Source organism: Sphingobacterium daejeonense (assembly GCF_901472535.1).
Classification (GTDB): Bacteria; Bacteroidota; Bacteroidia; order Sphingobacteriales; family Sphingobacteriaceae; genus Sphingobacterium; species Sphingobacterium daejeonense.
On sequence record NZ_LR590470.1, the window covers coordinates 1,726,321 to 1,783,991 of the forward strand.

General features: G+C 37.3%; 54 protein-coding genes, 2 tRNA genes, 1 other RNA gene, 5 pseudogenes and 1 riboswitch (2 of these 63 only partly in view). Of the genes and pseudogenes, 29 read left to right on the plus strand and 33 right to left on the minus strand.

Annotated features, from left to right (window positions below):
• The 4 genes and pseudogenes from argS to FGL31_RS08285 form a co-directional block, all read left to right on the plus strand.
• Window positions 1-717: pseudogene (gene argS, locus FGL31_RS08275) on the plus strand (arginine--tRNA ligase) (it extends 1,067 nt beyond the left edge of the window).
• Window positions 718-719: 2 nt separating this feature from the next.
• The gene (locus tag FGL31_RS08280; protein ID WP_232046421.1) at window positions 720-1,655 is read left to right on the plus strand and encodes a Gfo/Idh/MocA family oxidoreductase; all 936 of its coding nucleotides are present in this window, start codon (window positions 720-722) and stop codon (window positions 1,653-1,655) included.
• The gene (locus FGL31_RS25045) at window positions 1,622-1,792 is read left to right on the plus strand and encodes a hypothetical protein (RefSeq protein WP_232046422.1); all 171 of its coding nucleotides are present in this window, start codon (window positions 1,622-1,624) and stop codon (window positions 1,790-1,792) included. The genes FGL31_RS08280 and FGL31_RS25045 overlap by 34 nt, the downstream gene beginning before the upstream one ends.
• Window positions 1,792-2,989, plus strand: a pseudogene (locus tag FGL31_RS08285) (BaiN/RdsA family NAD(P)/FAD-dependent oxidoreductase). Before FGL31_RS25045 ends, FGL31_RS08285 begins: the two are co-directional and overlap by 1 nt.
• Window positions 2,990-3,079: 90 nt before the next feature.
• Here the strand turns inward: FGL31_RS08285 and FGL31_RS08290 are convergent.
• Window positions 3,080-3,484, minus strand: coding sequence for a hypothetical protein (locus FGL31_RS08290; protein ID WP_138090490.1), 405 nt, complete (start codon window positions 3,482-3,484; stop codon window positions 3,080-3,082).
• Window positions 3,485-3,681: 197 nt separating this feature from the next.
• Between FGL31_RS08290 and rnpB the strand changes: the two genes are divergently transcribed.
• Window positions 3,682-4,052, plus strand: an RNA gene (gene rnpB, locus FGL31_RS08295) — RNase P RNA component class A.
• A 44-nt stretch (window positions 4,053-4,096) separates the two neighbouring features.
• Window positions 4,097-5,477 (plus strand): annotated as a pseudogene (locus tag FGL31_RS08300) (sigma-54-dependent transcriptional regulator).
• A 55-nt stretch (window positions 5,478-5,532) separates the two neighbouring features.
• Here the strand turns inward: FGL31_RS08300 and FGL31_RS29780 are convergent.
• From FGL31_RS29780 to FGL31_RS08345, 10 genes and pseudogenes are all read right to left on the minus strand, one after another.
• The gene (locus tag FGL31_RS29780) at window positions 5,533-5,685 is read right to left on the minus strand and encodes an LPXTG cell wall anchor domain-containing protein (protein ID WP_138090492.1); all 153 of its coding nucleotides are present in this window, start codon (window positions 5,683-5,685) and stop codon (window positions 5,533-5,535) included.
• 263 nt (window positions 5,686-5,948) lie between these two features.
• Window positions 5,949-7,131 (minus strand): annotated as a pseudogene (locus FGL31_RS08310) (homoserine dehydrogenase).
• Between the two features lie 5 nt (window positions 7,132-7,136).
• Complete coding sequence (locus FGL31_RS08315; protein ID WP_138090494.1) at window positions 7,137-8,192, minus strand: homoserine O-acetyltransferase family protein; 1,056 nt, start codon at window positions 8,190-8,192, stop codon at window positions 7,137-7,139.
• A gap of 46 nt (window positions 8,193-8,238) precedes the next feature.
• Window positions 8,239-9,546 (minus strand): O-acetylhomoserine aminocarboxypropyltransferase/cysteine synthase family protein, encoded by a 1,308-nt coding sequence (locus FGL31_RS08320; protein WP_138090496.1) that lies wholly within the window; start codon window positions 9,544-9,546, stop codon window positions 8,239-8,241.
• A 245-nt stretch (window positions 9,547-9,791) separates the two neighbouring features.
• A riboswitch (SAM riboswitch) is annotated at window positions 9,792-9,905 on the minus strand.
• Window positions 9,906-10,085: 180 nt separating this feature from the next.
• Window positions 10,086-10,517 carry a hypothetical protein gene (locus FGL31_RS08325; protein WP_171017584.1) on the minus strand — a complete coding sequence of 144 codons (432 nt, stop codon included), beginning with the start codon at window positions 10,515-10,517 and terminating at the stop codon, window positions 10,086-10,088.
• A gap of 93 nt (window positions 10,518-10,610) precedes the next feature.
• Window positions 10,611-11,489 (minus strand): 4-hydroxy-tetrahydrodipicolinate synthase, encoded by an 879-nt coding sequence (dapA, locus tag FGL31_RS08330; protein WP_138090498.1) that lies wholly within the window; start codon window positions 11,487-11,489, stop codon window positions 10,611-10,613.
• A 25-nt stretch (window positions 11,490-11,514) separates the two neighbouring features.
• Window positions 11,515-13,533 carry an NAD-dependent DNA ligase LigA gene (gene ligA / locus FGL31_RS08335; RefSeq protein ID WP_138090500.1) on the minus strand — a complete coding sequence of 673 codons (2,019 nt, stop codon included), beginning with the start codon at window positions 13,531-13,533 and terminating at the stop codon, window positions 11,515-11,517.
• Between the two features lie 123 nt (window positions 13,534-13,656).
• Entirely contained in the window at window positions 13,657-13,875 is a 219-nt protein-coding gene (locus FGL31_RS28855) for a hypothetical protein (protein ID WP_317130975.1), read from the minus strand.
• Window positions 13,856-14,689 (minus strand): glycosyltransferase family 2 protein, encoded by an 834-nt coding sequence (locus FGL31_RS08340; RefSeq protein WP_317130976.1) that lies wholly within the window; start codon window positions 14,687-14,689, stop codon window positions 13,856-13,858. The genes FGL31_RS28855 and FGL31_RS08340 overlap by 20 nt, the downstream gene beginning before the upstream one ends.
• Entirely contained in the window at window positions 14,690-15,556 is an 867-nt protein-coding gene (locus FGL31_RS08345) for a lysophospholipid acyltransferase family protein (protein ID WP_099372626.1), read from the minus strand.
• 75 nt (window positions 15,557-15,631) lie between these two features.
• On the opposite strand from FGL31_RS08345, the gene FGL31_RS08350 reads away from it, so the two are divergent.
• Together FGL31_RS08350 and FGL31_RS08355 are read left to right on the plus strand one after the other, a co-directional pair.
• Window positions 15,632-16,243 carry a WbqC family protein gene (locus tag FGL31_RS08350; protein WP_138090502.1) on the plus strand — a complete coding sequence of 204 codons (612 nt, stop codon included), beginning with the start codon at window positions 15,632-15,634 and terminating at the stop codon, window positions 16,241-16,243.
• A 69-nt stretch (window positions 16,244-16,312) separates the two neighbouring features.
• On the plus strand, window positions 16,313-16,966 hold the full coding sequence (locus FGL31_RS08355) for a hypothetical protein (RefSeq protein ID WP_138090504.1): 654 nt from the start codon (window positions 16,313-16,315) through the stop codon (window positions 16,964-16,966).
• Between the two features lie 189 nt (window positions 16,967-17,155).
• Here FGL31_RS08355 and FGL31_RS08360 read toward each other — a convergent pair whose 3' ends face one another.
• Window positions 17,156-17,770: a helix-turn-helix transcriptional regulator gene (locus FGL31_RS08360; RefSeq protein ID WP_138094712.1), complete on the minus strand. Its 615-nt coding sequence runs from the start codon at window positions 17,768-17,770 to the stop codon at window positions 17,156-17,158.
• Between the two features lie 380 nt (window positions 17,771-18,150).
• Here FGL31_RS08360 and FGL31_RS08365 point away from each other — a divergent pair, with 380 nt between their 5' ends.
• The 3 genes from FGL31_RS08365 (at window position 18,151) to FGL31_RS08375 (ending at window position 23,946) form a co-directional block, all read left to right on the plus strand.
• Window positions 18,151-19,308 (plus strand): efflux RND transporter periplasmic adaptor subunit, encoded by a 1,158-nt coding sequence (locus FGL31_RS08365; RefSeq protein WP_138090506.1) that lies wholly within the window; start codon window positions 18,151-18,153, stop codon window positions 19,306-19,308.
• A gap of 83 nt (window positions 19,309-19,391) precedes the next feature.
• Complete coding sequence (locus FGL31_RS08370) at window positions 19,392-22,550, plus strand: efflux RND transporter permease subunit (RefSeq protein ID WP_138090508.1); 3,159 nt, start codon at window positions 19,392-19,394, stop codon at window positions 22,548-22,550.
• A 10-nt stretch (window positions 22,551-22,560) separates the two neighbouring features.
• Complete coding sequence (locus FGL31_RS08375) at window positions 22,561-23,946, plus strand: efflux transporter outer membrane subunit (protein WP_138090510.1); 1,386 nt, start codon at window positions 22,561-22,563, stop codon at window positions 23,944-23,946.
• A gap of 44 nt (window positions 23,947-23,990) precedes the next feature.
• Here FGL31_RS08375 and FGL31_RS08380 read toward each other — a convergent pair whose 3' ends face one another.
• The 13 genes from FGL31_RS08380 to FGL31_RS08430 all read right to left on the minus strand — a co-directional run bounded on the left by FGL31_RS08380 (window position 23,991) and on the right by FGL31_RS08430 (window position 32,464).
• Window positions 23,991-24,653 (minus strand): endonuclease/exonuclease/phosphatase family protein, encoded by a 663-nt coding sequence (locus FGL31_RS08380; RefSeq protein ID WP_138090512.1) that lies wholly within the window; start codon window positions 24,651-24,653, stop codon window positions 23,991-23,993.
• A 164-nt stretch (window positions 24,654-24,817) separates the two neighbouring features.
• A complete protein-coding gene (locus tag FGL31_RS22595; RefSeq protein ID WP_171017585.1) occupies window positions 24,818-24,979 on the minus strand; it encodes a hypothetical protein in 162 nt (53 codons plus the stop codon).
• 97 nt (window positions 24,980-25,076) lie between these two features.
• Window positions 25,077-25,619, minus strand: coding sequence for a TonB-dependent receptor domain-containing protein (locus FGL31_RS08385; protein WP_138090514.1), 543 nt, complete (start codon window positions 25,617-25,619; stop codon window positions 25,077-25,079).
• 140 nt (window positions 25,620-25,759) lie between these two features.
• Window positions 25,760-26,140, minus strand: coding sequence for a hypothetical protein (locus FGL31_RS08390; protein ID WP_138090516.1), 381 nt, complete (start codon window positions 26,138-26,140; stop codon window positions 25,760-25,762).
• Between the two features lie 10 nt (window positions 26,141-26,150).
• The gene (locus FGL31_RS08395; protein ID WP_138090518.1) at window positions 26,151-26,612 is read right to left on the minus strand and encodes a hypothetical protein; all 462 of its coding nucleotides are present in this window, start codon (window positions 26,610-26,612) and stop codon (window positions 26,151-26,153) included.
• 8 nt (window positions 26,613-26,620) lie between these two features.
• Window positions 26,621-27,691, minus strand: coding sequence for a TonB-dependent receptor plug domain-containing protein (locus tag FGL31_RS08400; protein ID WP_317131133.1), 1,071 nt, complete (start codon window positions 27,689-27,691; stop codon window positions 26,621-26,623).
• An 82-nt stretch (window positions 27,692-27,773) separates the two neighbouring features.
• A complete protein-coding gene (locus FGL31_RS08405) occupies window positions 27,774-28,295 on the minus strand; it encodes an alpha/beta hydrolase family protein (protein WP_138090522.1) in 522 nt (173 codons plus the stop codon).
• Window positions 28,228-28,587: an alpha/beta hydrolase gene (locus FGL31_RS08410; protein ID WP_171017586.1), complete on the minus strand. Its 360-nt coding sequence runs from the start codon at window positions 28,585-28,587 to the stop codon at window positions 28,228-28,230. The genes FGL31_RS08405 and FGL31_RS08410 overlap by 68 nt, the downstream gene beginning before the upstream one ends.
• Window positions 28,588-28,687: 100 nt before the next feature.
• A complete protein-coding gene (locus FGL31_RS08415) occupies window positions 28,688-29,797 on the minus strand; it encodes a fasciclin domain-containing protein (RefSeq protein ID WP_138090526.1) in 1,110 nt (369 codons plus the stop codon).
• A 325-nt stretch (window positions 29,798-30,122) separates the two neighbouring features.
• Entirely contained in the window at window positions 30,123-30,737 is a 615-nt protein-coding gene (locus FGL31_RS08420; protein ID WP_138090528.1) for a sugar O-acetyltransferase, read from the minus strand.
• A gap of 472 nt (window positions 30,738-31,209) precedes the next feature.
• Entirely contained in the window at window positions 31,210-31,842 is a 633-nt protein-coding gene (locus FGL31_RS08425) for a nitroreductase family protein (protein ID WP_138090530.1), read from the minus strand.
• Between the two features lie 18 nt (window positions 31,843-31,860).
• Window positions 31,861-32,061 carry a hypothetical protein gene (locus FGL31_RS25050; RefSeq protein WP_232046423.1) on the minus strand — a complete coding sequence of 67 codons (201 nt, stop codon included), beginning with the start codon at window positions 32,059-32,061 and terminating at the stop codon, window positions 31,861-31,863.
• Between the two features lies 1 nt (window position 32,062).
• Window positions 32,063-32,464 (minus strand): TetR/AcrR family transcriptional regulator, encoded by a 402-nt coding sequence (locus tag FGL31_RS08430; protein WP_232046424.1) that lies wholly within the window; start codon window positions 32,462-32,464, stop codon window positions 32,063-32,065.
• 141 nt (window positions 32,465-32,605) lie between these two features.
• Between FGL31_RS08430 and FGL31_RS08435 the strand changes: the two genes are divergently transcribed.
• Window positions 32,606-32,992: a patatin-like phospholipase family protein gene (locus FGL31_RS08435; protein ID WP_171017587.1), complete on the plus strand. Its 387-nt coding sequence runs from the start codon at window positions 32,606-32,608 to the stop codon at window positions 32,990-32,992.
• Window positions 32,970-33,476: a patatin-like phospholipase family protein gene (locus FGL31_RS08440; protein ID WP_138090534.1), complete on the plus strand. Its 507-nt coding sequence runs from the start codon at window positions 32,970-32,972 to the stop codon at window positions 33,474-33,476. Before FGL31_RS08435 ends, FGL31_RS08440 begins: the two co-directional genes overlap by 23 nt.
• Here FGL31_RS08440 and FGL31_RS08445 read toward each other — a convergent pair.
• Window positions 33,473-34,168 carry an alpha/beta fold hydrolase gene (locus FGL31_RS08445; protein ID WP_232046425.1) on the minus strand — a complete coding sequence of 232 codons (696 nt, stop codon included), beginning with the start codon at window positions 34,166-34,168 and terminating at the stop codon, window positions 33,473-33,475. The two genes, FGL31_RS08440 and FGL31_RS08445, sit on opposite strands and share 4 nt — an antisense overlap.
• A 268-nt stretch (window positions 34,169-34,436) precedes the next feature.
• On the opposite strand from FGL31_RS08445, the gene FGL31_RS08450 reads away from it, so the two are divergent.
• From FGL31_RS08450 to FGL31_RS08470, 5 genes and pseudogenes are all read left to right on the plus strand, one after another.
• Window positions 34,437-34,510 (plus strand) — tRNA-Arg (locus FGL31_RS08450).
• A 418-nt stretch (window positions 34,511-34,928) separates the two neighbouring features.
• A tRNA-Arg gene (locus FGL31_RS08455) sits at window positions 34,929-35,002 on the plus strand.
• Window positions 35,003-35,073: 71 nt separating this feature from the next.
• A pseudogene (locus FGL31_RS08460) lies at window positions 35,074-35,644 on the plus strand (adenylate kinase).
• Window positions 35,645-35,668: 24 nt separating this feature from the next.
• Window positions 35,669-36,667 carry a GTPase ObgE gene (obgE, locus tag FGL31_RS08465; protein WP_138090536.1) on the plus strand — a complete coding sequence of 333 codons (999 nt, stop codon included), beginning with the start codon at window positions 35,669-35,671 and terminating at the stop codon, window positions 36,665-36,667.
• A gap of 849 nt (window positions 36,668-37,516) precedes the next feature.
• Window positions 37,517-38,287, plus strand: a complete 771-nt coding sequence (locus tag FGL31_RS08470; RefSeq protein ID WP_138090538.1) for a TIGR02757 family protein — start codon at window positions 37,517-37,519, stop codon at window positions 38,285-38,287.
• Window positions 38,288-38,295: 8 nt separating this feature from the next.
• On the opposite strand, the gene FGL31_RS08475 is transcribed toward FGL31_RS08470, so the two are convergent.
• From FGL31_RS08475 to FGL31_RS08495, 5 genes are all read right to left on the minus strand, one after another.
• Complete coding sequence (locus FGL31_RS08475; RefSeq protein WP_138090540.1) at window positions 38,296-38,733, minus strand: GNAT family N-acetyltransferase; 438 nt, start codon at window positions 38,731-38,733, stop codon at window positions 38,296-38,298.
• Complete coding sequence (gene gap, locus FGL31_RS08480) at window positions 38,730-39,728, minus strand: type I glyceraldehyde-3-phosphate dehydrogenase (RefSeq protein ID WP_171017589.1); 999 nt, start codon at window positions 39,726-39,728, stop codon at window positions 38,730-38,732. The genes FGL31_RS08475 and gap overlap by 4 nt, the downstream gene beginning before the upstream one ends.
• Window positions 39,728-40,369, minus strand: a complete 642-nt coding sequence (locus tag FGL31_RS08485) for a peroxiredoxin family protein (RefSeq protein ID WP_138090544.1) — start codon at window positions 40,367-40,369, stop codon at window positions 39,728-39,730. The genes gap and FGL31_RS08485 overlap by 1 nt, the downstream gene beginning before the upstream one ends.
• A gap of 130 nt (window positions 40,370-40,499) precedes the next feature.
• Entirely contained in the window at window positions 40,500-43,520 is a 3,021-nt protein-coding gene (gene secDF, locus FGL31_RS08490; RefSeq protein WP_138090546.1) for a protein translocase subunit SecDF, read from the minus strand.
• Between the two features lie 248 nt (window positions 43,521-43,768).
• The gene (locus tag FGL31_RS08495; protein WP_138090548.1) at window positions 43,769-44,236 is read right to left on the minus strand and encodes a hypothetical protein; all 468 of its coding nucleotides are present in this window, start codon (window positions 44,234-44,236) and stop codon (window positions 43,769-43,771) included.
• A gap of 211 nt (window positions 44,237-44,447) precedes the next feature.
• Here FGL31_RS08495 and guaB point away from each other — a divergent pair, with 211 nt between their 5' ends.
• The 4 genes from guaB (at window position 44,448) to nhaA (ending at window position 49,011) form a co-directional block, all read left to right on the plus strand.
• Entirely contained in the window at window positions 44,448-45,923 is a 1,476-nt protein-coding gene (guaB, locus tag FGL31_RS08500; RefSeq protein ID WP_138090550.1) for an IMP dehydrogenase, read from the plus strand.
• Window positions 45,924-46,074: 151 nt separating this feature from the next.
• Complete coding sequence (locus FGL31_RS08505; protein WP_138090552.1) at window positions 46,075-46,200, plus strand: 30S ribosomal protein THX; 126 nt, start codon at window positions 46,075-46,077, stop codon at window positions 46,198-46,200.
• Between the two features lie 194 nt (window positions 46,201-46,394).
• A complete protein-coding gene (locus tag FGL31_RS08510) occupies window positions 46,395-47,828 on the plus strand; it encodes an alanine/glycine:cation symporter family protein (protein WP_138090554.1) in 1,434 nt (477 codons plus the stop codon).
• Between the two features lie 13 nt (window positions 47,829-47,841).
• Window positions 47,842-49,011, plus strand: coding sequence for a Na+/H+ antiporter NhaA (gene nhaA, locus FGL31_RS08515; RefSeq protein WP_138090557.1), 1,170 nt, complete (start codon window positions 47,842-47,844; stop codon window positions 49,009-49,011).
• A gap of 553 nt (window positions 49,012-49,564) precedes the next feature.
• Here nhaA and FGL31_RS08520 read toward each other — a convergent pair.
• Both FGL31_RS08520 and FGL31_RS08525 read right to left on the minus strand, forming a co-directional pair.
• A complete protein-coding gene (locus tag FGL31_RS08520) occupies window positions 49,565-50,860 on the minus strand; it encodes a DUF389 domain-containing protein (RefSeq protein ID WP_138090559.1) in 1,296 nt (431 codons plus the stop codon).
• A gap of 90 nt (window positions 50,861-50,950) precedes the next feature.
• Window positions 50,951-51,802: an AraC family transcriptional regulator gene (locus tag FGL31_RS08525; RefSeq protein ID WP_138090561.1), complete on the minus strand. Its 852-nt coding sequence runs from the start codon at window positions 51,800-51,802 to the stop codon at window positions 50,951-50,953.
• A gap of 329 nt (window positions 51,803-52,131) precedes the next feature.
• Here FGL31_RS08525 and FGL31_RS28860 point away from each other — a divergent pair, with 329 nt between their 5' ends.
• The 7 genes from FGL31_RS28860 to FGL31_RS08555 form a co-directional block, all read left to right on the plus strand.
• Window positions 52,132-52,626 carry an MFS transporter gene (locus FGL31_RS28860; RefSeq protein WP_317130977.1) on the plus strand — a complete coding sequence of 165 codons (495 nt, stop codon included), beginning with the start codon at window positions 52,132-52,134 and terminating at the stop codon, window positions 52,624-52,626.
• Window positions 52,627-52,645: 19 nt separating this feature from the next.
• Window positions 52,646-53,182 (plus strand): MFS transporter, encoded by a 537-nt coding sequence (locus FGL31_RS28865; RefSeq protein WP_317130978.1) that lies wholly within the window; start codon window positions 52,646-52,648, stop codon window positions 53,180-53,182.
• Window positions 53,183-53,192: 10 nt separating this feature from the next.
• On the plus strand, window positions 53,193-53,528 hold the full coding sequence (locus FGL31_RS08535) for an L-rhamnose mutarotase (RefSeq protein WP_138090563.1): 336 nt from the start codon (window positions 53,193-53,195) through the stop codon (window positions 53,526-53,528).
• Between the two features lie 4 nt (window positions 53,529-53,532).
• Entirely contained in the window at window positions 53,533-55,197 is a 1,665-nt protein-coding gene (locus tag FGL31_RS08540; protein WP_138090565.1) for a UxaA family hydrolase, read from the plus strand.
• A gap of 35 nt (window positions 55,198-55,232) precedes the next feature.
• On the plus strand, window positions 55,233-55,997 hold the full coding sequence (locus tag FGL31_RS08545) for an SDR family NAD(P)-dependent oxidoreductase (protein WP_138090567.1): 765 nt from the start codon (window positions 55,233-55,235) through the stop codon (window positions 55,995-55,997).
• Between the two features lie 355 nt (window positions 55,998-56,352).
• Window positions 56,353-57,210, plus strand: coding sequence for a fumarylacetoacetate hydrolase family protein (locus tag FGL31_RS08550; RefSeq protein WP_138090569.1), 858 nt, complete (start codon window positions 56,353-56,355; stop codon window positions 57,208-57,210).
• 9 nt (window positions 57,211-57,219) lie between these two features.
• Window positions 57,220-57,671: the 5' portion of an amidohydrolase family protein gene (locus tag FGL31_RS08555; protein WP_138090571.1), read on the plus strand. The gene runs 379 nt beyond the window's last position; only the first 452 of its 831 coding nucleotides appear in the window; the start codon lies at window positions 57,220-57,222; its stop codon lies off the right edge, out of view.

Consider the following 57,671-nt stretch of genomic DNA (forward strand, 5'->3'; position numbering starts at 1 on the left):
GGAAACGAGCAGGACTATCATTTCAAGGTATTGTTTGCAATTCTTAAAAAACTAGGCAAAGAGTGGGCAGATGGTTTATATCACTTGTCTTATGGTATGGTTGACTTGCCTTCAGGGAAAATGAAATCCAGAGAAGGTACCGTTGTTGATGCCGATGATTTAATGGCTGAAATGATTGAAACGGCCAAAGAAAGAACAGAAGAACTTGGAAAAACCGAAGGATTTAATGAAGAAGAGAAAGTAAATCTTTACCAAACTATTGGTATGGGTGCTTTAAAATACTTTTTACTGAAGGTAGATCCTAAAAAACGATTATTATTTGATCCTAATGAATCTGTAGATTTCCAAGGTCATACAGGTCCATTTGTACAATATACACATGCACGTATCAAATCTGTATTGAGAAAAGCTGATTATGTTCCAGGACAAATAAAAGTTCCTTCAACCCTTTCTACATTTGAAAGAGATTTAATTCAAGCACTTGCTAATTATCCGGATATTATCGAAGCTTCAGCAAAGGAATTTAGTCCTGCTCAGTTGGCTAATTATGCTTATGACATTGCCAAGCTATACAATAAATTTTACCATGAGGAGACTATTCTAAAAGCAGAAGACGAAAATGTAAAAGGATTCCGTTTGCAATTATCGGCTTCAGCAGCACGAATTATTTCTGAAAGTATGAATTTATTAGGAATCCAAGTTCCTGAAAGGATGTAAAAATGAAGAAACTAAAAGTTGGATTGATAGGATTTTCTATTGGGGGACATGTTTTTCATGCTCCTTTTATTGCTGAAAATCCAGATTTGGAATTGTATAAAGTTACGGCTAGGAAACCTGAGCAACAGCAAATGTTGGCAGAGCGATATCCTGAGGCAATAGGGGTGATGTCTGCGGAAGATATCATTAATGATCCTGAAGTGGATATCGTTGCTATTGCTACTTCAAATGATGTACATTTCAGTTTTGCAAAAGCGGCGTTGGAAGCAGGCAAGCATGTTATTGTGGAAAAACCATTTACCAACTATAGCGCTGAGGCTGATGAATTAATAACATTGGCCAAAGAGAAAAATTTAGTGCTTTCAGTTCATCACAATGCAAGATTTCATTCTGATTTCAAGACTGTCAAAAAGGTGATCGAATCAGGACGATTGGGTCGTGTGGTCAATTATGAAGCTAGATATGACCGTTTTCGGAACTTTTTGAGAGCAGGGGCATGGAGAGAAGAAAACTTGCCAGGATCTGGAATCCATTATGACTTGGGTGCTCATTTAATTGATCAGGCATTATTAGTTTTTGGAAAGCCACTTGCTGTTTTTGCTGATTTAAGAATTCAGCGCGATGGAGCTAAAACGATAGATGATTTTGAGTTCATCCTTTCTTATCCTGGTCTTAAAGTTTCTTTAAAAGGTCAGATGTTGGCAAAAATTTCAACTGCGAGATATGCTGTTTATGGTATGAATGGATGTTTTGTTAAATGGGGGGTTGATCCTCAGGAAGCACTTTTGAGAGATGGGGTTCGACCTTCACAACATTTAGATTGGGGAAAGGAAGATCCTGCCTATCAAGGGACTATTGCTGTTTTGGAAAATGGCAATGATGTCGAAGAAAAAATTGAAAGTGAATGGGGACAGGTCAAGATTTCTATAAAAACATAGTTTCTGCAATTCAGGGTTCTGAAGATCTGTATATAAAACCAGAGCAGGCACGTGATGTAATCCGCATATTGGAACTGGCAGAGCAATCCTGGGCAGAGCAGAGGACGATTTCCTTAGAAGGAGAACTTATATCTTAATGAAAGAATATGATGCGGTAATCATTGGTGCAGGTGCCTGTGGGCTGATGTGTTCAGTTCAGGCTGGCCTTTTGGGTAAACGCACTTTATTAATAGAAGGCAATGATAAGCCGGGAGCAAAAATATTGATTTCCGGTGGAGGGCGTTGCAATTATACCAACCTAAATACAAGCGTTGAAAACTTTGTTTCAGAGAATCCCAAATTCCTGAATGCAATATTTTCAAATTGGTCCGTAGATGATACGATTAACTTTTTTGAACAATTCGGCGATATAAAAGGTCAAGAAAAAAACCTTGGGACAATTGTTTCCTACGACAAATAAAGCCAAAGATATTGTTGCAGTATTTACCAAATTAATGTTTGATACCAAACAGGATATTTGGTTGAATACTTTGGTGACCAATATCGAAAAAAAGGATACCGGATTTGAAGTCACTTATACATCAGATGGGCGGAATTCAACAATTCAAACTTCTAAAGTAGTCGTTGCTACGGGAGGTCTTCCTGTCAGTAAATTAGGAGCGTCAGATTTCGCGCTTAAGGCAGCTCGGAAATTTGGATTAGATATAGTTAGCACTGCTCCGGCACTCGTTCCATTAACGATTACTGGAAAAGATGCTGATTGGTATGCTTCATTGGCTGGGAATTCTGTTTATTCAAAAGTGTCAAACCAAAGGATTTCTTTTGAGGAGAATATTCTATTCACGCATTGGGGATTGAGCGGCCCCGCTATCCTACAAATATCATCATATTGGAAACCGGGTGAGGAATTTTCGATTGACTTACTTCCCAAGTTCAAACTTGAAACCCTCATTAAGGATGAAAGAAATCAAGGGGGTAAACGGACTATTGGACAACTTTTAAATGATTATTTCACGAAGAAGTTTGTGGATGCTTTGGGCAAGTTTTTGCCGATTCAATTAAAGATTGCTTCCTTGAGCAAATCAGATGCTAAATTGATTGTTGATTTTGTTCATAATTTTAAGGTTAAGCCTGCTGGAGATAAAGGTTATGATAAAGCTGAAGTTATGCGCGGTGGAATATCAACTGAAGAGTTGAATCCAAGAACATTAGAAAGCAAGAAAGTTAACGGTCTTTACTTTGGAGGCGAAGCAGTAGATATTACTGGGTGGCTGGGTGGTTATAACTTTCAATGGGCATGGGCTGCCGGCTATGCAATCGCTCAAGACTTGTAGGCTGTCATACCAAATAAAATTGGCTGTATTGATAAGATACAGCCTGGTAATTATATTTGGATAAGAAGTAATTTTCTCTTTTTCTATCGATTAAAATGTATGTTCTAGTTTTCCTTCTGTTTTGATGTCTTTAATATCAGCACCTCCTTTTTTCACAGATTTTCCGTCCATTAAAATTTCAAATTCAAGTTTGGAAACTTTGTCAACTTTAGCTTTGATAGCTACTGAAGACTTTTTAGCTGGTTTTGATCTTTTTACTTTAATGGTCATTGGGAATTTTAAGTCTTTAGAGATTGTTGAATCTTGACCTTTATGACCAGATACCGTCAAAGAAGTAAATTTTAAATCTTTTACTGCTGGATTATTTTTAATTACATAAGTAATTTCAACAGGCTTAGGCTTAGGTTTTGGTTCATCATCTTTTTTGCATGATGTAAATACTAGAGCAACTGCTGAGATAGCAAGTGCTGTTCTTAAAAATGTAGTTGTTTTCATTGATTTTGTTTTTAAAATTTTTAATAATGAGTTAATTCAATAATCCTTTTATATTGATTTTATCATATAACGGTATTATTTTTCATAATGCTACAGGTGTTAAAGAAAATATTATAATAAATTTTCATAATACTTTCGTTATTGTGAAGGATTATTCATAGTCGATATCAATTGAATTTTTCGTAGTTTTGCACATTGAAGCAAACTGGTTCTATCGCTGCATTTTATATGGAGAGGAAAGTCCGGGCAACGCAGGGCGATACGCTTCCTAACGGGAAGGCTGATTTTAGGGTCAGACAGCAAGTGCCACAGAGAATATACCGCCTTTCGGGGTAAGGGTGAAAATGTGAGGTAAGAGCTCACGGGCTTGTATGGTGACATACATTTCGGTAAACCTCGTATGTTGAAAGACCAAATAGGTTGCAAGACTAGAAAGCTGCCCGCTTTCTGCTTACGGGCAATTGCAATGGGTAGGTTGATTGAGTTTGCATGTGAATGCAAATCTAGATAAATGATAGAAATTCTTATTTTAGAATACAGAACCCGGCTTATAAGGTTTGCTTCTTATTATTGTGAACATTTTCTATTGCCTATAAAACAAGTGTGTTAAATATGACAACAATTTTAATTATAGATGATGAGCGCCCGATCCGTAGCTCTTTAAGAGACATCTTAGAATATGAAGATTATAAAGTTCTAGATGTTGACAACGGCGAGGATGGCTTGAAGATTCTACAGAAAGAAAAAATCGACTTGGTATTGTGTGATATCAAGATGAATAAAATGGACGGTATGGAAGTACTGACCGCTGCAAAAGAATTTTCAGACATTCCATTCATCATGATATCTGGGCATGGCACCATAGAAACAGCTGTGGAAGCTGCTCGCAAAGGTGCTTTTGACTTCCTTGAAAAACCTTTGGACCTGAATAGGTTATTAATTACAGTAAGAAATGCCCTAGAACGTGGATCTTTAGTAAAAGAAACAAAGGTCTTAAAACGCAAAATCTCAAAAACAAAAGAAATCTTGGGTGATTCTTCAGGAATCAACTTGATTAAAGATACTATTGAGAAGGTTGCTCCAACAGAAGCGAGAGTTTTGATCACTGGTGCGAATGGTGCTGGTAAGGAACTCGTTGCAAGATGGTTGCATGAGAAATCAGGACGTTCCAGTTCTACTTTAGTTGAAGTGAACTGTGCTGCAATTCCATCTGAATTAATAGAATCAGAATTGTTCGGTCACGAAAAGGGATCCTTTACCTCTGCTGTCAAGCAACGCATCGGAAAATTCGAGCAAGCCAATAATGGTACCCTTTTCTTAGATGAAATTGGTGATATGAGCCTTTCTGCTCAAGCAAAGGTTTTGAGAGCTCTACAGGAAAATAAAATTACTAGGGTAGGTGGGGAAAAGGAAATCGACGTAAACGTTCGTGTTATTGCCGCTACCAATAAAGACCTTTTGAAAGAAATTGAAGAAGGTAATTTCCGTATGGACTTGTACCACCGATTGAGTGTAATATTGATTCATGTGCCTTCTTTGGCAGATAGAAAGGATGATATTCCTACTTTAGCAAACGCTTTCTGTGAAGAGATCTGTGCCGAATATAGTATGCCTGTAAAAGCATTTACGCCAGACGCTATGAAAGCTCTTCAATCATTGCCTTGGACCGGTAATATCCGTGAGCTGAGAAACATGATTGAACGTTTTGATCATTCTTTGCGATAAAAAGATTACTGAAGATGACGTTCTTAAATTTGCAAATCCAGGTGGACCTGCTCCTGTAGCTAATAATGGTACTGCAAATAATGGAAATGGATTTGATATGGAACAATTCACATCATTCCAAGACTTTAAGGACTTTTCTGAATGTGAATTTATCAAATACAAATTAGAAAGAAATAATTGGAACGTTTCAAAGACAGCCGATGACCTCGATATACAACGAAGCCACCTGTACAGTAAAATTGAAAAGTTCGGACTCAAAAGAGATTAAATAATAAAGGCCTGATTCAATCAGGCCTTTTCTTTTGTTAAGTATTTTTTCGTAATTAATCGTTAAACTTTCTTTTTTGACGGCTATATAGCATATAAAATGCAACAGTCAAAACAATAATTCCGATAATGATATACGGTAATGCAGATCCCTCACCAGTGCTAGCGTTGGTCCTGTCCTCTGCGAACAAGCCAATAGATACTGGCATTTAGTAATACTAACACATTCCACTTTCTCATGATTAATTAGATTTTTAAGTTTATTTATTAATGTCTGAATAATATAAAGCAAAAACCATGACAAAGCAAATGTATTAACAATTATTTAACCTATTAAATGCCAATCCATCATTTTGTAATACAAATGTTACTAATTGGTGGTTCCAAATAGGGAATTGTAAATCTTATTTGAAAAAAAAGTGCTAATCTAAACTCAGATTAACACTTTTATACACAAATAATTTAATTATAATTATAGAATCTCAGCAAGGAAGTTCCCTTGTTGATGAATGATTCCCCTTTTGGCAATAATTTCTTGAAGATTAATCGTGCCGATTACATACTTATGGTCATTACTATAAAATCTTTCTGAAATATTTTCGAATTCAATATTTTCCAATACATCTTCATCTTCATATCTTAAATAAACTTTTAAAGTATAATCCGTTGAATAGATAACTTGCTGTGCTTCCAAGTGTTTTTTGTACTCATATTTATAGTCATACCTTAAAGCTGCAATATCAGAAAGCACGGCTGATCCCGTTGGATGGCCACCAGCACCTTTCCCATAGAAAAACTGTTCGTCAGCAAATGCAGCTTTTACTAATACGCCATTGTATTCATTCTCGACATTCTGTAAAATGTTATCTTTTGAAATGAATTTTGGGAGGACATATAATACTACTTGGTTATTTGCGATTTCTTTAGCTAATGGAATTAACTTGATTTTATAATTTTTTCTCTCTAGCATATCTTATATCTGCATCACCCAAAGTATCAATTCCTAAGTTTAGGATTTCATCGGGATTGATATAAATACCATAGGCATGAGAGGCTACGATGGCTAATTTAAATTTTGGATCATAACCACCTACATCGAGAGTAGGATCAGTTTCTGCAAAACCTAATTCCTGTGCTTTTTTCAAAGCTGAGTCATAACTCTGGTTCTCATTAAATATCTTGGAAAGAATGTAATTTGAAGAACCGTTAAAGATACCACTTACTGAATGTAATAATTCATTATCGTAATACTCTTCTAAGTTTCTGATGATAGGAATACTACCACAAACAGCTCCTTCATATAAAAGAGAGGTGCCATGTTGGTTTTGTATTTCAGTCAATTCTTCCAAATGGGTTGCGATCATTTTTTTATTTGCTGAAACAACATTTTTGCCAGTTGTCAGCGCTCTTTTAGTGATTTCAAAAGCAGCATCAGCATCATCAATTAATTCAACTACCGTATTGATTTCTGGATCATCCAAGATAGCATTTGCATCAGTAGTAAATAATTGCGCAGGCAATGTTCTTTTTTTGTCTGCATTTTTGATTACAAATTTCTTTATTTCTAAGTTTAGGTTTTTAGTTTTTATGATATCGTATAAACCTTGTCCCACCACACCAAATCCGAACATCCCGATGGTAAGTTTCTTACTCATTATTATTAAATTAAATTAAGTTGATTTTCTGCTTTTGTATTATTTTTCTCAAGGAAATTACCGATTACTTGAGTTAGTGTTTTTGTTTCGATTAAAAATCCGTCATGGCCAAAGAATGAATGTAATTCATAATATTCGGCGTTAGGGATGTTTTTGGCGATAAATTCTTGTTCCGACGGTGGAAACAGCACATCCGAAGGAATTCCAATGATAAGCGTATTTACACCTTCAATGCTGTTAAGGACTTGTTCGACCTGACCTCTTCCACGACCTAAGTGATGGCTATCCATTGCTTTGGTGAGATACCAATAAGAAAATGCATTGAACCTATTGACAAGCTTGTCTCCTTGGTATGATTGATAAGACGATGCTTTATATGCATCGGTTTTATCATGGTCAGATTCCACTTGGGTAGTACCATACGCATTATAGGTCCTATAAGAGAGTAGGGCCATACTTCTGGCGGCTTTTAATCCTTTGAGTCCTGCATCAGGTTTTTTCTCAAAGAACGACGAGTCTGCTTCAATAGCAAGCCTTTGGCTCTCATTAAAAGCAATACCCCATGGCGAAAAGAAAGCATTTGTGCCAATTGCAATTAGGTTATGGATTTTGATTGTTTTTGAAACTGTCCATTCCAAGGCTTGCTGTCCTCCTAAGGAACCTCCTATTAATGTGTTAATCTCGTTGATTCCTAGATGATTCGCTAATAGTTGATGTGCATGTACGATATCACGTATGGTAAATTGAGGAAAATCCGTATAATAGGGCAAATTAGTCTCCGGGTTTGTCGATAGGGGATTCGTAGTCCCATAATGCGAGCCCAAAACATTAGCACAAACTATATAATAGTCTTTATCATTGAATAATTCGTTTTCACCAAATAATCCAGGCCACCAATCAAACACATCCGAATTAGCAGTCAATGCATGGCAAACCCATATCACATTGGATTTGTCTTCATTCAGGTTTCCATAAGTATGAAACGCAATTTGAAGATTTGCCAGTTTTTTGCCACTTTCTAATTCGAAATCTTGGTTATATCCGAAAGTTCTTAAACTCATTCTTATAAATTATCTTCCTCCATAAAAATCAAATAAGGTCCCCACCTTATTTGATTTTGTCAAATGCTTGTGCTAAATCCGCTTTTATATCTTCAATGTGTTCAATACCTACTGAGAGTCTTAATTGACCTGGTGCTACACCTGCTTTTTTCTGATCTTCAGCACTCAACTGTTGGTGAGTAGTTGCTGCTGGATGGATAATCAATGACTTAGCATCTCCAACATTTGCCAAATGGCTGATCAATTCTAATGCATCAATAAATTCATTGGCTTTTTCCACGCCACCTTTAATGGTAAATGAAAGCACGGCCCCATATCCATTTTTTAGATATTTCTGTGCGTTTTGATGGTATGGGTGGTTTTTTAAACCCGGATAGCTTACATGTTCTACTTGTGGATGCGAATCTAACCATTGAGCTATCTCTAGCGTGTTGTCAACGTGACGTTGTACACGTAATGATAATGTTTCTAATCCTTGAACTAACAAGAAAGAATTGAAAGGGGATAGGGCAGGGCCAAAATCTCTTAATCCTTCAACTCTTGCACGGATGGCAAATTGAATGTTACCAAATGGTCCACCTTCTCCAAATACATCTGAAAATACCAAACCATGGTATCCTTCCGATGGTTCAGAAAATTGCTTGAATTTTCCATTGCCCCAATTATAGTTACCACCATCAATGATTACACCACCAATGCTTGTTCCATGTCCACCAATCCATTTAGTTGCTGATTCAACAACTACATTTGCGCCATGCTCTAAAGGCTTGAACAAATAACCGCCAGCACCGAAGGTATTGTCAACGATCAATGGAAGGTCATGCTTCTTTGCTACTGAAGCTATGCGTTCGAAATCTGGAATATTATAGCTTGGATTGCCGATAGTTTCTACATAGATAGCTTTTGTTTTGTCATCTATCAAAGCTTCGATCTTATCTGCATCTGTATCTTCAGCAAATCTTGCTTCGATACCCAATCTTTTAAAGGACACTTTGAATTGGTTATAAGTACCACCATAAAGGTTAGAACCAGACACAAAATTCTCACCTGCTTCCAGGATGTTTGTCAAAGCGATAAATTGTGCTGCTTGACCTGAAGCTACAGCAACTGCTGCTACACCGCCTTCTAATGCTGCTATACGTTTTTCGAAAACATCAGTAGTAGGATTCATAATCCTGGTATAGATATTACCGAATTGTTTCAATGCAAAAAGGTTGGCACCGTGTTCTGCATTTTCGAATACATAAGAAGAAGTTTGATATATAGGCAATGCTCTGGAACCAGTAGTAGGATCTACTTCTTGCCCTGCATGTACTTGTAAAGTTTCAAATTTTAGGTTTTTATTATCTGCCATTTTTATATTTTTTTAATCATGTTAGTAAAATGAAATTATTAAATCCTTTGAAGTTCTGTGTTTAGGTCGTCATTTACTGATGGACAATTGTATTCAATAAGAATAATGCTGCCATAGGACGACTATCGCATTCGAGAAATACAAATACAGTTGATGGATTTAATCTTAATAGAAGAATCTGTTGTCGGTTTTCCGACAAGATATAATAATTCTGATTTTGAAAATTCTGAAGTCATAGTCTATTTCATTTATATGCTCCTGAGCTTTATTGCTTCGGACAGGAATTGGCACCTTTTCAATCCTTATTGAAGGTTGCCAGTGGGTCATTGAGCCAGTCTCTCGCCACTTCTTTATAAATCAAGACCATCTTTTTTAGAGAGGTAATGATTAGTGTACCACTATCGAAGTACTCCGCAAATATAGGCTACGGAAATTAATTTTGCAATTTTTTTAGAAAAAAGAAGACCTCAAATCTTGTTAGGCTATTCACTTACAATGATTTGAGGTCCCAAATATTTTGTTATTGTAATACCAGTTTTTTAAAAAGTGTTGTTCTTTGCATCATGCATTTGGATGATTTTGTCCACTACATAACGCGTGTTTCCACGCCAAGGTAACACACCATGGTATTCTTTATAATGAAGATCAAAAGCCTTACCACTATTTAACTCCAATACTTTAAATACAGAATCGCTCTCGATAGAAAATTCAAATTCATTGGAGGAGATTCCAGTCCCCGTATTTTGACTGCGGATACCTTCCTGAATCAATTTTCCTTCATAGGTCTTAAAGACATTTCCCTTTTTTACTGCATAATTTAAAGTTCCCGATTTAACTCCTTCGCCAAAAACAAAGTAGTACTTGAAATAAACAAATACTGCGAATGCCAAGAAGATAATGAGTAGAAACCAGCTGATGAACTTTTTGAAGCCTGAACCCCTTTTGCTGGGTTGTTGGGTAGTTGTTTCCATTATTTTGTTAATTCAGTTTTTCTATAGATACAATTAAGAATACCTAAAAATAAGAAAGGTTGGCCAAACTACATGACCAACCTATTAATTTTTTTATCCGAGTAGCTGCATCTCTGCATCTATTGCTTCTTTTGTTTTCGGACTGACCGGTACCAATGGTAACCTCACATAGTCCTTTCCAATTCCTTTTTTCTCGAGAATATATTTCACTCCTGCAGGATTTCCTTCAATAAAACACAGGTCTATCATGTTTAATAATTCCAAATGAATAGCTCTAGCCTCATCAAAATTACCTTCACTACATAAATGTGCCAATGCAGAAACCTTTGTTGGATAGGCATTGCCTACCACAGAAATTATTCCTGCTGCTCCCATGGCCATCATAGGAAGTGTAACAGGATCATCTCCAGAGATTAAAAGAAAATCTTTTGGTTTATCTCTTAAGATTTCGCTGAATTGGGAAAAATTTCCCGAAGCCTCTTTTGTCGCTACTATGTTTTTGAAATCCTTAGCCAACCTGACCGTCGTAGCCGGGCTCATATTACTTCCTGTCCTGCCAGGCACATTATAAAGAATAATCGGAAGTTTCGAAACCTCAGCAATAGCCTTATAATGTTGATAGATTCCCTCTTGCGTTGGTTTGTTATAATAAGGTGAAACTGATAAAATAGCAATGTAATCCAATACCTTAAAATTCTTGATTTGTTCAACTATTTCAAAAGTATTGTTGCCACCGATTCCAGCTACCAATGGGATACGCTTATTGACATGCTTAGAAGTAAATTCCCACACCTTCTTTCGTTCATCAGGATTCAATGTTGCAGTTTCACCTGTTGTGCCCAATGAAACCAAATAATCAATTCCTCCCTCGATTTGATAATCAATCAAATTTCCTAAAGTGTCGTAATCTACTGTGCCGTCCGCATGGAATGGAGTAACTAATGCAACTCCCGCACCTTGAAGCTCGTTCATCGTTTGTATATATTATTTTTAATTTTTATTCATTAATCATTGATAGCAGTTGAGCTTCAGAAATCATCGGAATCTGAAGTTTTTCTGCCTTTGCCAGTTTTGATGGACCCATTTTATCACCAGCAACTAAATAATTCAGCTTTGAAGAAATACTGCTCAGCATCTTGCCACCGTGCGCCTCGATCAATTCCGTCAATTCTTCCCGGGAATAATCTGCAAATACACCGGAAATCAAAAACGTTTTGCCCGATAAACTATCTCCGGCGAGTTGTATTTCTTTTTCTTCTATTTCGAACTGAAGGCCTAAGGATTTGAGTTTTTCAATCTCTTCCCAATGTTCAGGATTTGTCAGATACGCATGTATACTGTCTGCTATCCGGAGTCCTATATCCTGTACTGACAATATTTCGTCTACAGTGGAATTCTTGATTGCCTCGATATTTTTAAAGTGTTGCGCAAGTTTTTTTGCTACCGTCTCTCCAATATGGCGAATTCCCAAAGCAAATAGCACCTTCTCGAAAGGTTTATTTTTAGATTGTTCAATACCATTTAGCATATTGTCAATAGACTTCTGACCAAAACGTTCAATACCGACCAACTCATCCTTTCTATCAATCAAAGTATAGATATCTGCTATTTTGCGAATCAATCCAAGCTTGTAGAATGTTTCTATTGTTTCATCTCCCAAACCTTGAATATCCATCATTTTTCTGCCTATAAAGTGCTGCAGCTTTCCTACTATTTGAGGTTTGCAGCCATCTTCATTTGGGCAATAATGTACAGCTTCACCCTCTTCTCGAATTAATGGAGTATTACATTCAGGACATGTACTTGGATATTCAAATGCTTTTGTTCCTTCTGGTCTTTTTTCAACATTTGCACCAATGATTTTAGGGATTATTTCACCTCCTTTTTCGACAAATACAGTATCGTGTTCATGTAGATCCAGACGAGCAATTTCATTTGCATTATGTAAAGAAGCTCTTTTTACCGTTGTGCCAGCTAACAAAACTGGTTTTAAATTGGCAACAGGAGTAACAGCTCCGGTTCTTCCAACCTGATAACTAATGCTGTTCAAGATCGTTTCGACACGCTCAGCTTTGAATTTATAAGATATAGCCCAACGTGGTGATTTAGCGGTAAAGCCTAATTCCTCTTGTTGTGCGAAATCATTGACTTTGATTACAATGCCATCGATTTCATAAGTCAGTTTGTGGCGGGCATCATCCCAATAATGGATGAATTCCAAAACCTCGTCAATAGAATTACAAAGTTTTGAATGTTCACAGACTGGGAAGCCCCAAGATTTGACTTCTTCGATGCTATGCCTATGATCATGGAACAATTTATTTCTATTGTCACAGTACAGAAAGTACAGGAAGCAATCTAAAGGTCTTTTGGCCACCTCTCCAGAATCCTGAAGCTTGATTGTGCCGGATGCAAAATTCCTTGGGTTGGCATAGGTTTGTTCCCCATTGTCTTCACGCTCTTTGTTCAACCTCAGAAAAGCAGATTTATGCATGAAAATCTCGCCACGGATATCGAAACTTGGCGGATAATTCCCTTTCCTCAATTGATGTGGAATACTGCGGATTGTTTTTACATTATTAGTAACTTCATCACCTTGTGTACCATCCCCACGTGTCACTGCCTGGACGAGTTTGCCGTTTTCATAAGATATTGAGATCGATAAACCGTCGAACTTCAACTCAGCTACATACTGAACTTGATCTCCAACTACTTTTCTTACCCTTCCATCAAAATCTTTTAATTCCTGTTCGTTATAGGTATTGCCCAAAGACATCATAGGCCATTTATGACGGACAGTATTAAACCTTTGTGTAATATCACCACCAACTTTTAGGGTAGGGGAGTTCGGGTCTCTAAATTCAGGATATTGAATTTCCAAAGCCTCCAGTTCCTTCAATTTATGGTCAAAATCGTAATCCGAAATGGAGGGTTGAGCTAACACATAATATTGATAATTATATTCGTTTAGCTCACGGGTAAGTTCTTCTATTTTCGCTTGAATATCTACAGACATAGACCACGAAAATACAAAATATTCTAAGGGTAAAATAATTTAAAATCACTAATTAAAAAATTGCTCAAAGTGTTGCAAAACAATGCAGATTAACAAAAGAAAGATAATTCAGATGATCTATCTTTAATGAAAATTATTGTCATGAAGCTGCGAGAATTTATGGATTTTATTCACGTAATAATCCCATATTATTGATTTCTTGTATCTTCCTTTTTTGTTTTCCTTTTGGCTGTATTTTTTTCTTTTTCTTGCGGTTTTGAAAAAATTCTTGAAGAAATATTGGTGACCTCTACTTACTGCCCAAGCATCTGCTGATTTTCCGTCAAATAAAAATTTGATCAAAGCAAATAAATCCCACCACAATCTGCAAGCAATAATCCATACAGCCATCATAAAAGAATGGTTTTTTTGGATCATCACTAAATTGTTCCTGAAATTGAGATATGTTTTTGTGGGGGTTGCTTGTTTTCAAAGTACCACCACCAACATGGAATACTAATGAGTTTGGACAGTAACCAACTTTATAACCCATTTTTTTTAGTCTCCAACAGAGGTCAATTTCTTCAAAATGGGCGAAGAAATCTGCATCAAACCCTTCAGCCTCTTTCCATGCATTTGACTTAATGAATAATGCTGCACCTGTTGCCCAAAATACTTCTCGAGCATCGTTGTACTGACCATGATCTTTTTCTACCTTATCCAAGATCCTTCCCCTACAGAATGGGAAACCAAAATAGTCTATGTATCCACCCGCTGCACCAGCATGCTCAAATTCACCCTTATTATGATAAGACTGAATTTTTGGCTGACAAGCGACTAATAATGGATCTGCCTCCATTTGCTGTATTACAGGTTCAATCCAGCCCTCAGTAACTTCCACATCGGAGTTAAGCAAGATGTAATAATCGGCTTCAACACGTTTTAAGATTTCATTGTAACCACCAGCAAAACCTAGATTCTCTGTGTTTTTGATTATCTTGAACATTGGGAAATTCTCTTCTACATAGGAAATAGAATCATCTGTAGAACCATTGTCACCAATGATAAATTCAATATTTGGGTATGTGCTATTAAATACCGAAGGAAGGAATTTCTCCAAGAAATACTTCCCGTTCCAATTTAATATGACAACTGCAACTTTCGGGTAATTTGACATTTAATTTCTTCTTTTACGCTTCCATCTACGATGAGACCATAGCCAATAGGCTGGTTCTTCTTTTATAATACGTTCTGTAAAACGATTATGAATATGCGTGATCTCATGTTCTGGGTATTCATCTGGATTTACGACCAAGGTCGTAAACTTGCATGAGTAATATCCTCTTTTTTCTTTTCTCCTGACCTCACAGAAAACTACCGGGAACTTCATTAACCGAGCAATTCTTTCAGTGCCGGTATAAACCAAAGTTTCTTGGTTCAAAAATTCCATAAAATAATCAGAATCCTGATAGGTAGGTGTCTGGTCGGCTACAAACATACTAATATGTGGATGATTTTTCAATTTAATAATATGTCTGAGGATTTGTTTCATCGGTACCATCTCAGCTCCAAACCTTGATCGTATACCATTGTGGATATTGTTGAAAACTTTGTTGTTCAAAGGTTTATATATAATTAGTTCAGGTACATCCATCATCAAAGAAAGGCGATGGATTGAAAGTTCCCAATTGCCATAGTGAGAGGTTACACCAATAACACCTTTGCCTTTTTCTGTATACTGGTAAACCTCCTCTGGATTTAACAATTCAATTCTCTTAATTACTTCTTCAGGTTTAATACTTGCCATCTTGATCGACTCTACGATCAAATCGGGGAAATAACGATAGAATTTGTATGCAATATCTTTGATTTCTTTCTCTGATTTCTCTGGGAAAGCATTCCGTAAGTTTTGTAAAACCACCTTTTTTCGGTACCCAAAAACGTAATAGATTAAGATGAAAAGGAAATCAGAGAGGACATATAAGCACCAAAAGGGAAGGAGAGAAATTAAATACCATGTTCCGTAAATGAGTTTTTCCTTCATGCCAATTTTAAAGTACTTTATAAATATCCCCAAATAAAGTTATTTTTGCGGACAATTTGAAGGGAATATTAGTTTATGACAGAAGGAATATTACTACCAGCGCTTTATTTACCAAATATCAGTTATTTTCAGGCCATCAAAAATAGTGAAGGCCCGATTATTATTGAGCAATATGAGAATTTTCCAAAGCAAACATTTCGTACACGTACAGAGATTGCTACTGCAAATGGGATTTTAAACCTGATGGTTCCGATTGTTCATGGAAAAAAAATGAGAGTTCCAATGAAAGATGTTCAGATTAATTATGACCATCCTTGGCAAAGGCTCCATTGGTTAAGTATACAGACAGCATACAGAAGTTCTCCTTATTTTGAATACTATGAGGATGATTTCAAGATTTTTTATGATCGCGAGTATGATCTATTATTGGATTATAATGTTGAACAATTAAAACTAATCTTGAAATTATTGAAATTAAATCGTGAGATCATATTTACCGAAAAATATACTTCGGAATCTCCAAATGAGATTGATTATCGAACAGCAATCCATCCAAAAAAGCCTTCATTGATTGTGTCTCAGAAGCCATATTATCAATTATTTGAGGATAGTAATGGTTTTCAAGAAGATATCAGTATAATAGATTTATTGTTCAGTCAGGGACCCCAATCGAAAAACTTTTTCTAAGAAGTTTTTTGCTTTTATCCTGAAACTTTTTGTTTAAGTTTAATGTTCTTAATTAAACCAAATGTTTTCATGATACAAATTGCATCTATCTGCGTTTGCTTATTAATTTCGTTTTCTGCCATGGCTCAATCCGGTGCAGATACTATTCATTACCGTAAAGTTTATTATTTCGGCGGTACTGGTCTTTCTTTTCCATTAGGAAAGACAAAAGATGTCTTGACGACCAAGCTCTTCACGGGGAGTATGGGATTGGATATTTCGTTGAAAAATCCAAAATATTATCTACAGCCCACATTGTACATGATGGCATTTGGTTATAATCAACTCCAAGACGATTCTGAATATAATCGTGTGTTGAAGAATGCCCGATCTACGATGTACATCCTGAGTTTAGCGGGAGGGATGCGCAGGCAATGGGAACGCTTAAACACCTATGCTTATTTAGGGCCTTCTGGTGCATTGAACATGGAACCAAGGGCAGAAGACAATGCTGCTGATGGAACTGTCAACTTGCATTATGAATACAGTATTTCTCCGGCTATTAAATTAGGAGTTGGTTCGGATTATAAGTTCAAGGGATTTTTCCTTGGCATGGAGGTCGGGTACATGCACAATTTCCGGAAAATGCAGGGAAATCCAGTCAATGTACTGTCGATAATGGTCGGCTTAAAATCGGATATCACTAAAATAAGTGATAAAGTCGTAGAAGTTATATCAAAATAATTACAATATAAAATATTGATTTACAGGTAGTTTAATAAATTCCTTAAAATAAATTGTATTTTTTTTGAAAATAAATACAATATGCAGGAATATATGTCGTTATTACACTATCTAGATAAATAGAAAATATTTAGGTTAATAATTGGTTTGGTAAAATACCTGGAGTTCTCCGCTCCGGGTATTTTTGTTTTATGGCTCTTTTATTTCGTAAACACACCTTCTTCCTTTACTGAACAAATGTTCAGTACGTTTCACATTTCCGCCTAATAATTCATTAAATACTTGGAGCTCTACTTGGCAGAATTTTTGGCAAGCTGATGCAGCTTCACAAATTGGACAGTGATCCTCTATTAGTAAAAAACCACCTTCTACCTTCTCGTACCTGGCCATATATCCCTCTTGATCTCGAATCTGTGCTAATCTTTTGATCCTTCCCTCCAAGTCATTTTCTTCACCTAGCACATTTGAATATTTTGCCTTCAAATCTTCTGCACTGTAGGCCAAAACTGCATTCATTCCTGAATCCCCAAAAACTGAACGTATGGTTTCAATTAATTTAATGGTTACTTCTTGATATTTTGCTGGAAATTTCGAATGCCCAGCTTTTGTTAAGGACCAAATCTGTTGGGGACGACCACGACCTTTAACCTCTGTTGAAGATTCTACTAAGCCTTCGGCCGCCAACTTTAATAAATTAAATCGCGCTCCTTCAACGGTAATCCCTAATTCTTTGGCTAAGGGTATAATGGCCATGGGACCATTTATTTTTATGATTTCTAGTGCGCGTTCATTTTCCTGTAACATATTCACATTCCCACTTATAACTCACAAGATACAAAATATTAAAATTAACATAAAAAATATCCTTTTATATGCTGTGTTGTCATATAGTGTGTTTGTAAGGTACTGATATTCAGGTGTAAAATATCTATTTAACGAAATATAATTTAAATGTAATAAACTAAGTGATTATTTGGTTTAATATAATCTAAGAAATAGTTTTGGTTGAAGATTTAAGTTTTTTACTAACTCAACTAAAATGAAATTAACTGTAAAAGCCTTTGCACAAAAAGACAAATTGTCAACACAGGAGTATTCAAAACAATCTGGGATACCCTGATTCTGGTTTGGAAAGATTTAAAATATTTAACGATTAAATTCAGTTTACAATTTATATAATCAACATGCAACCAATCATAATTAAGAAAATACATTTCTTTTTAATTTTTCTGTCCATCATTCTAATTTCAGGATGTGTTGGAGAAGCAAAAGATATAGAGAATGATAATGAAGTAAAGGATGTAAATATCCTAACCTTAAAATCTGAACAAGCTAATCAATACTATGATTATCCTGCTAGTATAAAAGGCCAACAAAACGTTGAAATTAGACCTAAAATAGATGGATTTATCGAGCAGATTTTGATCGATGAAGGTGCAAAGGTGAAAAAAGGTCAATTACTTTTCAAGATTAGCAATCCAATGTATGAACAAGAAGTGTTGTCAGCAAAAGCATCCATTGAAAGGTTTCAAGCAGCAGTGAATACTGCGAGAATGAACTATAAAAAAACGGTTCCTTTGGTTGAAAAGGGAATCATCAGTGAATATGAACTTGAAGCCAAAGACCTTGATTTAAAAGGGAAACAAGCAGAATTAGAAGAGGCAAAAGCTAGATTGCGAAATGCTAAGGTGAATTTATCCTATACTTCAATTTTTAGTCCTTCAAATGGAATAATTGGGACTCTGCCTTTTAAGATAGGAAGCTTGGTCAGTAGCTCTAGCCCTGAGCCGTTGACGGTAGTATCGGATATTTCAAATGTTCATGTTTATTTTTCTATTTCAGAAAAGCAATACCTTGCTATGATCGAGGAGGGTAAAAATATTTCTTTAGAACAATCCATTGCTAAACTTCCTCAAGTTGAATTGATCCTTCAAAATGGGATGGTTTATCCTCAAAAAGGTAAAATTGAGACTTCTGGGGGCTTAATAAATTCGACAACTGGATCAATAAGCTTAAGGGCAGAATTCCCAAACGAAAATGGATTAATTCGAAGTGGCAGCAGTGCCACCATCAGACTGGAAAAGCCTATTTCTGACGCTATTTTAATTCCTGCTAAAGCAACTTTTGAAATGCAGGGTAATAAGTTTGCCATAATGCTTGATCAGGATAATAAAGCAAAAACTGTAGGGATAGAGGTATCTGATTTGCCGATCGGTGATTCCTTTGTAGTTGTTAAAGGATTAAAGCCTGGGGATCTTATTGTTACGGAAAATGTAGGATCTATCAAAGATGGAGATCTTCTCAAGCCTAAACAAAACGAGAAAATAGCAGAAATAAAATAAGATAAATTTTAATGATGGACCCTGAAATGCAGATAGCTTAAATAGTTGTCCTGGAATAACTATGTCCATAAAATCAAGAAAATATGTTAAAGACATTTATAGACAATCCCGTTCTATCCACCGTTATTTCGATTATAATCGTCATCTTGGGAGTTTTAGGATTGGTCAATTTACCTATTTCACAATATCCTGATATTGCTCCTCCCACGGTTCAGGTAACGGCAAATTATCCTGGTGCGAATGCTGAGGTTATGATGAAAAGTGTCATTATCCCTTTGGAAGAACAAATTAATGGGGTCGAGAAGATGACCTACATGACGTCCAAGGCAAGTAATGACGGTTCTGCAGTAATCACCGTTAATTTTGAGCAAGGTGCAGATCCAGATTTGGCTGCCATCAATGTGCAGAATAGGGTTGCAAAAGCGAATGGTGTTATGCCTCCTGAGGTAATCCGATCAGGGATTACTACTACTAAAATGCTGAATTCATGGTTGATAGGTTTTTTTATTTATAGTGAAAACAAGGATTATGATTCTAAGTTTTTAGATAATTATATGCGCATCAACATTGTGCCCGAGCTCAAACGTATCTCTGGAGTTGCGGATGTTCAAATGTGGAGTTTGATGGATTATTCGATGCGTATATGGCTCAAACCTGATGTGATGGCCACCTATGGATTAGTTCCTGACGATATTGTGAATGCTTTGGCTGATCAAAATTTAGAAGCGGCTCCAGGTAAGATAGGCGAGAATAGTTCCAAAACTTTTGAATATGTTCTAAAATATACCGGCCGTTTGGAGGAGGACCATGAGTTTGAAGAAATTGTATTGAAAGCTACAGAGAATGGTCAAATCTTAAGATTAAAAGACGTGGCAGAGGTGGAGCTAGGTGCGGTAAGTTATGCCTTCGAAAATTCATTGAATGGTTTTCCAACCACAGGTGGAGCAGTTATGCAGACAGCAGGCTCAAATGCTCATGAAATTAACCAACAAATCGTAGAATTTTTGAACCAAGCTCAAAAGGATTTTCCGCCCGGCGTAAAATGGGATACTTACCTGAATACCAATAATTTTTTAGATGCTTCAATCTCTAAATTAGTAAAGACTTTGGTTGAGGCCTTTTTATTGGTTTTCATTATGGTCTATATTTTTTTGCAAGATTTTAGATCCACATTGATTCCTGCTATTGCTGTTCCTGTTGCTATTGTGGGGACCTTTTTCTTTTTAAATCTTTTTGGGTATACATTAAATTTATTGACGCTATTTGCATTGGTATTGGCTATTGGGATTGTTGTCGATGACGCCATTGTTGTTGTGGAGTCGGTTCATGCTAAACTAGACCAAGGAGCAAAATCTCCAAGGTTGGCAACCTTAAATGCCATGCATGAGATCAGTACGGCCATTATTTCAATCACCCTTATAATGTCTGCGGTTTTCATACCAGTAACCTTTATTAAAGGTTCTGCAGGGGTATTTTATCAACAGTTTGGAATTACCTTGGCTGTTGCCATTATTATTTCTGCTATTAATGCATTGACATTAAGTCCTGCCTTATGTGCATTACTCTTGAAACCTCATCATATTGATCCTGAAGAAAAGAAAAAAGGATTCTTGAATCGTTTTTTTACAGCCTTTAATGCTGGTTTCAAGGCTTCAACAAAACGGTATATTCACGCAGTTAAATTCTTGATAAAAAGAAAATGGTTAGCACTGGGAAGTATAGCCGTATTCACAGCCATTCTGATCTTTTTCATGAAAACTACGCCAACTGGTTTTGTTCCTAATGAAGATTCTGGAGCCATTTTCGGAGATGTGATTCTTCCTCCGGCATCAACATTAGAGCAAACTAAGAAGGTGTTGAAAGAAATAGATAGTATCATTTTATCTATTCCTGAGGTGAAAATTAGCTCAACATTATCAGGAATGAATCTTTTGAGTGGAAACGGAGGTTCCTATGGTGCTGTTTTTATAGCTTTAAAACCTTGGAATGAAAGAAAAAATAAAGACCAAGATATCAATAGTTTGATCGCAAAAATGTTTGAAAAAACTAGTCATATTAAAAGTGCCAATATTATTTTCTTTGCAGCTCCAACCTTGCAGGGTTTTGGTAATACAAGTGGATTTGAAATTCAACTTCTTGATAAAACAGGAGGAACTTATGCTGATTTTGAAGGACATGTTAATAATTTCATGACATCCATAAACCAACGTCCAGAAGTGATGTATGCTGCAACTCCCTACAACACAAATCTTCCTCAATACAAAGTCAAAATTAATGTACCATTAGCGAAGGAAACAGGAGTAGATGTTTCAGCTATATTAAAAACATTACAGGGATATTTTGGCGGAATGTATGCTTCAGATTTTAACCGGTTCGGAAAACAATATAAAGTTTTTGTACAATCTAATCCTGACCAGCGGGCTCAAGAAACAGACTTGGAGAAAATCTATGTAAGGAATAATGAAGGTTTAATGGCACCGATATCAAGCTTTGTTACCTTAGAAAGGACCAGCGGACCAGAATTTATCAATCGGTTTAATCTTTACACTTCAGCATTTGTTAATGGTGCTCCGAATGCGGGTTACAGTACAGGGGATGCAATTCGAGCAATTGAAGAAGTTGCAGTTGAAACTCTTCCTAGAGGTGTTTCTTTTGATTACAGTGGTTTAACACGGGAAGAGATTCTGAGTGGAAACCAAACGATCATAATATTTATTTTGAGTTTGATTTTTGTTTATTTCTTGTTGAGTGCACAGTATAAAAGTTATATTCTTCCATTCGCAGTTTTACTTTCATTACCATTTGGACTGAGTGGTGCTTTTCTCTTTGCAAGAATTGCAGGGTTAGACAACAATATTTTTCTTCAGATAAGTTTAATCATGTTGATTGGTCTACTAGCAAAGAATGCAATTTTAATTGTTGAATTTTCCTTACAAAGGCGGCATCATGGGATGAGTTTAGTGCGGGCAGCAATCTCTGGTGCTGAAGCTCGATTAAGACCGATCTTAATGACATCATTTGCCTTTATTTTTGGGTTGCTACCGTTAATGTTTTCAAGTGGAGTTGGCGCACTGAGCAATAGATCAATTGGGACTGCCGCTGTCGGAGGAATGCTGATTGGAACTATTTTAGGTGTCTTTATTATCCCAATCCTGTTTGTTGTTTTTCAAGCTATACACGAAAAGGTTAGCGGGAAACCTAATGTATCTGTATCTAAAAATACAGTATTAATCAATGAATAAAACTTATGACATGAAAAAAATAATCTTATTAATTTCCTTCTCTTTATTCTTGCTTAGTTCTTGTCATATCACAAAAGAGTATAATCAGATCAACGTTTACAACGATTCCTTATATAGAGATAGTTTTGGAAATGACACGAATACCATTGCTAATATTCCATGGCAAGAATTTTTTATTGATGAAAATCTGCAAGCATTAATTCAGAAGGCTCTTTCACAAAACCTAGATTTAAAGATGGCGATTGAACGAATTAATGTTGCCAATGCTTATTTTAAACAGAGTAAACTAGCTTTCCTTCCGGATTTAAATTCATCGGTTTCTGTTAGGCAATCTAAACTTGCTTTTCCTCAAGGGTTTGGACTCATCAATAGTTCGACACAGTATGATCTGATCATCAGTTCTAGTTGGGAATTGGATATTTGGGGCAAGTTAAAAAGCAGCAAAAAAGCTGCGCTTGCGAATTTATTGAAAACAGAAGCGGCCAAAAGAGCGGTTCAAAGTCAATTGGTTTCTGAAGTAGCTTTCTATTATTATCAACTTTTAAGTTTGGATAATCAACTGGAAATATTAGAAAAAACTTTGGAAAACAGGAAGTTGGATGTTTCGGCGATGAAAGATCTCAAAGCTTCTAATATCGTAAATGGAGCTGCTGTTGTTCAAAGTGAGGCAAACCAATATTCCGTTGAGGTTGCCATCCCGGATGTGAAAAGATTAATCAAGGAAACAGAAAACATGTTGTCTTTTCTGATTGCGAGCCCTTCAGAAACCGTAAACAGAAAATCATTGGGTGATGAAGCAATTCCCCAAGAATTGTCGGTTGGCATTCCAGCTCAACTTTTAAAATATAGACCCGACGTCCAAGCTGCTGAGTTGGAATTTAGGATAGCATTTGAACAGACTAATGTAGCTAGGACTGCTTTTTATCCAAACATTAACATCACAGGTAGTGCTGGTTTTTCAAGTTTAGACTTTTCTAAATGGTTTACAGCAGATGGTCTATTCGCAAATATAATGGGGGGACTTACACAACCCATATTTAATAAGGGGATGAACAAAGCTAACCTAAGCTCAGCGGAGGCTAATCAAGAAATTGCTTCCCACAATTTTAAGAAGAGTGTATTGATAGCAGGTCAGGAAGTTTCAAATGCCTTGTACGCTATGGAAACTGCCAAAGAAAAAGAGTCTAGTCGAATAAAACAGATTGAATCCCTGACGAAAGCAGTCGATTTCACCAAAGAATTATTGAAATATAGTGAGACGACCAATTATACGGATGTGTTAACCTCAGAACAGAATTTGTTGAATGCCGAACTGGGAATAGTGAATGATAGAGTTGAACAATGGATAGCATTAATTTATTTATATAAAGCAACAGGGGGTGGAGTTGAAAAATAAATAATAAAGGGAGCCGCAAGGCTCCCAATACTAATAATATGTATTTATATGTCTTTCAACTTGAATTTTGCATAAACAGGTAAATGGTCAGAAACTTCACCAACCTCCGTCACTACACGACTTTCCAGCATTTCAAAGTGATCACTGTAAAAAATATAGTCCAATCGCATTTCTGGCTTATCAGATGGATAAGTAAAGAAATTTCCGTCTTCCTCCATGGCTGCTGAATTAATGTTTTTACCAAGAAAGGTATTTATGGTCGGATTATTTTCTTTAGGACAGCTGTTAAAATCACCTACTAAAATTGTTGGGTATCTTTTACTGCAATTTTCATATAGTTCAAGGACCTTTTCAGAATGTTTTAGTCGCGTTTGTTGGTCAAATGCTTCCAGATGGACATTGATAACAAGTATATCTTTATTTTCAAATTTTAGCGTACATATTTGAGCAAGGCGGTCCAGATAAAAGGCTTTATAATAAAATGGTTCACTTTCCACTCTAGCCAAAGTATCTATCATCTGTTGTTTTACTTCGAATTTAGAGATTAGGGATTGGCCAGAAATAATCTTTTTGAAATGTACATTGATTGGCCAGTATGGATATGGTACGTATTCTTTGTCCCAGTTTGGTTGCTCTTGCGGCATATGGATAATGGCTGTTGGCCAATTCAAATTCTTGGTCGACATCAAAGCTACGGTGCGATCCATAATCTATTTCCTGGAAAGCGACAATATCAGGTTTTAGTTCTTTGAGAAAAGATTTCATAAAAGAGAGGTTCTGTTTATGAGATTCTTTCACCTGCTTTACAGGTAAATTATTCGTCATTCCACTCAAGTACCCGATATTATAAGTCATTATACTTAGGGTAGAATCATTTTTTTGAGGATGAGCTCAACGTATGATCTGAAAGCTTTACGATTTGGCTGACGGCTCTTTTGTCATCGGTCTTTCTGCTTGCCCAATAGTATATATTGAAAGTAAGGACAGCAAGGATTCCTAAGAAAAGTAGAGCAAGATATAGCGTTTTCTTCATGTTTATAGGTTTAATCCAAATGAGGCTCCATAGATAGCTCTTGGGCCAGCAACAAAAGTAGGCAAGCCAATATTATCTCCGGAGTTCCCAGCGTCCATCACATATTTTTGATCAAGAATGTTCTTGCCGAATAAGCCAAATTCAAAGCTTCGTTTATTTGATTTTTGAACTTAACACCTAGGGTTGCATTCATGATGCCGTATCCTTGCTGCGAAAGCAATTCACGGTTCTCGTCCTCAAAATAGACCTTTGATTTGAAATTATAATTGGGTCTAAAATAGATCTGTTTTTTTGGAGATAAATCATGAGTAACATCAAATCCGATGTTCATGCTATGTTTTGGAACCATTCTAAAGGTATTTCCGGCTAAAACTTGTTGGTTGCCTTGAGAGTCTTTTTCATTGAATTTGGCATCTAAATAGGCATAATTGGCAAATACATTCAATGATTTTAAGATTTGATATTCAAGAGTACCTTCAAATCCATAAGATCTTGCTTTACCAGCATCTTCAGCGACTTGTTGCAAACCGACAGTTCCTTCCACTTGAACCAATCTAGTTGTTTGGAAATTTGACCAGTCAAAATAATATCCTGCAAAAGCATAAGATAGTTTATTGTTGTATATACCTTTGATTCCCATTCATAGTTCCATACTATTTCTGGTTTTAAGTTTTTGTTTGCTCCAGGCCAAATATAGATTACTGGTGGTCTTCTACCTTTTGAAACCGTAGCATAGATATTGTTGTTGGCTATGGAATTTATAGTTCATGGCTAAACGTCCTACGTAAGAGAGGTAGTCTTAGATTCCATGATCCAATCATTTGCAACTGGGGCTAGAAGGTTGTTGTTTCTGTTTTGCATTTGAGCAATAATGCTCGGATCCTTGGATTCTGGTGCAAGATAGCCGCCAGTCAATCTTTCATAAGTTCCTCTTATTCCTGCAGTTAATTTTAATTTTTCGGAAAGGTCATAAGTGCCATCAAGAAAGATGTCAAATGAATGAGTTCTTCCTAATAAGGAATAGCTTTCATAATGAGATGGATTCAATAGTGCTGCAGAGATAGCGTTCAATTGTTTTGCTTGTTCTGGGGCTAACATATTCACCAAATTCTTTAAGGCATCGGCACTCAATACACCTGTAGGAACAAGTTGTTTGATCATAGCTTGGTATTCAGGAGGCAATACGGCTATAAAAATTCATAGAATTCAGTTCATAGCTAAGCATCTCGTAAATATTGGGCATTGTCTTATAGGGCTGTGGAACTCCATTTATGAGTAGAGGCGGATTAATTGGAAAAATCTTGTCTACCATGTTATTGATTGCCCCGGAATATTGAGCTAAACTCGCTGCTCCGCCGCCCATATTTTTTAATGCTCCGGTAAGCTGTTGTTTGAGTTGCGCATTGATCAGCCCTGAAGCATAAGCAGGGAAGAGGTTTTGTTCATTTACATTCAATCCTACTGTTTGCTTTGAATCTTCATAGAAATAATTCAACCCTAAAAAGCCATTGAATTTATTGCCTTTGTTATAATTTACCCTTAATTCTTGTGAGAATTGGTTTCCAAAAGAATGGTCCATTGCATTGATTACATGAGCTGCTGTACCATCAACATCAAAAATATTCTTTAGCATTATATCTGTTAAAGCCTGTAACGGTAAGACAATGTCCATGATTCTGAAAGACTTTGGTCATGTAATAAGGTAGCGCTATATACATCACGTTTTATTCCTAACTCTTTCCCTCTATCTAAATCGGCAAAAGAAGTTGGTTTCAGGTCCCCGTTTTTAGGTCTCCAAACGCCACTTTTAAAGGAAGTTCCAGGGGCATCATCATGTTGATAGCTGAGGATTAAGTCTATCGTACCATCATTTTTCAAGAAATAACGGCTGGAATTACGAAAAGCCATTGTGTTTTTGCCATTTAAATTTCCACCTGACAAGTTTTTCACAAATCCATCTTGCGCATGATAGGCTAATGAAAATCTGTTAGCGAACCTGGAATCTTCGGCTCCATAATTATACATCGCATTGATAAGTCTTTTATTGTAATTACCATATTGCGCTTTAAAATCGAACTGCTGATCTTTGATTGGCTTTTTACGGATCATGTTAATGGCACCAATCTGTGCAGATCTTCCCAGCAAAGTTCCTTGAGGTCCTTTTGCAACTTCAACTCTTTCCATATCATACAATTCTGATACTGCCAATGATGGCCTAGAAATAGAAACGCCGTCCATTGTCAAGGAAACTCTTGGCTGTGATCTGGGATCTAAATCGTCAGATGTGATACCACGGATGACGAATGCCGGATTGTTTACACTTTGGATTGCCAGTTCCACTCCTGGAGTAAATGCTGACAATTCATTTAGTTCTTGTAGATTCTGACGATTCAGTTTTTCGGCACCCAGTACATCAATAGTAATTGGAACGTCAATCTTATTCTGAACCCTTTTTTGGGTACTTATCAATACTTCCTCAATATGGTAATCTATCGCGTAAAGTGTGAAATCAAAAACCTGGTTTTGACTGGTAATATCAATCGCTTGATTGATATTTTTGAAACCTAATCTATTAATTTCAATAACATATTGACCTTTGATTGGAACATTCAAGGTATATTCTCCGTTTTGGTCTGTTTTAACCTCAGATTTATTTATTTTAACGGTTGTCTCGGATAAGGGCTTTTCCTTGTCGTCCGTTATTTTCCTGATATTCTTATATCTTGGGCGTGTACAAAGCTTGTGATCATCAACAGAATGATGATTAACAGGCTATTTTTAACTATTGCCATAATTATTTGATTTTTTCTATCCAGTTGAACAATTGGTTTGATATTTTATGTGGGTCTTTCCCGTCGAATAATCCTAAGCTATGGTCAGCGTCAAGCATAATGATTTCGTGATTGACTTTTTTCGCTTTCAAAGCAGTAGCCAATGTTGTTGCCTGAGACATATGAACTGTTTCGTCCTTTTTGCCGTGAATAATCAGCGTTGGAACTAAATGCTTTATTTGGTAGGCTGGACTAGCGGCTTTATACTCAGCTGGAAGAGGGATAGGGTTTTGGCGATCGACAGGTTTTCCAACCATCAATTCGATCAGGTTTAATAAAGGGTGCTTGTTGGCAATCATTGCTTTTACTAAGGCTTCATTTGTGAAGTCAGTAGGTCCGGCCAATGAAACTATTCCTTTAATATCTTTCCCATTTTGAATGGAATATCCAAATAACAGGGAGAGGTGGGCTCCAGCGCTATGACCAATTAATATATATTGGTTCCTTAGGAATGTTCCAGCTGGAAGACTGTTTTTGAATTTCATCTACAGCAGCATTCAGGTCATTCAATAGGTGTGTGTAATTTGTTGCAGGTCCAACAAACGAGTAGTTTATGGAAGCAGATGAATAGCCTTTCTGAAGCATATCTTCTTGTAGACCACCTAATAAGAGCTTACTGCCAAATGCCCATGAACCACCATGGACAAAAATCAAAAAAGGTTTATTAGGAGATCTGTCTTCATGTAGGAACACATCCATTTGTTTTCTCAAGCCTTCGCCATAAGCAATATTAAAGAGTCTTTGATGTTCCTGACCTTTTCCACTCTCAATTTCCACCTCTTTTTTTGTGCAAGAACTTAATATTAAGGTTATTAATGTCAATATTAGACAATAATGAAACAGTTGATTGAAACGTACCATAATTGATTGTTTGGATTTATAAGCCTTTTCCTTTTGGAGCTAGAATATTGTCAATATAGTGGCAGACACCATCAGTAGCGACAATATCCTTAATGATTACTTTGGTTGTAAGGTTATTGCTATCGGTGATTTCACCTTTATTTTGATCAAAGATTAGTTTCTCCTCATTAAAATTGGATTTCACACTGTTACCTAGTTTACTGAACTCCAAAGGTTGATTTACAGATAGGTATTGAAAGATGTTTTTGGCATCTCCCACTAATTTAAAAAGCTGGAAGATTGTATAACGGTCTCCGGATCTTCTTTGAGGGATAAAAACAGTAATATTCTTTTTTCCTTTCAGGTTTTTATTGATGTCATCGCCAATTTGACTTTTGATCAAATCAGCATTGTTGACTCTGTCGACCACAAAAAGCTGTCTTAGATTTAGTGGAATCAAAACATTAGAGATTTTGTAAACTATTGCTGAGCCAGGTTTAACCTCAGTCTTGTTGAAGTCCAATACCTCTATTACAGGGATTTTGTATTCCGGTTCATCCTTGAAGAATGTCTCAATTTCTTTGTCTTGATCAAAAGTAGAGTTAATAAACACTTTTCCTTTTGCTTTATCAGTCCACTTTTGTTCTCCAAAGACGAATACGCTCAGTTTTGCCCCAAATTTTGAACTCAACATCGTTTGATGGTAGGAAGAATGATAGTGAAACTTACCATTGGTGTTTTTGTAAGATTCAAATTTATATTTAGCCACAAATTGATCTTTATTTAATTTGGATGGTATGATGTGGTATTGGATGATTTCTAAAGCTTGTTCTTTGCTTATCCTGTCCAATGTTAATTTCTTGGCTTTTAAATAGGCATCTACCGCTTTATTGTCGGGTAGCAATACTGTATAATCATTTTTGAGCTTTAGTAGCTCTGTTGAAATTTCAGATTTTGATGCCAATATTAGGAAGGAGGAATAATCTTTATTTGACAGGTAATTTTCAAATACAGTGCCTTTGAAGGCATTTTTATCTTCTTTAGTAGTCTTGGGTTTTGGGGTTACTTCTGGTTTAAAGTTATCCTTCTTACAGCCGAACAGGATAACTGAGAAAATAATCATTAAGGATAAAAGACTTGCCTTCATTTTTTAATTTTGTTTTTATGTTAAAATAATTTCTACAAAATTAAAAATAGAATATGTCTATACGGATTAACTAATATTAAAACATCGTTAAATTAGCTGATCAATTTGAAGTGAAAATTAATTTAAAATTAAGTTTAACCTTTGTGATTTTATTTTGGATTTAGTTTGGTTTTAGGAGATTGGAGGGATCTGATAAAAAAATGGAATTTAATATAATAAAGCGTTTTAGTAGCCGTTTAAGATAGTAAATTCATAATTTCATAATTTAGGTTAATAATTGGTTTGGTAAAATACCTGGGGTTCCCCACCTCAGGTATTTTTATTTTTAGGCTTCTTCAAAATTATATTTCAGATCCCTGAAATAATACACTTTATCTCTAATATTAATTTCTCGAATCACTTTGCAAGGATTTCCTGCAGCGACTACATTTTCAGGAATATCTTTGGTTACCACCGATCCAGAACCAATGACCGTATTTGCTCCGATTTTTACTCCTGGATTTATGACTGTATTTCCCCCGATCCATACATTGTCACCAATCTCAATGGGTTGAGCATATTCCCATCCTTCTACTCTTAAAATTGGATCTACAGGATGTCCCGCCGTGAAAATGCTGACATTAGGTGCTATCATGACATTGTCGCCAATTTTGACCTTTGCACAATCCAAGATGGTTAAATTATAATTCGAATAAAAATTGTCGCCTACCTCTATATTATACCCATAGTCACAGTAAAAAGGTGGTTCGATATATAAACGTGTGGTTTTTTTACCAAATAGATTCTTGATGATCTGGTTTCTAGCTTTGATTTTGGTAGGGTCCATATTGTTGAATTTCTGTAACTCAACTTTCGCATGTTGTCTCTCTTTGAACAACTCGTCTCCACTTGCCATATATGGTTCCCCAGCTATCATTTTCTCTTTGGAGGATTTTGTCATACTTGTGAATTTAATATGAAAATTAATATACAAAAAATGTGAGGAAACTTTAGTCTTTGTTAATTTAAATCGGACCTTTTTCCGTAAGACATTCAACTTTTAGTATACTCTTGTTCCACTCTTGTTCCACTCTCGTTCCACTCTGAGTCTTCTTTCATTCGGACCTTGTTCGGACCTTGTTCGGGTGTTTTCCGAAGCAGCTCCGAACGAGGTCCGAACAAAGTCCGAACAAGAGACGAACGAGAGTGGAAGGAGTTAGGAAGGAGAGAAGGAAAGGTATAGACAATAGACATTAGACATAAGACATTAGACATTGAAAGGCGCTGATGGGGTAGTTGGAACACAAGTCAGACCGGCATGCAGACTTGCGCTAACAGTGCTGAAGATTGTCGCTATGGGGGGGCGAAGTGGAAGGCAATGGATAAAAAAAGCTACCTTTTAGGGGTAGCTTGAAAAATTTATTTATTGATTCTTAGTTTTTGCTGATTACAAAATCTTCTTTTGCGATTCTGACTTTTTTAAGGTTTACTAACCAATCGTTGTCGATATCTCTGTGTCCCAACGCCAAGATGGTTACCGAGCGTAATCCGAGTTCGTTCAACCCTAAGAATTGGTCAATTGCTGCATTGTCAAATCCTTCCATTGGGGTTGCATCTACACGAAGTTCAGCTGCTGCTCCGATTGCAAGTCCGAATCCAATATAAGCTTGGCGTGCTGCGTGTTCAAAATGTTGGTCTTTGGATTGGCTGTTAAAGCGTGCCATCAAGCCATTTTTATAGTCATTTGCAAACCCAGTTGGCAAACCTCTTTCTACTTCTTGTTGCAAGAAAACAGAATCCACACGTTCTTGTGTGTACTCATCGTATGCTGCAAAAATCAGAAGGTGAGAAGCATCAACGATTTGTGATTGATTATATGCTAATGGTTGGATTTGTTCTTTTAATTCTTGATTGCTGATTTCGATAATTTTGAAAGGATGCAATCCTGAAGAAGTTGGAGCAAGGCGAGCAGCTTCAATGATATAATCTACTTTTTCTTGTTCAACTGATGCACCAGTCATTTTCTTGGTAGCATATCTCCATTTTAAATCTTCTAATAAGCTCATTTTGTGGTAATTTTTGTTTTATACTAATATTGATTTTATATATCCATCAATAGCATCCTTTAACACTTCAGAAGGACAGATGTTGTCTCTGCTGTTCAGTGAAAGAAGTTCTATTGCTACGATTCCATGAAGGATAGACCAAAGGGTCTTTAATTTTAAATATTTGTCGATATGGGTTTTTCCACTCAGGGCAATTGCTTCTTCGATCAGACCCAACATTTTATTTGAAACTTTTTTTTATGTTTTCCGATTCATTGGTTTTCTCACAAGTTGGAATTCCCAACCCGAACATGATTTCATAATGCTTTGGGTATTTGACAGCAAACAGCCAATAGGCTTTAGCTAACTGACCCAATTTTTCTGAGACTTCCTTTGAATCATCTATTTGCTCTTCTAATTCTTTATGAAGTTTTTGAAATCCTTCTTGGACAAAAAAGGTTGAAATAGCCTCTTTGTTTTCAAAGTGTTTATAGATTACAGGTACGGAATATTCGATCGCATCGGCAATTTTTCGGATAGAAAGCGCATTCCAGCCTTCATTTTCCACGATTTCGCGTGAGCATGATATGATTTGCTGTTTCAGTTCTTCTTGCTGCCTTAATCTTCTTTCCGTTAGTCCCATCGTTATTTTAGTTAACAGTGTTAGCAAAAGTAACAATGATAGGTAATTGTTGCAAACAGCTATTTAAAAAGAAACATAAGGATGACAATCTACAGTAAATTTTTCCACTCATATTCTTGCAAATTAGTCTTAACTTTAAGCATGAACTTCTTAAAGAGTAAACGCAAAGTATCCTTGGTTTTGGGCAGTGGTGGTGCCCGTGGGTTAGTTCAGATAGGTGTTATCCGGAGTCTGGAAGAGAAGGGTTATGAGATCGACGAGGTTGTGGGTTGTTCAATAGGTTCTTTGATCGGGGCAGCATATGTGGAGGGCAAGCTAGTGGCTTTAGAAGATTGGATGCGTGCCATAACGAGGCGTCAGGTTTTCAAATTGATGGATTTCACTAATCCAAAGTTTGGGTTGCTGAAGGGAGAGCGTGTTTTTGAGTCTTTAAAGGATATTTTTCCGGATAAGAATATTGAGGACATGAATATTCCATTTCGGGCGATTGCGACAGATATGGTGAGTGAAAAGGAGGTTGTTTTTTGAGAAGGGGAGTGTTTACAAAGCAATTAGGGCATCTATTGCTATTCCGGCAGTATTTACGAGTATTGAGAGCGAGGACTGGAACTTGGTTGATGGTGGTGTGATCAATCCATTACCGATCAATTATGTTCGCAGGAAGCGAAGGAATATCGTTGTTGCGGTTAATTTGGATGGGAAGCCCGATGCGGAATTTGGTCCTTATGCTGGGGCAAAAGGTTTGAATGCAATCTCTATGCTCCAAGAGTCTTATTTTATGATGCGCAGAAGATTAAGTCAGCTTTCTGTTGAATTGTACAAGCCCGACTATGTCATCAATGTTCCCCACAATATTGCTGGCCTTTGGGATTATGATAAAGCATCATTTATGATTGACATGGGGAAGCAACTGACGGAAAAAATCGTTCCTGATGTTCCAATCAAGAAGAAAGTGGTGAAAGTTAAAAAAGACAACAATCAAGAAGATTCAGATAAAAAAGAGGCCGTTTAAACGACCTCTATTAATAACTTATTCATGTGAAGATTGAAATCTTCAGGATTTTCTAGATTTGGTAAATGGCCACAGTCTGCCATTTCAATATATTTTGAACCCTTGATATTTTTGTTTAGCTCCTCCATTAATTCTGCTGGAGTGATTTTGTCTTCTTTTCCTCTAACGATCAAGGTAGGCACATTGATTTTTGAGAGACCTTCAGTTGTGTCGGTTCTAGATGCCAGAGCCAATAGTGTAGAACAGATTGATTCGATACTGTTCCGACGGATACTGCTTTTTATTAATTCGACTGCATCAGGTTTATTTTCGATGCTCTTTTTAGAGAATACATTTCCAGTAAATCCAATGGCATATGGTCTGCGTCCATATTGTAAAACCGCTTGAATGGCATCGAATCTTTTTTGTTTGCCGGCATTGTCATCAGGTTTGCTGTGTGTGTCGGCAAGGATAAGTCCTGAAATTTTTTCTGGGAATAGTTGGTATGCTCGCAGAGCGATGTATCCACCCATTGATATTCCACAGAGAACGGCTTTGTCGATTTCAAGTTTACGCATAAACACACCCAAGTCTTTAGCGAAAACATCAACTGAGAAAAAGCCATGACCTTTGGTTGTATTACCATGCCCACGGATATCTATGGCGATTCCTGTCACATTATCTTCTAGACTTTCCAATTGCTCACGCCACATTTTTTTGTTGAATGGAAACCCGTGCAAGAAAATAATGGTTTTCTCAGGCTGTTCTGTTGCTTTTTAATGTAATAGGAGATGCTTATATCTCCAATTCTGATTTTGTTGCTTTTAATTATACGATCGGCCATAATTTTAAATATATAAATATCAACACGATATGCAAAATATAGTTTGAAAATGATTAAAAAACGGAAAAATGGTTTGGAAAGTATAAAAAAGTAACGATATTTGCGCCACCTCAACGGACAATATGTCCTTAAAGAATGCGCTCATAGCTTAATTGGATAGAGCATCTGACTACGGATCAGAAGGTTAGGGGTTCGACTCCCTTTGAGCGCACTTTTTTATAAGTAGTTAGTAGAGAGTATTTAGTATTTAGACTTTTCCGGTAGATTTTTCCTTAAGATTTTTTTAGTAGTTAGTAGAGAGTATTTAGTATTTAAACTATTTCTGTAGATTTTCGTTTCAGCGGATATTAAGTTGATTTTTTAATAATTTATAGATGATTTGAGGCAGTAGTTATGCTTCGGATTTTAATGGTTGTTGGCTCATTATTCTTAAATCATTGTTTGACATTGAGTTATCGTGTTTCGGTTGTTTAGGAATGTTGGCAAAGATTCTGTTAGTAATTAGAATTGAGGTATAAAATGTTGGATTAAATGCTAGAAAATGAAAAAAATTTTTGCTGAGACTATTATTTCCTTATATTTGCATCACCAAAACAGAAAGGGCGTCAGTCGTATTAGTATTGGTTGCCGCGCTCATAGCTTAATTGGATAGAGCATCTGACTACGGATCAGAAGGTTAGGGGTTCGACTCCCTTTGAGCGCACTTGGAAAGAGCCTAATTCTTATACGGGATTAGGCTTTTGTTTTTTTACATCTAAAAATAACAACAACATTATGCTAAACCTAGTTTTATTCGGTCCTCCAGGAGCAGGTAAAGGGACTCAGTCGGCCAAATTAATCGATAAATACGCTCTACACCATATTTCAACTGGAGACATGTTTAGAGGACACATCAAGGACCAAACTCCTCTAGGAAAAGAGGTTAGTCAGATTATCGCTGACGGTAATTTGGTTCCAGACTCCATTACTATTTCCATGTTGGAAGAGGAGTTGAAGAATAATCCTGATGCTAAAGGTTTTATCTTTGATGGTTTTCCACGTACGGTTGCTCAAGCTGAAGCATTGGATAAATTCTTGGAAGCAAACAATACTTCAATCACTGGAGTTTATTGCATTGGATGTAGATGAGGCAGAGCTTACCCAGCGTATTGCAAAGCGTCAAGAGATTTCAGGTCGTGCGGATGATGCGGCTGATAAATTGCAAAAACGTATTGAAGAATACTTTGGCAAGACGATTCATGTATTACCTTATTATGAAGAGCAAGGTAAACTTAGCAAAGTGAACGGTATTGGCGATATCGAAGAGATTTTCGCGAACCTTTCCAATGTTATCGATAATTATTAATAAAAAAACTGAATAGGGGTATTTATGGCTCAGGGGTCAAATTTTGTTGATTATGTAAAGGTATGTTGCCGTTCTGGACATGGTGGTGCCGGATCTGCACACCTACACCGTGATAAGCACACGGCAAAGGGTGGTCCTGATGGTGGAGATGGTGGTCGTGGTGGACATATAATCTTAAAAGGATCACATCAATACTGGACCTTACTTCACCTTAAATTCAGAAAACATATTATTGCTAATTCCGGTGAGGCTGGAGGTAGTGCTTTGCAAACAGGAGCAAACGGTAAGGATGAGATTCTGGAAGTTCCTTTAGGTACTGTGGCCAAGAATGCTGAAACTGGAGAGGTTTTATTTGAGATCACCGAAGATGGTGAGACGAAAATATTAACCCCCGGTGGAAAAGGTGGTTTAGGGAACTGGCATTTCAAGTCATCGACTGTGCAGACGCCAAGATTTTCGCAACCTGGTTTACCGGGTAAGGAAGAATGGATCATATTGGAGCTGAAAGTTTTGGCTGATGTGGGATTGGTTGGTTTTCCAAATGCAGGGAAGTCGACATTGTTATCTGTTGTTTCTGCTGCCAAGCCAGAGATCGCAGATTATCCATTTACTACTTTGGTTCCAAATTTAGGAATAGTTAGCTATAGAGATGGGAAATCATTTGTTATGGCAGATATTCCAGGTATTATCGAAGGTGCTGCAGAAGGAAAAGGTCTTGGTCACCGTTTCTTGCGCCATATCGAACGGAATTCGGTTTTGTTATTCCTGGTTCCTGCAGATACAGATCGTACCATTGAAGAAGAATATAATATTTTGCTGAACGAGTTGACAGCATACAATCCAGAATTGTTGGATAAGCCAAAAATCCTTGCCATCAGTAAGTCGGATATGCTTGATGATCAATTGGAAAGGGAAATGTCAGAGCAAGTTCCAAAAGGAATTCCTTATTTATTTATTTCTTCAGTGACAGGAAAGAATATTCAACAGTTGAAGGATTTAATCTGGAAAGAGATTAATCAATAGGATTTTAAAGATATATTAAATAGATAATCCCGGATCTATGTATTCCATTGTTTTAGCTTTGAATATGTAGATTCGGGATTTTGTATTAGTTATATATCCTAGGGAGGGTAAGGGATTAAATGCTATAGGAATGCATTATGTGGCAGGTGGAGACACCTGACACGGCGGTGAAACCTCATCAGAGTGTAAGAAACAGTTTCCATCTCTTACGAAATGGAATGACACAAATGTTGAGAGGGAGAGGGGGCGATATTTGGGGAAAGGACTTGCGGCGAGCCGCAAGTCATTTCCCCAAATATCGCCCCTTTTTAAAAAAAAAGAATCTGTCATTCCAGAGCTTTAGCTCTGGAAACTATTTTGTGTTTATAATTGCACAATCCGATCGGGTTGAAAATATAATTGCAGGGATTTATAAACAACAACACCATTGGTGCTACAAGTTTCTTTAGATCTATTAATGAAAGTTTTTTCGTTTTATCATATTGATGGTTGGTGGAGACACCAACCATGGCGTCATTGGGACACCAACCATGGCGTCATTGGGACACCAACCATGGCGTCGTTGGGACACCAACCATGGCGTCGTTGGACACCAACCATGGCGTCGTTGGACACCAACCATGGCGTCGTTGGACACCAACCATGGCGTCATTGGGACACCAACCATGGCGTCGTTGGGACACCAACCATGGCGTCGTTGGGACAGCAACCATGGCGTCGTTGGGACACCAACCATGGCGTCGTTGGACACCAACCATGGCGTCATTGGGACAGCAACCATCCTATTTTAACAGAGATGCCACGCTAATGGCGTTGGTGTTTGGGGTGATTTTTGCTACTTTAGTGTAAATGGATTTGTCATTAAAAGATTTTTTGGATCGTAAGGTTGAGGAATATAATCGGCCTGATTTTATTCCTAATGATCCTATTAGTATTCCGCATCAATTTACAGAGAAACAGGATATTGAGATTATGGGTTTTTTCGCAAGTATATTGGCTTGGGGTCAGCGAAAGACCATTATCAATAAATGTAATGAATTGATTGAACGTATGGACGGGAGTCCTTATGATTTTATTGTCAATCATGGGGATGAGGACTTGAAAAACATGTTGGGTTTTAAGCATAGGACATTCAATGATACCGATCTTCTCTATTTTATTAGTTTTTTTAAATATCATTATACTCATTTCACAAGTTTAGAAGATGCCTTTTTACAAGTAGAGGACATGAATGGCTTCAGCATTGAGGAGTCCTTGAATTCGTTTAAATCGTATTTTTTTTCATTGCCTGATTATCCTCACCGGACACGGAAGCATGTCAGTTCACCTTTGCAGAAATCAACCTGCAAAAGGTTGAATATGTTCTTGCGATGGATGGTGAGAAAGGACGATATGGGTGTTGATTTTGGGATTTGGGACCAGATCAAGCCAAAGGACTTAATATGTCCATGTGATGTACATGTAGAGCGTGTTGCTAGGAAATTTGGATTGATCCAAACCGACAAAGTGAATTGGAAAACAGCAATTGAACTAACTGATCATCTGAAAGAACTGGACCCTGCAGATCCTGTAAAGTATGATTTTGCACTTTTTGGATTAGGTGTTGCAGGAGAATTATAAAATAAAATTTAGTAAAAAGGAATGAACATTTCTTTATGATTTCCAGCATCTTTATATTGGAATTCATCCGACATATATTCGATTCCCATGCTTTCATAAAAGGGATAAGCTATTTCCCGAGCTATGCACCATAAATAGTCACCTTTTAATTGAGTTTTAATATGCTCAATTGCAGCTGACAGTAATTCTTTTGCATATCCTTTTCTTCTCGCTTCTGGCAAAGTTGCCATTCCTCGAAGCCGGTAGCCTTTATGAGGAAGCTTTGGATGGTTTGTTCTGTGGACGGTCAATATACATTGAAGCTTGTTGTCTTCGTCATAGAGCCCTAAATGGAAGCTGTCAGGCTTTAAATCCTCTGGGTTACGGCAAAGCTTTGGATCCTTTCTTTTTTGCAGTACAGCGCTTCTAATGGGTAGGGCATCTTCAACTTTTATAAATCGAATCATTTTTTTGCCAATCTGAATAATATGTCAACAAGTCTATTGGAGTACCCAAATTCATTATCATACCAACCCACAACTTTTACTAAACCTCCAACAATACTTGTCAAATCAGAATCAAAAACACAAGAATATGGGTTATTGATGATATCTACAGATACGATTGGATCCTCGGTATAATAGAGCACATTTTTTAATTCACCTTCTGCTGCCTCTTTGAATTTTTGGTTGATTTCCTCTACGGTTGTTTCTTTAGTAAGGTTACATGTAAAATCCGTCAATGATCCGTTGAGCACTGGTACCCGGATTCCAGCTCCACCCAATTTGCCATCCAGATGTTTGAATACGTTTGTAATAGCTTTAGCAGCTCCAGTAGTCGTTGGTATTATCGAAGCAGATGCAGCGCGGGACCTTCTCAGGTCACGATGAGGTGCATCATGAAGATTCTGGTCGCCGGTCATGGAATGCACTGTTGTGATATAACCATCCACGATTCCCCAATTTTCATCTAGGATTTTGATCAGTGGAGCGACATTGTTTGTAGTACATGATGCATTTGAAAAGATTGACGTATTCCAGTCAAAATCTCGGTCATTTATTCCGAGTACAACAGTTGGAACTTCTTTATCAGGGGATGGTGCCGAGATAATTACCTGCTTAGCTCCTGCCGAAAGATGTTTTTCAGCGAGTTCTTTTTTAACAAACAAACCAGTTGATTCAATTACCACATCGATATCAAGGTCTTTCCATGGTAATTCTTCCGGGTTTCTTTTGTTAAAGATCTGTATTGATTTGCCATCAATGAATAGATGATCTTGGTCATGCTCTACCTTTCGGTTCAATGGTCCGTGTACGGAGTCGTATTTAAACAGATGGGCTAAAGTTTTGGCATCTGCAAGATCATTGATTGCGACCACTTCAATCTCGTTGAAGTTTCTATTGAGTAGATTTCTTAGGGTATGGCGTCCGATTCGACCAAACCCATTGATGGCAATTCTCATTATTTTTTGAATTCAGCGATTACTTCATTAATATCTTTTTCACCTTCCCAATAAGATTTTAATTGGCCATCAGGACCATATACATAATTTGCTGGGAACATATTTGGGATATGGAATTTCTGTACAAACTCTTGGTTTCTGTCCCACAGCATCTGTACGTTTTCTTTGCCTTCTAGTTCTTTTCCGAATGTGGTGAAGAATTGCGCCATCAAAGCCGGGTCATTCATAGATACATACAGCACATTGATGTCTTTGATTTTATCGTAATTTTTCGCTAATCCTTTAGTTTCATTTTGGCAGTGGCTACATCCTGGGTCGAACAGCACGAATACTGTATTTTTTCCTGCAGGGATATCTGCTTTTGAATATGATATTCCGGATTTTACTTTATAGAAATTAAATTCTGGTATGCTCAGCGCGGCAGCTTTTGTTGTTTGAGGAACAGCAGGAGCGGGGTTTGTTTGCGTTGACTGTTCGGTTGCAGCATGTTCGTGTGTGCTATGATCATGAGCGCTATGGTCATGTCCAGCATGATCGTCATGTGCTTCCGTTGTTTCAGATTTTGTGTCCTGATTATTACATCCCACAGCTAAAACACCTAAGGAAAGGCAAAGAGAGGATAGGATTAATTTATTTCTCATGTCTTGTGATTAAGATTCAAAACTAATAAAAAATATATAGGATAATGATTCGTGAAGGTATATAAAACAGTTTTTTGACAAAAAAAGGCCCTGAATTTTCAGGGCCTTAAATTTTTATGCAGATTCCAGATTATGGAGTAACCACTTTTGCTTGTTTTCTTTCTTTTTCTTTTGCAGATTCAGCTAAATGTTTACCACCACTAAGGTCGTAAATAGCTGGTGCAGCTAAGAAGATAGAAGAATATGTTGCTACCACGATACCGATCAAGATAGCGAATGAGAATCCACGGATCACTTCACCACCAAACACAAACAATACTGCCAATACGAAGATTACTGTCAATGAGGTAATCACTGTACGGCTCAATGTTGAATTGATTGCATTGTTAATGGTCGTACCGATTTCTTCTTGATGAGCATTTGGTTTTTTCAAGTACTCACGAAGGCGGTCAAATACAACAACTGTATCATTTACAGAATAACCCAATACGGTTAATATTGCTGCAACAAAGTGTTGGTCAATATCAAGGGAGAATGGTACGATTCCATCCAATATTGAGAATAGACCCATTAGAATGATACCATCGTGAATTGTTGCGATCGCTGCACCTGCCGAATATTGCCATTTTTGGAAACGGATCAAGATATATGCAGCAATAGCTAAGATTGAGAATACAGCGGCATAAATTGCACGGTCACGGATATCACTTGCAATAGTAGGACCTACTTTTTGTTGAGAAAGGATTTCGTATTTATTTCCTTGAATCTTAGTAAGACCCTCATTTAATTTACCTAATACTTCAGCATCAGTTTGGTCAGAAGTTTCTTCAATTTGGTAAGAGGTGGTAATACGCAGTTGGTTTTCATTACCAAAAGTTTTAACCTCTGTTGTTGTACCAAAAATATTATCTAAGTTTTCACGTACAGCTTCTGGGCTTACACTTTGGTCGTAACGTACGGTATAAGTACGTCCACCTTGGAAGTCAACTCCGTAAGAGAACCCTTTAGTAAGAATTGCAGCGAAGGAAATTACGATTGCGATTGCAGATATGATATACGCAACTTTTCTTTTCTTGATGAATTGGAAGTTTGCGTTTTTCAAAGTATGTTTAGACCAAGGGAATGAAGTTGTGATTTTCATATCTCTGCTCAACATAAATTCGAAAATCAAACGAGTGATGAAAATCGCAGTGAACAAAGAAGTGATAATACCTATCATCAAAGTTGTTGCAAACCCTTGAATAGGGCCACTACCTGTGAAGAACAGGATTAAACCTACTAAGAACGTTGTGATCTGCGAGTCAAGGATAGAAGGCATTGCATGTTTATAACCATCTGCAACGATTTGTCGAGGTGATTTGCCCAGTGCTTCTTCCTCACGCATCCGTTCATAGATTAGTACGTTTGCATCCACTGCAGTACCCATAGTCAATACGATACCTGCAATACCAGGCAGTGTCAGTACTGCATTCAATGAAGCAAGAACGCCCATTAAGAAGAATACGTTGAAAATCACGGCGATGTTAGCTGCAATACCAGCACGGTTGTAGTAAGCAATCATAAATGCCATTACTACGATGATACCGATCACTGCAGAATTTACACCCGAATCAATAGCTACTTGACCCAATGAAGGACCAACGATCGCTTCTTCCACGATTTTAGCTGTTGTAGGAAGTCTACCAGCTTTTAAAACGTTTGCTAAGTCTTTTGTGTCTTCAATCGTAAAGTTACCAGAGATTTGAGAGTTACCGTTAGGGATTTCTTCGTTTACACCAGGAGCAGAATATACTACACCGTCCAACACGATAGCGATATGATCTCTATTTTGTGCTGCTTGAGCAGTAATTCTTTTCCATTGACGAGCACCGTCAGCATTCATTTCCATAGAAACGATTGGACTGTTTTGTTGGTCAAAACCATCACGTGCATCAGTGATTACCTCACCAGTCATTACTGGTCCATTTTCAGAACCTGAAGTTTTGATAGCGTATAAAGAAAGGAAATCTTTAGCATTGTTTTCTGGTTTTACTGCCCATAACAATTTCAAGTTTCCAGGGATAATAGATTTTACCTCAGGACGAGCAAGCAAAGCATTCACTTTTGCTGTATCTTTCAAGTTGGCATAACCTACTACAGCACCTGGAGCCAATTGTTGTTGACCACCTTGGTTGAAAGTAGATGGAGAAAGAACTGCGAACAGTGGGTTGTTAGCTAAAGCGGCAGCATCAGGTTGAGCAGCTGAGTCTGTTTTTGCAGAATCAGAAGCTTTTTGATTTGCTCCAAGCTTAGCCAATAAGTTTTCTTCTTTTTTAGTTGTATCAGCAGTATTAGCTACAGTAGAGTCGCTAGACACGTTAGCAGCTGGTTTGTCAGCTTTCAACGTTGTTGCCAATGTTCTGTTTACATTTTCAAGAAGAGAATATACTTGTGGGTTTTGGTAAGTTTCGTAGAATTCCAATTTGGCAGAACCTTGTAAAAGCTTACGAACGCGTTCTTCATCGTTTACCCCAGGTAATTCGATCAGGATACGGTTGGTTCCTTGTTGGATTTGGATATTAGGAGAAGCTACACCGAATTTGTCAATACGCGTACGTAATACTTTGTATGAGTTTTGGATAGCATTGTCAGCTTCTCTATTCAAGAAATTACGAACATCAGACTCTGAACTAGTTCCTTTAATTACAGCCGCGTTGTCTTTTGTTGCAAAGAAAGAAGCGATAGGAGTAGAAGCACCAGTTGCTTTATACTCGTTCATGAATAAATCAATCAACGAAGTGTTGGTTGTTTTACTTTTGTTTACAGCATTTTCCAATGCTTTGTTGAAGTTTGCGTCTTTAGGATTTCCTGCCAGGTTAGCGATAAGTTCGTTCAATGAAATTTCCATTGTAACGTTCATACCCCCTTTTAGGTCCAATCCGAGCGCAAGTTCATTTGCTTTAGCTTCGCGATAGGTGAATTTAGCTATACCTATATTATATACTACCTCACCTGCAATGGAATCCAAGTATGCTTTTTCTTTAGCCATGTCGCCATTGGCGTATTCCGCTGCGTCTTTTTCAACTTTACGTGTTACAAAAGTGAATGATAAGGAGTAGAGGCACGCTAAGGAAACCACTATCACCAAAAATTTAATCAGCCCTTTACTCATTGTCTAATCGTAATAAATTATGGTTTTTATGTTCTTTTTTAAGCTTAATAATATTTTACCAAGATTCGCAAAGGTATAAAAAAATTACATAATGGAAATAGTATATCAAACTTAATACGGAAAAAGTTGTTTGTTAATATTAGCTTAATTTTCAGGTAAAACTGAAGCGAGTATTTATTAAGTACGGTATAAAACAAAAAAGGCTTTTCAGAATTGAAAAGCCTTTTCTATGCTTGTATTGTTTAAATTTATTTCAAGATAAATTTAAATCCTAAACTGAAACGACCAGCTTCGAAGTTAGAGTTGTCAGAAAGGTTCCACCAAGGTTTCCAGTCGAAGTGGATTCCAATTGGAGTTGAAGGGATTTTGTATTCTAAACCAGCTTGAGGGCGAATTGCGAAAGCAGAACCACCGTCCCAGAATCCGATTTGAGGACCTACCCCTAAGTACCAACCTAAACCACCTGCACCAGAGAATGGGCGATTGTAGTTATAGTCAACACCAACAACAGTTAGACCGTCGCCGAATAATACTTGTGCTTGACCTGCGTTAGCACCACCGAAAGAATGTTTTACTTGAGGGCCGAATAAAGTTTGTCCGTCTCCAAGATCGATACCAAGACCGATTGCAGTTCTATAAGGAGTTTGCGCTTTTGCTTCGTTAACACCGAATGCTAAAGCTGCTGCAGCTGCTAGTGATAGTAATCTCTTTTTCATAAATATTGTGTTAATTAAACTTTAATTTACGCTACAGATAGCAATTAGCTTGCCAAATTTTAACAAAGTCTTAACTCTTTCATTAAAGTACTTGTTTTCGGGTACAATATTCATAATGTCGATTTTATGTAAATAGTTATATAGAGTTTGATTATTCATGATAATTTCGTAAGTTTGCCTCGCAAATAGGAAACCCCATATAATATTTGCTATGCAACTAGATCCACAAAAATTCGTACAAGAAGGACTTACCTACGACGATGTTTTATTAATCCCAGCTTATTCTGAAATATTGCCTCGTGATGTAGATACCAGTACATTCTTGACCAAGAAAATCAAATTAAATATTCCTTTAGTATCTGCTGCCATGGACACCGTTACTGGAGCAGATCTTGCGATTGCCATCGCTCAGGCGGGTGGAATCGGCATGTTACATAAGAATATGACTATTGCAGAACAAGCTGCAGAGGTTCGTAAGGTGAAGCGTTCGGAGAGTGGTATGATCCAAGATCCGGTTACTTTATTGGAGAATGCTACAGTAGGTGATGCATTTCAAATCATGAAGGAGCACAAGATTGGCGGTATTCCGGTAATTAATGCTGAGAATAAGTTAGTAGGAATCGTTACTAACCGTGATCTACGTTTCCAAAAAGATATGGCTCGTCCTATCAGTGAGTTGATGACTAAAACAAATTTAGTTGTAGCACCTGAAGGCACGGACTTAATTATGGCAGAAGAAATTCTTCAGAATCATAAAATTGAAAAACTTCCGGTTGTAAATACGGACGGTGTTTTAAAAGGACTGATTACTTTTAAAGACATTCAGAAATATAAGCACTATCCAAATGCAGCAAAAGATGAACATGGTCGTTTATTGGTTGGTGCGGCTGTTGGTGTTACTGCAGATACATTAGACCGCGTAGAGGCATTGGTTAAAGCGGGAGTGGATGTTGTTACGATTGACACTGCCCATGGTCATTCATTGGGAGTTATCAATAAATTAAAAGAGGTTAAGGCTACTTATCCTGACTTACAAGTTATCGTAGGTAATATCGCTACTGGTGATGCAGCAAAAATGTTGGCTGATGCTGGAGCAGATGCTGTTAAAGTAGGTATTGGTCCGGGTTCAATCTGTACGACGCGTATTATTGCAGGCGTTGGTGTTCCTCAATTATATGCTGTTTATGAAGTTGCCAAAGCCTTAAAAGGAACCGGAGTTCCGTTGATCGCAGACGGAGGTATCAAACAGACTGGTGATATAGCTAAAGCAATAGCAGCAGGTGCGAATACCATTATGGCAGGTTCGTTGTTCGCGGGTGTTGAAGAGGCACCAGGTGAAACCATTTTATTAGAAGGTAGAAAATTCAAGTCTTATCGTGGAATGGGATCGGTAGAAGCTATGGAAAAAGGTTCTAAAGATCGTTATTTCCAAGATGTGGAAGATGATATCAAAAAATTAGTTCCAGAAGGAATTGTAGGCCGTGTTCCCTATAAAGGAACATTGGCAGAGGTAGTTTATCAATATATTGGTGGTCTTCGCGCATCTATGGGATATTGCGGAGCAGCAACGATAGAGAAACTACAAGAAGCAAAATTTGTTCGTATTACAGGTGCTGGATTACGTGAGTCACACCCACATAATATCCAGATTACAAAAGAAGCACCGAATTACAACAGTAGAGGATAGGCATATCCTTCTTGGGGAAAAAGAAAAAAGCGGGCCATGGGAATACCATTGCCCGCTTTTCTTATAATGTTGATTTTGTAATCTATCTGATTTTTAGTATCTTGAGAATCCAAAACATATTTTTATTAAATCATAACATAAATTACAACTTATGGGAAAAGGAGATAAAGAAAGTAGAAGAGGAAAAATCATCATGGGTTCATACGGAAAAAAAAGACCTAGAGATCCATTTAAAGGTAGAGCTACCGTAAAAAACACAGAGAAAAAATCTAAATAGTAAATATTTTCTGAAATGTAAGAGCATCTTAAAAACACATTAAGATGCTTTTTTTTGTTACCTGCTTTATACAAATCTTTGGTTTATTGCAGAAAAATTGAGTTGATTATCTCTATAGAAGAATGAATATTTATAGATACAATCTATGCAATAATTCGGGAAAGGATGGAATGTTATGTATATTTTAGCGTTTCATGCAAGAAATTATAGACAAAATTTATAGTATTATTTGGAGTGATGCTTTGGTTTACTTATGCCTTTTGGCAGGCGTATACTTTACCATCAGGTTCAAATTTCCCCAGTTAATTTATCTTAAGGAAATGGTTCGCTTGTTATTTTCAGGTGGCGGATCTAAGAAGGGTATTTCTTCCTTTCAAGCATTTTCATTGGCAATTTCGGGCCGTGTTGGAACTGGTAATATAGCAGGAGTAGCTACTGCGATCGGTATGGGCGGTCCAGGGGCTGTTTTTTGGATGTGGATTATTGCTTTTTTGGGCAGTTCCTCTGCTATTATTGAAGCGACTTTAGGTCAACTTTATAAAGAAGTAAAAGATGGTGAATACCGAGGTGGTCCAGCCTATTATATCAAAAAAGGACTGAAGAGCAATGTCTTTGCTTGGGTTTTTGCTGTAGTAACCATCGTAAGTACTGGTTTTTTATTGCCAAGTGTCCAAAGTAACAGCATTGCTTTGGCGATGAAATCTGCTTTTAATATTTCACCCATGGTTGTTGGGATATTCCTTGTGCTTCTACTAGGCTTCATCATTATTGGAGGAGTTAAACGTATCAGTAAGGTTGCTGAATATGTAGTGCCTTTTATGGCAGGAGCATATATTTTAATGGCTGTAGTTATTATAATAATCAACATCCGCGAGGTTCCTGAGGTTTTTAAGTTGATTTTCCAATCGGCATTGAATCTAGAGGCTACCTTTGGTGGGATTGTCGGATCGGCAATTTCATGGGGTGTGAAGCGAGGGATTTACAGTAATGAGGCAGGTCAGGGCACGGCACCACATGCCGCAGCGGCTGCTGAAGTTAGCCATCCGATCAAACAAGGTTTGGTGCAGGGTTTTTCCGTTTATGTTGACACCTTATTTGTTTGTACCGCTACGGCTTTAATGATCCTATTTACTGGACAATATAACGTTGCACATCCAGCGGGTGGTTTTATCGTCCAACATATTCCGGGCGTTGAGGCTGGTCCAGAATTTACCCAATTGGCCGTTTCACAACATTTTCCCACACTCGGAGCAGGTTTTATTGCTATTTCACTTATGTTTTTTGCCTTTACGACTATCATGGCCTATTATTATATCGCAGAATGTAATGTAAGTTTTATTGGAAAAAATCGCAGTAGAACAATCCTTATTTGGTTATTAAGGGTTATGATATTGGGGTCTGTTTATTTAGGCTGTATCTCGACGGCAAAAATGGCCTGGGATCTAGGCGATATTGGGGTTGGACTGATGGCATGGCTAAACATGATTGCTATTATTTTGTTGCATAATAAGGTCCTGAAATTAATGAAGGATTACAACGAACAAAGGAAAGAAGGAAAGGATCCTGTTTTCAATAATACAAGTACTAATTTTTCTGATGTTTCAATTTGGGAAAAGAATAAAAAGTAATATATAAATACCTATGAACAAACTGATTAATTTAAATGTTTTCAAGGATTTCTTTGCTTCCAGTAATGCAGGCGGAATCATGCTGTTTATCTGTGTGGTCTTTTCGATGATTATAGCAAATAGTCCGTTAGCAGGCGCATTACAGAACTTATTGGATCATCAACTGGGTTTTGAGAATGATTCCATTCATCTCAAGTATTCAGTATTATTATGGATCAATGATGGTTTGATGGCTATATTCTTTTTATTGGTAGGTCTTGAAATAAAAAGGGAAATAGTAGAAGGGGAGCTTTCCTCTCCGAAAAAAGCATCATTGCCTATTTTATGTGCCGTCGGCGGTGCTGCAGTTCCTGCAATCATTTACCTTTCCTTAAATGCTGGCCAAGAAACCGCTAGCGGTTGGGGAATTCCCATGGCAACTGATATTGCCTTTGCTTTGGCTGTTATCAATCTTTTAGGCAATAGAATTCCATCTAGTTTAAAGATATTTTTGGCAGCATTGGCAATTGTGGATGATTTAATTGCGATTTTAGTGATTGCTTTTTTCTATTCGTCGGGAATTGAAGTTAGTTATTTATTATATGCAGCTGCTGGTCTTGTTATCTTAATATTGATGAACAGGTTCAATGTTCTAAATCCATATTTATATTTGATTCCGGGAGTCTTTATTTGGTATTTTGTTCATCATTCTGGGATTCATGCTACCATAGCGGGTGTCTTGGTGGCTATGACCATTCCAACGAACGATACTGCGATTGAGTCGCCTCTGGAAAGGTTGGAACATGCATTGACAAAACCTGTGAACTTCTTTATAATTCCTGTTTTTGCTTTCGCGAATACGAATATTACATTGGAGAGTGAGATGTTGGGTGGTTTGACTTCATCTTTAGGGTTGGGGATTACCTTGGGATTATTGGTTGGTAAGCCTATAGGAATTATGTTGACCTCTTATCTGTGTACTAAGGCTAAATTGAGCTCATTACCTGAAGGTAGCACATGGAGACATATTTTTGGAGTTGGCTTATTGGCTGGTATCGGATTTACGATGTCCATTTTTATTGCAATCTTGTCTTTTAATGATCCATTGCATATTTCAGAAGCTAAGCTTTCTATATTGATAACGTCATTGTTGGCTGGGGTGATTGGGTTTTTGGCGTTGAATTCGAAGAAGGTTTATAGATAAGACAATAGACATTAGACATAAGACATAAGACATTTCATAGTTTTTATGGTTTTTAGGTGGAAGGCGGAATCGAAGGGCAAGGAGCAGGGGCAAAGAAGCCAGAAGCAATGCCACCTAAAAATATGCGCACCGATGGTGATGGTTTTTGGGGTAAGTTCACGAAATAGTTTCTCTCTTACGAGAGAGAATGAACAGGATCCTTCGTTTCAGTTACACCCTACAGGGTTGAATTGGGGATATCAAATCATTTCTATAATAGTTACACCCCTACAGGGTTGAATGGTGTGATATAATCGTTACTATAATAGCTACACCCTTAGCGGGGTTGTGTAGCGTGAAATTTGATTTTAAATAATAGCACAACCCCGCTAGGGGTGACACTATTATAGCAGGGAATTTAGCAAACATGCCACACCTACGGCGTTGGTGTTTGTCGCGATTTTCATTTCTATAGATATTACATGCCGATGGCATTTAAGAGATATTTCATGCCTCCAGCATTTAACCCCGATAGGTTTTTTTGGGTGTTTTCAGCATCGGCAAGTTACAGCCGTTAATTTGCTCTGACGATTCTTACGCTTTTAGTTCCTAGTTTATTTTCTAACCATTTTTGTAGTTTCAGTGTTGTGTTATCGTTCAATGGTTTTTGGGCGCTATATGTAATGATATTTTGGTGGAAACTGCTGTCAGGGTTTATGACTACTAATTGCTTGCCTATGCTGTATGGAGCGAGTTCTGGGAATAGGATGTTAATTTCATTGATTAATTCAGCGTCGTTAAAGGTATATGTTGACAGTTCAGTTCTTAGATTTTGAATTGTTACGTCTTTTTCAGATACATTTCTGGATTGTTTGCTGATTTCTGCGAGAATGTCCCTTTTTAAATCGGTGCTATCCTGTCTGATCACCAGGTCTGTGTTTGTGATACCGTAGTCAGTTAGTTTTTTGTTGAGGTCATCAATTTCTGTATTTGCGAATTTCTTGTCCAAGAAAGCGAGTTCAATTTTCTTTGGTCGGCTATTGAAGGTTGTTTTTTCATAGATCAATGTATAACCTTTGTTTATGAACTCATCTTGAAGGAAGGCGTCCACATTTTGTGAATATTTCTTTTCCTGTAATAATTGGTAAGCTAAATAGAAGCTAGGGATCAAGATTACCAAGATCAATGTTGTAATAGTTCTGGTTATTCTTTTTTCTCGAGCTGAGTCTACAAACTTTACTTTTGGATATTTCAGCAGTTTTACGATTAAGAATGTTGAAATACAGATGAAGAAGCAATTGATGGTGTAAAGGTATAATGCTCCTCCAAAATAGCTGAAATTACCGATTGCCAATCCGTATCCAGCAGTACAGAGAGGAGGCATCAAAGCCGTTGCAATGGCTACTCCGGGGATCGGGTTTCCTTTTTCAACCCTAGTAAGGGCGATAACACCAGCTAGACCACCAAAGAAAGCGATTAAGACATCATAAATATTTGGCGCAGTTCTAGCCAATAATTCAGATTGAGCATCTTTGAAAGGGCTTAATAAAAAATATAGGAACGAAACAAACAGGCTGACTACGGTTGCAATTCCGAGGTTTTTGATCGATTTTTTTAATAGATCAAAGTCATAAATAGCCAATGCAAATCCAGCTCCTACAATTGGCCCCATCAATGGAGAAATTAGCATGGCACCAATAATAACCGCTGTAGAATTCACATTCAGACCCACAGAGGCTACAGCTATGGCACATGCTAAAATCCAAACATTTGCTCCTCTGAAGGAAATGCTCGATGTAACATTTTCTAATACTTTATCTTTTGCTTCCTCCCCAAAATGGAGGTTTAAAAATTGGTAGACTTTATTCATTTATATTCAAATAATGACCGCAAAAATATGATTTACCTTATATCCTCAAAATTGAATTTTAAGTAAAGTGGTGATATGCTTACAGAAATATTAACCTTTGAACTGTGTTGGCGTTGTTCCCGTGATAGATTTAAATGATTTGTGAAAATTGACGAAATTGTTGAATCCGGAATCGTAACATATTTCTTTAAGGCTCATTTTGTTGTTTCTGAGCTGAAAACAGGCGTGTGATATGCGCAATTCATTCAGGAATTGGACCGGTGTTTTTCCAGTTTTCTGTTTAAAATATCTGCAGAAAGAGTTTTCGGTCATTCCAGCTACTTTGGACAAATCATTCAAGGTTATTTTATGTTTATAATTTTCTCTAATATAACTCATGAGATTGTTCATCCGAAATTGATCTTCAGAATAATTAAGGATCGAATAGTTTTCAGAAATCAACTTTTCAGATTCAAGATCATTTAATAGGTTTAAGGCTTCCAATAAGTTGAACAATTTTGTAATGCCGGTGGATTCTAGACATCCGAGAATGAGTTTAACGATATAGTTGTTTTCAGTTAATTCGATATATTTTCCACGAGTTGATTGAATTAGCAGTGATTTGATATTGTTCATCTCAGGGATATTCAGGAATTTTTCGACTCCAAAGTCATTTTTGAAATGAATTACAAAACAATCTATTGGTTCATCAGATTCATCTGTGCCTTCACTCTCATCAAATAGCCAATAGTGTGGTACCTGGGGAGGTATAAGAACTAATCCTCCGGGTTGGAAATTTTTGATTCGGTCCCCTATGAATAAGGTTCCTGCCCCTTTTTTTACCAATACTAATTCTACCTCTTCATGATAATGCCAAATTGATTGATGTTTGGGGAAATAATCCCTTCGCATCTGAAAGCTCTGATTGGATGATTTTGGTACCGCAAGTTGTTTGATTATCATAATTGTCGAATTTATTCATAAAAAATGAATAATAAAGGAGTATTATGGTAAAATAGTTTATAATATTGGTAAGATAGTTCAATATATTGTATAAAAATATCCCTTATTTAGATTTTCAATTATAATCCCACTATGAACAATCGGAGTAATACCGTTGCTATTATTTTAATCACCTCCCTATTTTTTTTCTGGGGGTTTATTCACAATCTCGATCCGATATTAATTGCGCATTTACGCAGTGCATTTAGTTTAACCCATTTGCAGGCATCTTTAGTAGATTCTGCGGTATTTATTGCTTATTTGGTGATGGTATTCCTGCAGGGTTGATCATGCAAAAATACGGTTATAAAGTGGGGATATTGGTAGGTTTGGTTCTCTTTGCTATTGGTTGTTTTCTTTTTGTTCCTGCTGCAAATACGATGAGTTACATGTTTTTTCTTACGGCTTTATTTGTCGTTGCATGCGGGATAACGATTTTAGAAACTGCAGCCAATCCATATATGACAGTTTTGGGGGATCCCCATACTGCGACCCAGCGTTTAAATTTTGCTCAATCGTTCAATGGCTTAGCTGCTTTTGTTGCACCGATTGTAGGAGGGCAGTTTATTTTGACGGAAGATCCACTTACTGTGGATCAGGTTGCTGCGCTTAGTGATGCAGAGCGTTTGGCCTATATTCAGGCAGAAACGGCAGTCGTAAAAGGACCTTATGTAATCCTTGGGTTGATTATTCTTGTTGTGGCACTTATTTTCTTCTTTATAAAATTGCCCGAAGTAAAAGAAGAGGAAGAAAAGACAGGGTTTTTTAAAGGCGTTAAGGCATAAAAATGTTGCTTGGGCGGTTTTGGCTCAATTCTTTTATATCGGTGCTCAAGTCTGTGTTTTGAGCTTTCTAATAGTTTATGCGGTGGAAGTTTCCGGAATAGAGGCCAAAGATGCAAAATATTATGCTGGTGTAGCGGGGTTGGTGTTTATGTTAGGTAGGTTCATCGGGACATTCTTCATGAAATATATTGCGCCTTCTAAACTACTTCTCTATTATGCAATTATATCGGCAGGCCTTACCTTGATTTGTATTTTTGGAACTGGAGCTGTCACACTTTATAGTATGGTTGCCATTGCCTTTTTTATGTCTATCATGTTTCCTACGATTTTTGCAGTTGGGGTAGAAGGGACTGGTGCGGATACGAAGTCAGCCTCAAGTTTAATTATTATGTCTATTGTTGGGGGAGCTTTACTTCCGCCAGTTTTGGGTTATATTTCAGATTTGACAGGACATATGCAATACGGGTATTTCGTTGTTCTGGTTTGTTTCTTGATTGTGGCATTATTTGCGACACAAAACAAGAGCAATCAGGTATCTGTTAAACAAGGACATTGATTTAGTGATTATGAATAATAAGAGATTTGCGATGGCATTGGATCTGGTTGATGATCCAAAAATGATTGCCGAATATGAAGACCATCATACAAGGGTTTCTGCAGCGATAAAAAAGTCAATTACCGATGCTGGAATTACTGTTATGGATATATATCGTTTTGGTAATCGGTTGTTTATGATTATGGAGGTAGATGATTCCTTTAGTTTTGAAAGGAAAGATGAAATGGATGCAGAGAATCCTGCTGTTCAGGTTTGGGAGCAATTGATGTGGAAATATCAACAATCCATTCCAGGTTCAAAACCTGGGGAGAAATGGGTGATGATGAAACAAATATTTGAACTTTAAAAAGATGGAAAAAGAGAAGTTGGAATTTTTACAAATCCATCCAAAAGACAATGTACTGGTAGCACTTAGAGATTTGCCAGTTGGATATTCTTTGATATTTCAAGGGAAAGATATTGTATTGAAGCGACCTGTTGCTGCGAAGCATAAATTCACCATAGAAGCTTTGGAAAAAGACGATGAGATTTATATGTATGGTGTTTTGGTTGGAAAGGTAAATGAGCCATTAGAAATGGGGGAGTTACTGGATGTGAACAATCTAAGACATGCTGCAGATGATTTTAAATTAGGGAACCGAAAATTGGAATGGACGAAGCCCGATGTTTCAGCATTTCAAGGTCGTACTTTCAGAGGTTTTCACCGCAGTAATGGATCCGTAGGAACGGCAAATTATTGGTTGGTAATTCCCTTGGTGTTTTGCGAGAACAGAAATGTGCTTACGCTGAAGTCAGCCTTGGAAGAAAAATTGGGTTATCAGGTTGAATCGAAAGATTATTCTGATGAGGTTGATGAGCTGATCACTAGATATAAAGGTGGGGCTTCTATTGATGACTTGCTGGCTGTAGATTTAAGTGCAGCTAGGGCTAATAAAGAGAACAAGAGGCTTTTTCCGAATGTTGATGGGGTTAAATTCTTGAACCATGACATGGGTTGTGGTGGTACTCGGATGGATTCAGATGCCCTTTGTGGGCTGTTAGCTGGATATATCACCCACCCAAACGTTGCTGGCGCCACTGTTCTGAGTTTGGGTTGTCAACATGCGCAAGCATCTATCTTAAAGGCTGAAATTGCCAAAAGAGATCCTGAATTTGACAAGCCATTGTTTGTTTTTGAACAACAATTTGAGGGTACAGAACAGGAATTGATGCAAAAGGCAATCAAATCTACATTTACAGGTTTAATGGAGGCAAATAAGCAAGAGCGTGAAGAAGCTGGATTAGACAAATTGTGTATTGGTTTGGAATGTGGAGGGTCTGATGGTTTTTCAGGGATATCCGCAAACCCTGTATTGGGTTTTCTTTCCGATATGATGGTGACGATGGGCGGTTCAGTAATTTTATCTGAATTCCCTGAATTATGTGGTGTAGAGCAGGAGTTGAGTGATCGCTGTATTGATGAAGCTACTGCTGAGAAATTTATCCATTTGATGCGTACTTATAATGCAAAGGCTGAAGCAGACGGTTCAGGGTTTTATATGAATCCTTCACCGGGGAATATACGGGATGGATTGATTACGGATGCTATCAAATCTGCTGGTGCGGCCAAAAAAGGTGGTACTTCTCCAATTGCTGCGGTGATAGATTATCCAGAATTGGCTAATGGTCCTGGCTTAAATTTGCTTTGTACTCCAGGGAACGATGTTGAAAGTACAACTGCCGAGGTTGCTGCGGGAGCCAATATTGTTTTGTTTACTACAGGATTGGGGACACCAACAGGAAATCCTATTGCTCCGGTGATTAAAATTGCCTCAAACAGTAAAGTTTACAACAAAATGAATGATGCAATTGACTTGAACTGTGGGACCGTTATTGATGGAGAAGAAACGATTGAGGAAGCGGCTCATAAAATATTGGAATATGTAATTTCCGTGGCAAGTGGAGACCGAATTGCTAAGGCTGTTCAGTTAGGTCAGGATGATTTTATTCCTTGGAGACGTGGTGTATCACTTTAATATAAATGTTTTAAGTTATTGTAATATAAAATATTATGTCAAAATTAAATGGTAAAGTTGCTATTGTAACTGGTGGAGGGAGCGGCATTGGAAAAGCTATTTCAACCTTGTTTGCAAAAGAAGGAGCAACTGTTCATATATTGGATTTGAATCCTGCAGGGGGCGAAGAAACCAAATTGGCAATTGAGGCTGATGGGGGTAAATGTGAGGTTCATACCTGTAATGTGAGTAAGCAAGAAGAGGTCTTGGCAGCGGTTGAGAAAATCGGCAGGGTTGATGTGCTGGTTAACAATGCCGGTATTGCGCATGTCGGCAACCTAGAAGGCTGTTCTGTGGAAGATTTGGACCGAGTGTATGAGGTGAACGTGAAAGGTGCTTATAACGCTTTATTTGCGGTCGTTCCTGTTATGAAAGCAAATGGAGGTGGTGCCATCTTAAATTTAGCTTCTATTGCTTCGTTGGTAGGTATTCCAGATCGATTTGCCTATTCAATGAGTAAAGGAGCCATCTACGCCATGAACCTATCTATTGCCAAAGATTATCTTAAGGACAATATCAGGTCAAATTCTATTTCACCTGCTCGTGTTCATACTCCTTTTGTAGATGGTTTTATCGCAAAGAATTATCCTGGCAAGGAAGATGAGATGTTCGAAAAATTATCGAAAACTCAACCCATCGGCAGGATGGCGGAGCCAGAAGAAATTGCTAAATTAGCGTTATTCCTTTGTTCAGATGATGCGTCATTTATCACTGGTAATGATTACGCTATCGATGGAGGATTTGTGAAGTTGAACAATTGAGGTTAGATGTGAGATGTGAGATTTGAGATTTGAGATAGGAAGGGTGAAATAGATGTGAGATGTGAGATGTGAGGTGTGGGATAGGAAGGGTGAAATAGATGTGAGATGTGAGATGTGAGATGTGGGATAGGAAGGATGGAAAGACATTTGACATAAGACATAAGACAAAGAACAGTTTGTGGGATTGGATGGGTGAAATAGATATGAGATATGAGATTTGGGATATGGGATAGGATGGGTGGAAGAGATGTGAGATATGAGATGTGAGATATAAAGTGTGAATTCGATGTGAGATTTGGGATTTGAACTATGAAAGTTCTCAAATCTCAAATCTCATATCACAATACTAAAATAGATGAAATTAATAAGATTCGGAGAACCTGGAAAGGAAGAAATCGGTGTTCATATCGATGGTAAAAATTATGATGTTTCTGCATTTGGTGGGGACTTTAATGAGGATTTTTTTGCGGACAGTGGTCTGGAGCGATTAGAGGAGTTTGTTAAGGCCAATGAAGGTAAATTGATTGAGGTTCCTGCAGGGACTCGGATAAGCGCGCCGTTTGCAAGGCCATCAAAGATTGTATGTATTGGTTTAAACTATAAAGACCATGCTGAAGAGACTGGTGCAAAGATTCCGGCGGAGCCCATTATATTTATGAAATCTACTACTGCATTGGTTGGTCCGAACGATCAGGTGATGATTCCTAGAAATTCTGAGAAGACCGATTGGGAGGTTGAATTTTGTATAGTTATCGGAAAGAAAGCTTCTTATGTTGATGAATCTGAAGCATTAGATTATGTTGCTGGATACGTATTGCATAATGATGTGTCCGAGCGTGAGTTTCAGATTGAGCGTGGTGGAACATGGGATAAAGGCAAAGGCTGTGATACTTTCGCGCCAATGGGTCCCTATATGACTACTGCTGATGAGATTCCAGATATCAACAATGTGAAATTGTGGCTGAAGGTAAATGGTAAAACCTATCAAGATGGCAATACCTCTAATTTGATTTTTAGCGTTCCGTTCGTTGTATCCTATGTTTCTCAGTTTATGACCTTATTGCCAGGAGATGTTATTTCTACGGGTACTCCAGCGGGGGTTGGTTTAGGATTTAACCCTCCAATTTACTTGCAACCAGGAGATATTGTTGAATTAGGAGCTGATTATTTGGGTGAACAACGCCAGGAGGTCATTGCTTTCCAAAAGTCTTAATATAACGACATGCGCATAGATTCTCATCAACATTTTTGGTTATATGATTCCGTAAAAGATGCATGGATTACGGATGAGATGGCAAAAATCCAACGAAATTTTTTACCAAATGATATATCAGGGACTTTAAAAGGATTGGGTTTTGATGGTGTAGTTGCTGTTCAAGCAGATCAAAGCCATCGGGAAACTGAATTTTTGGTTGAACTATCTCAAGTATATGCATTAATCAAAGGTGTAGTTGGATGGGTTGATTTACGATCGGAGCGCATTGACGATTACTTAACTGATTTTTCAAAATTTAAAGTAATCAAAGGTTTCAGGCATATAGTTGAAGGAGAGGATGATCCTGAATTTCTTGTTCGGGATGAGTTTTTGCGTGGCATCGAGTCTCTTACGAAGTTTAATTATACGTATGATCTCTTGATTCGGCCACGGCATTATTCGAGTACCTTAAAATGTGT

Bases quoted from the DNA above. Each gene is read 5' to 3' on its own strand.
- FGL31_RS08280 (WP_232046421.1), top strand. From the start codon at position 720: ATGAAGAAACTAAAAGTTGGATTGATAGGATTTTCTATTGGGGGACAT.
- FGL31_RS25045 (WP_232046422.1), top strand. From the start codon at position 1,622: ATGGGGACAGGTCAAGATTTCTATAAAAACATAGTTTCTGCAATTCAG.
- FGL31_RS08290 (WP_138090490.1), bottom strand. From the start codon at position 3,484: ATGAAAACAACTACATTTTTAAGAACAGCACTTGCTATCTCAGCAGTT.
- FGL31_RS29780 (WP_138090492.1), bottom strand. From the start codon at position 5,685: ATGCCAGTATCTATTGGCTTGTTCGCAGAGGACAGGACCAACGCTAGC.
- FGL31_RS08315 (WP_138090494.1), bottom strand. From the start codon at position 8,192: ATGAGTTTAAGAACTTTCGGATATAACCAAGATTTCGAATTAGAAAGT.
- FGL31_RS08320 (WP_138090496.1), bottom strand. From the start codon at position 9,546: ATGGCAGATAATAAAAACCTAAAATTTGAAACTTTACAAGTACATGCA.
- FGL31_RS08325 (WP_171017584.1), bottom strand. From the start codon at position 10,517: ATGGAAACAACTACCCAACAACCCAGCAAAAGGGGTTCAGGCTTCAAA.
- dapA (WP_138090498.1), bottom strand. From the start codon at position 11,489: ATGAACGAGCTTCAAGGTGCGGGAGTTGCATTAGTTACTCCATTCCAT.
- ligA (WP_138090500.1), bottom strand. From the start codon at position 13,533: ATGTCTGTAGATATTCAAGCGAAAATAGAAGAACTTACCCGTGAGCTA.
- FGL31_RS08340 (WP_317130976.1), bottom strand. From the start codon at position 14,689: ATGTCAAATTACCCGAAAGTTGCAGTTGTCATATTAAATTGGAACGGG.
- FGL31_RS08345 (WP_099372626.1), bottom strand. From the start codon at position 15,556: ATGAAGGAAAAACTCATTTACGGAACATGGTATTTAATTTCTCTCCTT.
- FGL31_RS08350 (WP_138090502.1), top strand. From the start codon at position 15,632: ATGACAGAAGGAATATTACTACCAGCGCTTTATTTACCAAATATCAGT.
- FGL31_RS08355 (WP_138090504.1), top strand. From the start codon at position 16,313: ATGATACAAATTGCATCTATCTGCGTTTGCTTATTAATTTCGTTTTCT.
- FGL31_RS08360 (WP_138094712.1), bottom strand. From the start codon at position 17,770: ATGTTACAGGAAAATGAACGCGCACTAGAAATCATAAAAATAAATGGT.
- FGL31_RS08365 (WP_138090506.1), top strand. From the start codon at position 18,151: ATGCAACCAATCATAATTAAGAAAATACATTTCTTTTTAATTTTTCTG.
- FGL31_RS08370 (WP_138090508.1), top strand. From the start codon at position 19,392: ATGTTAAAGACATTTATAGACAATCCCGTTCTATCCACCGTTATTTCG.
- FGL31_RS08375 (WP_138090510.1), top strand. From the start codon at position 22,561: ATGAAAAAAATAATCTTATTAATTTCCTTCTCTTTATTCTTGCTTAGT.
- FGL31_RS08380 (WP_138090512.1), bottom strand. From the start codon at position 24,653: ATGGATCGCACCGTAGCTTTGATGTCGACCAAGAATTTGAATTGGCCA.
- FGL31_RS22595 (WP_171017585.1), bottom strand. From the start codon at position 24,979: ATGAAGAAAACGCTATATCTTGCTCTACTTTTCTTAGGAATCCTTGCT.
- FGL31_RS08385 (WP_138090514.1), bottom strand. From the start codon at position 25,619: ATGGGAATCAAAGGTATATACAACAATAAACTATCTTATGCTTTTGCA.
- FGL31_RS08390 (WP_138090516.1), bottom strand. From the start codon at position 26,140: ATGATCAAACAACTTGTTCCTACAGGTGTATTGAGTGCCGATGCCTTA.
- FGL31_RS08395 (WP_138090518.1), bottom strand. From the start codon at position 26,612: ATGCTAAAGAATATTTTTGATGTTGATGGTACAGCAGCTCATGTAATC.
- FGL31_RS08405 (WP_138090522.1), bottom strand. From the start codon at position 28,295: ATGAAATTCAAAAACAGTCTTCCAGCTGGAACATTCCTAAGGAACCAA.
- FGL31_RS08415 (WP_138090526.1), bottom strand. From the start codon at position 29,797: ATGAAGGCAAGTCTTTTATCCTTAATGATTATTTTCTCAGTTATCCTG.
- FGL31_RS08420 (WP_138090528.1), bottom strand. From the start codon at position 30,737: ATGACAAAATCCTCCAAAGAGAAAATGATAGCTGGGGAACCATATATG.
- FGL31_RS08425 (WP_138090530.1), bottom strand. From the start codon at position 31,842: ATGAGCTTATTAGAAGATTTAAAATGGAGATATGCTACCAAGAAAATG.
- FGL31_RS25050 (WP_232046423.1), bottom strand. From the start codon at position 32,061: ATGTTGGGTCTGATCGAAGAAGCAATTGCCCTGAGTGGAAAAACCCAT.
- FGL31_RS08430 (WP_232046424.1), bottom strand. From the start codon at position 32,464: ATGGGACTAACGGAAAGAAGATTAAGGCAGCAAGAAGAACTGAAACAG.
- FGL31_RS08435 (WP_171017587.1), top strand. From the start codon at position 32,606: ATGAACTTCTTAAAGAGTAAACGCAAAGTATCCTTGGTTTTGGGCAGT.
- FGL31_RS08445 (WP_232046425.1), bottom strand. From the start codon at position 34,168: ATGTGGCGTGAGCAATTGGAAAGTCTAGAAGATAATGTGACAGGAATC.
- obgE (WP_138090536.1), top strand. From the start codon at position 35,669: ATGGCTCAGGGGTCAAATTTTGTTGATTATGTAAAGGTATGTTGCCGT.
- FGL31_RS08470 (WP_138090538.1), top strand. From the start codon at position 37,517: ATGGATTTGTCATTAAAAGATTTTTTGGATCGTAAGGTTGAGGAATAT.
- FGL31_RS08475 (WP_138090540.1), bottom strand. From the start codon at position 38,733: ATGATTCGATTTATAAAAGTTGAAGATGCCCTACCCATTAGAAGCGCT.
- gap (WP_171017589.1), bottom strand. From the start codon at position 39,728: ATGAGAATTGCCATCAATGGGTTTGGTCGAATCGGACGCCATACCCTA.
- FGL31_RS08485 (WP_138090544.1), bottom strand. From the start codon at position 40,369: ATGAGAAATAAATTAATCCTATCCTCTCTTTGCCTTTCCTTAGGTGTT.
- secDF (WP_138090546.1), bottom strand. From the start codon at position 43,520: ATGAGTAAAGGGCTGATTAAATTTTTGGTGATAGTGGTTTCCTTAGCG.
- FGL31_RS08495 (WP_138090548.1), bottom strand. From the start codon at position 44,236: ATGAAAAAGAGATTACTATCACTAGCAGCTGCAGCAGCTTTAGCATTC.
- guaB (WP_138090550.1), top strand. From the start codon at position 44,448: ATGCAACTAGATCCACAAAAATTCGTACAAGAAGGACTTACCTACGAC.
- FGL31_RS08505 (WP_138090552.1), top strand. From the start codon at position 46,075: ATGGGAAAAGGAGATAAAGAAAGTAGAAGAGGAAAAATCATCATGGGT.
- FGL31_RS08510 (WP_138090554.1), top strand. From the start codon at position 46,395: ATGCAAGAAATTATAGACAAAATTTATAGTATTATTTGGAGTGATGCT.
- nhaA (WP_138090557.1), top strand. From the start codon at position 47,842: ATGAACAAACTGATTAATTTAAATGTTTTCAAGGATTTCTTTGCTTCC.
- FGL31_RS08520 (WP_138090559.1), bottom strand. From the start codon at position 50,860: ATGAATAAAGTCTACCAATTTTTAAACCTCCATTTTGGGGAGGAAGCA.
- FGL31_RS08525 (WP_138090561.1), bottom strand. From the start codon at position 51,802: ATGATAATCAAACAACTTGCGGTACCAAAATCATCCAATCAGAGCTTT.
- FGL31_RS28860 (WP_317130977.1), top strand. From the start codon at position 52,132: ATGCAAAAATACGGTTATAAAGTGGGGATATTGGTAGGTTTGGTTCTC.
- FGL31_RS08535 (WP_138090563.1), top strand. From the start codon at position 53,193: ATGAATAATAAGAGATTTGCGATGGCATTGGATCTGGTTGATGATCCA.
- FGL31_RS08540 (WP_138090565.1), top strand. From the start codon at position 53,533: ATGGAAAAAGAGAAGTTGGAATTTTTACAAATCCATCCAAAAGACAAT.
- FGL31_RS08545 (WP_138090567.1), top strand. From the start codon at position 55,233: ATGTCAAAATTAAATGGTAAAGTTGCTATTGTAACTGGTGGAGGGAGC.
- FGL31_RS08550 (WP_138090569.1), top strand. From the start codon at position 56,353: ATGAAATTAATAAGATTCGGAGAACCTGGAAAGGAAGAAATCGGTGTT.